Source organism: Verrucomicrobiota bacterium (assembly GCA_021413925.1).
GTDB lineage: Bacteria > Verrucomicrobiota > Verrucomicrobiia > Chthoniobacterales > UBA6821 > UBA6821.
The window spans coordinates 1-57,671 of sequence record JAIOPL010000025.1 but is presented as its reverse complement, the minus strand read 5'-3'; the positions used below and the strand labels follow the sequence as shown (position 1 = coordinate 57,671).

Genomic DNA, 57,671 nt, shown 5'->3' with positions numbered 1-57,671 from the left:
AAGCGCAGTATGGGCACCAGCAAAGGAAATCTTAGACATGGAAGCTGAAGTGAAAGGTGAAAAGTGAAAGTTGAAAGGTTAGAGCTTTGAAACGAAGCAATGGGCTCTTTGTCTTCCTAGATGGTCACATTGCCAGTAAAGACGAAATCAGCTGGCCCTGCGAGGGTCACAGCTTCAGGTTGTCCGTTTTGCATTTGGAATCCCACCTCAAGAGTCTCTCCGCCACGAACCTGTACAGAGATGGGAGAGGGGGCCTTAGACAGATGATGATGAATCAATGCAGACGCAACAACGCCGGTACCACAGGCCAGGGTCTCATCCTCAACCCCGCGCTCGTAGGTGCGGATGGACAGAGAGCCAGGAGCCAGAATCTTGACGAAATTGGCATTCGTCCCGGCTGGTGCAAAGCGCTGGTGTTGGCGGAGGGCGCGGCCTAACTCAAAGACCGGGGTCTCCTCGAGGTTCTGTACGAAGGTGACGGCATGGGGAACCCCGGTATTCAGGGAATGCACCTCCAAATCCCGATCCAACACACGCAGCGAGTGGGCCAACTGAAGACTGTGAGGCTCGCTCATGCGGAGACGGACACGGTCATCAGGGAGGAGTTCAGCCGCAAGTATCCCCACCTCGGTCTGGAAGGAGAGACTTCCGGCGGTCAGGGCCAGCAGTCTCGCTGTAAAGCGGGAAAAACACCGGGCTCCATTGCCGCACATCTCGGCCTCACCGCCGTCGGCATTGTAATAGCGCATGCGGGGTAGCTCCGGCGAGCCTTCGAGGGCGATCAGGCCATCGGCTCCGATGCCCCGGTGACGGTCGCAAAGACGCGCGATCTGCTCGCAGGAAAGACTGCGTGAGCCATCACGGTTATCCACCATGACAAAGTCATTTCCGGCACCATTCATCTTGGTGAACTCCAAAGTCATCCCGTAAGTATCATTCGCAATGATCATAATGGAAAGGATGAAGGGGCATTCTCCCGCCGAGGCGCGGCGCAGAGAATTTTAAGAAAACAGCCGAAGGAAGAAATTGGCTAGAGAGAGGATTTCCCCTTTTAGTGAGATGGGCGCGCATAGTATCGCAGTGCTTGGGAATTGTTCTCAGCGTCTCAGCGCCGCTGCGGGAAAAATTTTAACCAGATACGGATTAAAAAACGTCAGCCTTTTGTGCCATGAACTGCCTCGGCAATGGGACGGACAAAGTCAGCAATCTTAGCGGGCAGTTCCGGCGTATCGCCGATCTCAGCAATCCTGCGGACAATGGCACTGCCCACGACCACTCCATCGGCTAGTCCGGCGACCGTTGCTGCCTGTTCAGGATTTGAAATGCCAAATCCGACGGCGACCGGCACCTCCGTGAGGGCACGGATGGCGGCGACCCGTTCGGCAATATCGGTCGAGAGGGTGGTCTGTTCTCCGGTGACTCCTTCACGGGAGACATAATAGATAAAGCCCTCGGAAGCATCCGTGATCTCCTTGAGTCGCTCGGGTGGAGTGGTCGGGGCGATCAGACGGATGGCCTTCAGTCCATGGTCCGATAAGAGCTCGTTATTCCTGGCTGCCTCCTGGGGCGGCAGGTCAAGCAGCAGCAAGCCATCGGCACCCGCCGCGATGGCATCTCTCTGGAACTTCTCAAATCCATAGATATAGACCGGATTCAGGTAGGCAAAGAGGACGATCGGGATTTGGCTGGTCTTGCGGATCTCGCGGACGAGATCGATGATCCCCGGGACTGAGGCTCCTGCGGCCAGGGCGCGCCCAGCCGCCATCTGGATGGTGGCTCCATCCGCCAGAGGGTCTGAGAAGGGAATACCGAGTTCAAGGAGATCGACTCCAGCTTTCTCCATCTCGATGGCGATCTGAGCCGAGGCGCTCAGTGTAGGGTCGCCGCCGGTGATGTAGGCGATCATAGCGGTCCTTCCCTCGGCCTTTAGGCGAGCAAAGAGTGCTTCGATGCGATTAGTGGGGACAGGTTTGGAAGTGCTAGCAGTCATGCAGGAAGTAAGAGATCAAAAGGCCAAATGCGTTAGAAAACAATCCTGTAGGCCCTATTATCTTCCCCATTCAATAACTACAGATAATATATGTCATGAATAGTGGAATACGGAAGATCGCAAGAGCCAATCCACCTAATCAGATGATCTCTTGATAATCTCGATCTCGGCGACCATTGAGTCAGCTTGATCACCCACGGTAGCTGTCTGGCTAGGCCCTCGATAGATGAATCCATCCTTCTGGATAGCTGTCTGAAGACTCCCCGAGAGCTCAGACCATTCCTTACTCTTGATAATGACGACGATGCGGATACGGTCAGTCTCAACAGCTTCCACGTACTGGAGCTTGCGGTCTGATAAGATGTGATGAATCTCATTGGTGGCTCTGGTCATTGATGCAGGAGGCGCCAGAATCTGTATCTCTTTCATTTTGGAGTTTAACTGAGGCAACCTGATGGCGCTTGATGCCGCCCTCTCCAAGCTGGCCCGCAAACTCCCCATGGGGCCAGATGCGTCTCCGCCCACCAAAGAATTCGTCGTCATAAGCGATGATGGAGGATTCGTCTCCCGACCATGGAGGGGCGTGAAACAAGCCTTCGTCAATGCCACTCCCATAGCCATGAAGGGAACCGTCAGCAAAACAATCAGAATCCCCACCAACAAGCCTATCCAGATCCAGGCCTTGGAACGACCGGAGGATTCATCGTTGTCGCTCATCTCACAGAACCCTGCGATCCGCGGATTTAGGAATCAAGTTCAAAGAAAAGAAGCTATCTTAAAAAATCGTCCAGTGATCCTTACTGAATCTTCCAAGAACATTGACCCTGTTCCCCCAGTGCACGATATTCACCGACTGCCCATGTCTGTTCAGCATATCCGCAACTTCTGCATCATCGCCCATATTGATCACGGGAAGACCACCCTGTCCGACCGTCTTCTGGAGGTCACCAACACGATCGCCAACCGTGACAAGCAGGAGCAAGTTCTGGACTCTATGGATCTGGAGCGCGAGCGCGGCATCACGATCAAGTCTCACCCGGTCTCCATGCAGTACCTGGCCAAGAATGGTCAGGAGTACACTCTCAACCTCATGGACACTCCCGGCCATGTGGATTTCGCCTACGAGGTCTCCCGCAGCCTCGCCGCCTGCGAGGGTGCCATCCTTGTTGTGGACGCGGCTCAGGGAGTAGAGGCCCAGACCATGGCCAATATCCATCTGGCCCATAAACAGGGCCTGACGATTATCCCGGTCATTAACAAAATCGACCTGCCTAACGCGGATCTTCCAGCGGTCAAAAAACAGCTGGAGGACCTCCTGGCCATCCCCGCCGAGGAGGCGATCCCCGCTAGTGCCAAGGCAGGCATCGGAATCGTCGAAATTCTGGAGGCCGTGGTTCAGCGCGTCCCCCCACCCCCTGAGGGAGATGGCACCCTGAGAGCTCTTGTCTTTGATTCCCTCTTCGATACCTACCGAGGAGTTGTCAGCTATATCCGTGTCTTTTCGGGAAATCTCAAAGCTGGAACCCAGGTGAAGCTCATGTCGACCAACCAGTCCTATGAGGTCAAGGAGGTCGGCATCTTTACCCCGAAGATGACTGCCACGGGTGCGATGGGCCCGGGCGATGTCGGCTACTTCATCGGGAATATCAAGAGCACTGCCGAGATCAAGATCGGCGACACCTTGACTGATTCCAAGAAACCGGCCTCAGAACCCCTCCCCGGCTTCAAGAAAGTTCAGCCGATGGTCTTCAGCGGCATCTACCCGATCAACACAGCCGACTTTGAGCCACTCAAGACGGCCATGGGCAAGCTCCAGATCAACGATGCCGCCTTCAACTACATGCCCGAGAGTTCCGTCGCTCTGGGCTTTGGCTTCCGATGCGGCTTCCTAGGACTCCTTCACATGGAGATCATCGTTGAGCGCCTGCGTCGTGAGTACGACATGGATATCATCGCGACCTATCCGAGCGTCGTCTACGAGGTGATCAAGACCAATGGTGATCTCCTCATGGTCGACAACCCCGCCAACCTCCCCGACATGAGTGTCGTCGAGGAGATCCGCGAACCTGTCGTGAAATGCTTTGTCATGATCCCGAACGAAAACATCGGCGACATCATGCAGATCATGATGGAGAAGCGTGGCATCGTGGAGAGCACCGACTCGATCGACACCCGGCGCGTCATGATCACCGCCGTCCTTCCTCTCAACGAGATCTTGGTCGACTTCCACGACAAGATCAAATCCGTCACCCGCGGATACGGTTCCCTTGACTACGAGCCTGCAGGCTACAGACCAGACCGCATGGTCAAGCTCGAGATGCTCGTCAATGGAGAGCCCGTGGATGCCTTCTCTAGCATCGTCCATCGGGACAAGGCCGAAGCCCGCGGCCGTTCACTTGCTGCAAAGCTCAAGGATGTCATTCCCGTTCAGATGTATCAGGTCGCCATCCAGGCCGCCGTCGGCGGCAAGATCGTGGCCAGGGAGAGTATCGGTGCCATGCGCAAGAACGTGACCGCCAAGTGCTACGGAGGCGACATCACCCGCAAGCGCAAGCTCCTCGAGAAGCAGAAAGAGGGTAAGAAGAGGATGAAGGCGATCGGGCAGGTGAATATTCCCCAAGAAGCCTTCATCGAGGTGCTGAAAACAAACTGATTTGTCTTCAGCGGCTCGCAATTTCTAGCACTGGCTTTGTTGGACTGCAGTTCGCTGCAGGCTAGCTATATTCTCTGCAACTTGCTTCGCCTAATCCCAAGAAAGCACTCAGTGGGCGAAAATTAATCCTTGGGAGCCGTCTGAATATTCACTTCAGTAGTCCAGATTCTATAGCGTACTTCCACATCGTTCGGCACGTAAACCACCAGCGGGAGGCGGCTGTTGTAGCGGAGGAGTTCAGGCTCCCCTCCGAGGGTGATGTATCGATCGACCTTTGGCTCGCTCGGATCGACGGCCATGAGGGTTCCGGCCATCGGGCCGAGGGATTTCAGAATGTAGCGGTCGTAGCCCCAACCCGTGATCGTTTCGGTCTCAAGCTTCCCACCAAAGAAGTAACGGTTCTGGGGATCAAGCTTCACGGTCTTGCCAACAAGGAGTTGAACTTTCAGGAGTTCCTCGTCCTTCCGGGGTGGAAGCATGATCACGAAGCGGCTCATCCCCTCCCCTGCGGGTGGGAAGGCTTTGAGTTCCTTGCCTGCATTGTAACTGACATCTTCCGGAATGAGGCATGACCCAGTGGATGCTAAAAGCCAAAAGAGGCATAGAATGCCGCTCAATCTTAATGAAGCCTTTCTTGAAACCTTTCCGGATCTCTTGAGTTCCATATTTTTTACTTGGGGGATGGTGCCGGAGATGATGACGGAGCAGGCTTGATCGGATCCATCCTAGCGATCCATGCCAGAAGAATCCCCCGTTGAGAGGATGTGGTGAAGTGAAGTAGTCCCCAACGTAGTAGTGATGCTCCGTGGGCGGGATCTCCCTGCTTCTCGAAGCATCGAGCACCCTCAAGCAGTAAGCGGAACTGGACAGGATTTTCCTTGGCCAGCTTATAAGCTAAGGCAAAGCTGGCCTCCGCCGCCGGAAGAACCCCAGCATCCATCTGGGCGGCTCCCAGAGCCTCAAGGTAAAGGCTCTGCCCACCCTGTTTGGCCCGGGCGACAAGATCCCCGGCCGACTGAAGCACATCCCCGTTATGGGCAAGAATGATCCTGCGATAATCGGTCCAGACGCTCTTTGAGGGAGATGTACTGTCGGCCTGAGCAAAGCAGGCATAGGGACGGTAGAGGGGATCACCCACCAGGATGCTCATCCAAGAGAGTACGGGCTGGGCAGCATAGTAACTCTCGGCCAGATTGGATCCGGAAAGCAGGCTGGAACTCAGGATGCCGAAGTCGGTGGTGAAAGCCAGGTAAGGCTCATAGACATTCCCCACGGAGGCGCTGGCCCCATGTTGGATTAGCGGGCCGGTCCATCCCTTGAGCGGATCATGCAAGGTGGTGGCGCTGAAGGAATGCAAATGCGCGGCCACGGCTCCCGGCACGAACCGGAAGAAAGCATCCGCGAATGGGCCGTCGATATTCTCGGAGTACCAGCCGTAATAAGCGGCGGCATCAGTGACCGGAAATCCTGATTGGTAAGTATCGGGCAGGTCATCCGTGATCACCGGGATGCCGTAACGCCTCATGGCCGCGCCGGCGGCCCTGATCCAGTTGTCCCCCTGCACATATCCGGCAGAGGTGATGGAACGAAGATCGATATATCCCCACCCCCAAAGGCCCTCTTTCTCTGCCCGGATACCATTCAGAACCATGGATCTGACGGCCTCTACGCTCGGAGCGTCGAGCCGAGCCACGAAGAGCAGGGCCGGAGGCACCTGGGAGTTGAAGATGGATTGCGAGGCGTTGTTGCAGATGGGGTTCTTGAGCACGCCCGAGATCTGCGGTGAAAAGAGTCCCAGTATAGAGAGCTCCGAGTCGACAGATGCGGCATTTACAGTGCCGACTGGAGCAGGCTGGATCTGTGAATCACCGGGATAGTCGGCGCATTCCTTGATCTTCAAGGGGATACCGCGGATCACAGCAGCATAACGAATGCTCGAGGCGATCACGATGGGACGGTTCATCATGTCCCTAGTGACGCTCCAATACCCGCGCCTCACTAGTTCCTGCCTGAGCGGCGTAGCGATGGAGGTGTCGTAATCGTTCCGGGTAATCTCCTCCGCATTTGTTGTCGAAAGGGGGATCTCATGCGAGGGATCAATCTCTCGTGCTGAACAGTAGAAGTCGGCCAACACCTTGGAGTCGGGATCATTCGCATTATAAATCACCACGGTCGCGGCCGCATCCTCCTGGGGAGTTGCTGCAGATAGCTGGCCACAATTCAGAAAGACTGCAACCAGGAGGAATCCAGGCAATAGGTGAAAGATCCGTTTCATACTCATGCCTGCCTTGCTTCACCCAACTTCACGCGGAGGCCATCATAGGCAAGATGGAATCCCGGAGGCAGTTCCTGCTGCTTCGCAGCATGGGAAACCTCATGACATAAATGGATGAACAAGGTGCTTGCTGGCCCGACTGATCTAGCTGCAACAATGGCCTGATCGAAATTCATGTGTGTAGGATGAGGTCTATCTCTTAGGGCGTCCAGCACCAGTAGCTCGGCGCCCCGGGCGGCCTCGACAGCCGCAGTCGGCAGTTCTGAACAGTCGGTGAAGTAGGCTAGTAACTTCCGACCATTCCTATGAAAAACATAGCCTGTGGTGGTGAATTTCCCGTGCGGCAGGTCGACGGGGACCACGGTCGTCTCGCCCAGTTGAAAAGGACCCCGGATCAGATTCGGGGCAAGGCGGAGATAATTTTTCCAAGTCTGAGGTTCATCAAAAGCATAACGGAAGGTATTTCTGAGCCCCTCCATCGTCTCTGCGGAGGCATAAATAGGCATTTCCTTATCATCCATTTCGCAGAAGCGTCTCATGTCGTCGAATCCCATGATGTGATCCGTATGGGCATGCGTGATCAGGGCCGCATCCAGTCTGGTAATCCCCTCCCGAAGGCACTGCATTCGGAACTCAGGGGCGGTATCGATCACGAAATGGAAGTCAGGAGCTTTCACCAAGAGAGAAGTGCGACCGCGTTGATCCCTAGGATCAGAAGAACAACAGACGGGGCAGTCGCAGCCAATGATGGGAACACCCTGGGAGGTACCTGTGCCAAGAAAGGTGATTTCCAACGAATCCATGAGACTTTATCCCGCAGAGGCGCAGAGACGCTGAGTATAATCCTTCAATTCCATGGATGCAGACGGCAATCCGGTTTTTGAGAAGTACTCTGTTTTCGTGAACTGAGTGATGACAGATTCAAACAATTGAATGCGAAACACATTCCATTTCATTCATTTATTCTCTGCGCCTCTGCGCCTCTGCGCGAGTCTGTTTTCTTTCGGGGCACCAATTGAGCGCTTCAACTTCCCTCCCCCCGGTGGCATAGTAGCCGCCATGTCGGCCATGCTCCGATCTCTCCGAATCCGCAATCTAGCCCTTGTTGAGGAGCTGGAATGGGATCTTCCTGCCGGTTTCACAGCCGTGACCGGCGAGACCGGCGCCGGAAAATCGATTATCCTAGGAGCACTCAAATTCCTGCTAGGCGAAAGGGCGGACCGAGGGGTAGTCAGAGCCGGCGCATCGTCTGCGGGGATCGAGGCGCTCTTCTCACTGGAGGAGACTCGTGAGATCGATTCACTACTAGAGGAATCCGGCATCGATCCCTGTCAGGAGGGAGAACTGATTCTGAAAAGAACCATCGCCGCTGAGGGGAGCAACACGATGGGAAGGCAGTTCATCAACGGCAGTCCCTGCAATCTCTCGGTCCTCAAGGAACTCGGCACTCGTCTCGTCGATCTGCACGGCCCCCATGATCACCAATCCCTGTTCTCACGACGTGAGCAGACCCTGCTGCTGGACCGTTACTGCGAGGCACTTCCGCTGAGAGAAGTCTATCTGGAACGGCGCGCTGATGTGGCCTCAACCAAACGTCATCTGGATGAACTCGAGGCCTCGGCCGGTGGTGGGGATCGCATCGAACAACTGCGGCTCGAAGTCGGGGAGATCAACTCCGCCAATCTGGTCGAAGAGGAAGAAGAGACGCTGAACGCCCGATACAAAGCCGCCTCGAATAGTCGCCGCCTGATCGAACTCTCAGCCTCCTCGATCGAGCGTCTCGATGACGAGGAACGGGGAGCGAGTTTGGCGCTCTCGGAGTCAGCCCGACTTCTCAGGGAACTCGGTCGGTTGGATGACCGCTCCGTCCCGCATCTGGAGACACTGGAGAGGATCACGGGCGATCTTGATTCCCTGATCTCGGATCTTCGTGATTATGCGGAGACCATAGAGGTCGATGCCGGTGAACTCCATCAGCTCGAGGAGCGTCTGAACCTAATCTCCACGTTGCGGCGAAAGTACGGCCCGGCGCTTTCCGACGTGATTGCCAGGGGTGAGGCCTCAGCCGCCCTACTCGATAAACTCTCGGGGTACGCGGAACTGAAATCTGCCGCCGAACAGCATCTCTCCGAAGCACAGAGTAAGCTTCAATCAGCAGCCGAAAAGCTTGGAGCGAAACGCGCACAGGGAGCTGGCAAGCTTGCCAAGCTCGTGGCTAGGGAACTGGCCGACCTAGGGTTCAAGCAGGCTGGATTTGAAATCACTCTTGAGAAGCAGGCAGAGTACGGCCTTGACGGAGGTGAGGTTGCAGAGTTCCTCTTTGCTCCGAATCCGGGTGAACCCGTACAGAACCTCCGATCCATCGCTTCCAGCGGAGAAATCTCCCGCGTGATGCTGGCGCTCAAGTCAGCACTTGCCGCGCAGGACAAGATTCCGCTTCTGGTCTTCGACGAGATCGATGCCAATGTCGGAGGCGAGATCGCCACCAAAGTTGCGGCCAAGATGAGGGAACTTGGGGCCGGCCACCAGGTCCTCTGCATCACTCACCTTCCTCAGGTCGCAGCGGCTGCAGCGACGCAGTTCATGGTGATAAAATCCGTCCAAGAGGGACGGACCGAAACAACCCTCTCTTCGGTCGAAGGATCCGATCGCATCTCCGAGATCGCCAGAATGCTGGGAGGGGTGAGCGAATCCGCAAAGGCCCACGCTGAGGCGCTGATTCGGGTATCCATTGGCTAGCGTTGATTTCAGCGGACAGCACTGAGTAACGCACCGGTCATGGCACTTTATTATCTCAAGGAATCAGATGACGGGGGGACGCCTGCGGCTCCCTCTGCATTAGTCAAATCCAAGGACATCAGCTCCCCTATCCTGAGCATCGCCTTTGGTGCGATCATTCTGCTCGCCACATTTGTTCAAATGCTCGGCCTGACGTGGCCGTTCGAGGAACATCTCCTCCTTTCTCTCCCTCCATCAATACTGCCAAATTATCCCCCAACACCCGCCATCAGACCGCTTGAACTTCCGGCCACTAACGGGAACTTGGCATCCCTCGACGTCGCTATGGCTCTGCGTGGTTTGGGCAAACTCCATCCGGCACGGATCCTGATCGCAGGGAAAGTGACCTCGGATAAGGAATCAGAGCAACTCCTGCTGGGAGTTCTCAATACGATCCGCGCCGAGGGAATTGACATTATCCAAACCCAGGAGTCTTCGCCTGCAGCAGAGTACCATTCTATCCCCCTTTGCCGCTATAATCTCCCCTACTGGATCAGTGATCCCTTGAGGTTGGAAAGCGTGCCCGGAAAAATATCAAATAAGGGCCAGTATTGCTTTCTGCCAGCTTCAGCAGATCCCTCGGGTGGTCTCCAACTCTTTGCCGAAACGAATCATGGCGAAATCGTCGGATCCATCTGGTGGGAGATTTTTCGGGAAATCTCCCGGTTGGGATCCATGAAACCTTCCCCGGACATTTCTCCTGTCTGGCTTCTCGGAGGAAGGCTTCTTGTGTTTCCGGAACGATCCCCGGTTTTCCTTACAAATCGCGGATCCCTTCCCCTCAAGGAGAGCAGATCCAACAAGGTCAAATCCCCTACCCCTAGACTTGAGGACTTCCTTCTCGGAATTGAGCAGAAAGAGCGTGGGGAGAAATCGGCCCCTTTCGACATGCAGTGGAATGACGGCCTCGTGGTCCTGTGTCACGAAGGTGACCTATCTTCCCTTGCAACTCTTCAGCAAATGGAGTCGCAACGTGCTTGGAGGCATCTTTCCTGGATTTCCCAGATCGTTCTCGGTGCGGGATGCATGATACTGCTCCTCATCGGTGTACGGGCAGGCAGGACACCATCACTGATCCTGGCGGTGCTAGTGACTGTTGCAACGCTTGCCGCCACAATGCTCGCCTTACGTCACGGTATACTTATTCCGTGGCTGGCCCCTGCCTTCGTCACCCTGGGACTGCTGGTCCGAGAAACGCTTCCCAGATTTCCTAGATCTCCTAGATAAAGGGTAAGAGAGGGTACTTCTTCCCGAGGACCATTTCGCTCGGCGCTCCGAGCCATTTCTCAAGAGCCGTGGCATAGACGGAACGAAAGTCCGTGCCGAACTTGAGATCGCCGTCGTGCAGATCGGTCAGGCTTGGATAGTTACCGTAAAGACCGGGCTTCACTCCCCCTCCCATGACGAAGAGTGGTGCGGCGGCTCCGTGATCCGTACCGCCACTGGCGTTCTCGGAAACACGGCGACCGAACTCGCTGAAGGAAATCATCAGAACGCGGTTGAAATTCCCCTGAGCCTTCAGATCCTGCGCAAAGGCGGATGTTGCCATGCTCAGATCGTTCATAAGACGCTCATGAGAGGGCAACTGGTTCGCATGCGTGTCGAACCCTCCCTGAGAAACGTAATAGACGCGTGTTGGCAATCCTCCGGCAATCAGGCGACCGACCAGATTGAGGTTGTTCCCGAGCTGTGACTGCGGGTAGTTGACCGAGCTCTTGGTCTTCCGAGTGATAGCAAGGATCTTGTCACTGCTCATCTGCGCACCAAGAGCTGTCCTCTGGAGGAACTCGACGGTGCTCCCTTCGTCGTCCGCCGGTCCGGAGATCATCCCGATCGAACCTCCTGAATTCTCACTCAGGGAACTGTGTCCCGCATCGGCAAGCTGGTTCATTTGCCTCATGAACATGTCGGCTGAGGCCGGATCGCTCGCAGCATCGCTCATATAGCGGAACTGCTCGGGATTACTGAATGCCACCCCCTTGGGTATCGGTGAGGCAAAAGCCTGGGGAGTCTGTCCGCCGATCGCCACCCCCACCGTGGAGGGGTCAGTTCCCTGGCAGCAGTTATCAAAATATTTTCCAAGCCATCCTTCAGACTCGTTCTTGTCTGCATCACTTCCTGTCTGCCAGATCTCGGTCGATCGGAAGTGTGAGCGATTAGGATTAGGGTAACCGACGCCTTGCACCATGCCTAGGCAGCCCTGAGCGTAGAGATCATGGAGGCCGGTCAGCTTCGGATGAAGACCTGCATAGTCGCTGATCCTGAGGACGCCCGTCTTTGGAATAGCGATTTTTGGGCGAGCCTTGTAGTAAGCGTCATCCCCGTAGGGAATGAGTGTGTTCATCCCATCGTTGCCACCTGCCAGTTGGAGCACGATCAGGATAGTGCCATCCTTACCCGTCGTGATCTGTCCAGGAGTGGCAGCGGCCATGGTGTCGAGACAGAGAAAGGTCTTCTCCAGAAAGAGAGGAACCGTGTAGGCAAGGGCACCTCCTAGAACCGATGTCCTGAGAAAGTCACGCCGAGTATGGAGGGGTTGATCTTTGGGGGATTTCATGGGAAGGAGGGATGAAAGGTGAAACCTGAAACCTGAAGAATATGAAGGTAGTTACTGGATCGGATGAAATCGATATATCAACTTGGCACGAAATATTTGAGAATCTGATAAAAACTTACTTGATTTCATAAGGCCGCACTTTATTTCAGCTTTCAAGTTTCAGCTCTCATCCTTTTCACTTATGTCAGTTGGTAGTCGGGGGTGCTCATCATGAGCTGCATGAGATCGCGGACGACATTATCGGAATAAGGTGTTGGGTGTTTTTCCAGATAGGTCAGGTAGGTGGCGCGATCCTTGATAGGAAGCGGGTAGTTGAACACCCGAAATGCCAGTTCATCCAGAAGCTGGTCGGAGCTCCCCCGGAGGCTTAACGGGGCGATTGTTTCCAGAGGAATCACCGCGATCTTGGTATTGCCGCCACCCAGGATGCGAGCCTTCCCACTGAGCAGATAGGCTGCCAGGTTGTAACGATAGAGTAGACTGGAGGCGCTGATCCATGAACGCCCTCCATCCCAGCCCTTGACGTTCGGCGGAGCGAAAACAACCTGACCCAGCGAGGAGAGGGAGTTTTCCAGCACTCGCTCATCCGGAAGAGGGATCTCCAGCATCTTGGTTGTCTGCATGATCCATTGCACTGGACTCTTAATCTGGTGATGGACGACCTTAGGCGAATAGAAGACAGAGCTGCTGAAGATCTTTTGGAGGGTTGCCCCGATATCATAACCGTTGGAGAGCAGGAGTTCTGCCACGGCGCTGAGGGTTGCTTCAGGAGGATTCTCAGCCACGAAAAAGACCCAGAGTTTTTTTCCAATGAACCGAGCGCACTGGGGTTGAGCCACGATCGCATCGATGATGTCATCACCTGATAAGTTTCCCGTCTTGTCGAAAAACGTCTTCGTGCCGGGATCAAAATCCCTTTCCTGAAAGTGAAACTGGCCGGTCTCGTAATTGATGCGGTATCCGGTGAAGGCACGGGCTGATTCCTGGATATCCCTCTCTGTGTAATGACCCTCACCCAAGGAGAAGAGTTCCATGATCTCACGGGCAAAGTTCTCGTTGGGATGGTCCTTGCGACTCTGACCGAGATCGAGCCACCGGATCATGGCCGGATCGCGTGACAAGGCCTTGAGCATATCGGGAAACTTCCCGAGGGCGTAACGGCGAAGCGTATCGTTCTGCTGCCACATCAGGTAGGGATCATTCACCTTCTGATTGCTGGTGGCGAAGTGACCGTGCCAGAAGAGGGTGGCCTTTTCCTGTAGGGGGGCGGCTGTGTAGCGCATCCTATTTAGCCACCAGAGGCGGAGATCGAGCATCGATGCGGCCTCCACTTTGCGTAACTCCTTCACTACTGTCTTGCGCTCGTCCTCCGTGAGTGCCGCTTTTTCACGCCGCTTGTACTCGAGGCGTTGATCCGGCATGAGTAACTCGGGTCTCGGAAACAGATCACTGTCATCATCAGCCTGGATAAAGGTGGCCACAGCCTTTTCCGGCCCCATTCTGACTAGTGCATCTATCTCCGAAGGAGTGCCTCCAAAGCCTGCCCTATCAAGCAGATGTGCAGCCATCTTGCGATCCCAGAGCTTTTCGGGAAACGGGGAGAACATCAGTTACTACAACACCATGTCCTTTGGAAAGTTGCAGTATGATTTGAGGGTTTTTAGATTCCCCTGAACTCATGACTAAGACGGACTGAGTCGAAATTGCCCTCGCGGGTTCTGATAACGTTCTCATAGACTTCACGATCATGCGTTTTACGAATCTGACGAGGAGTGCCGGGATCGGTTCCAACTGTTATCGCCTCGACCTTCCGGAGGGTTCCGTGATCCTCGACTGCGGCATGGATCCCGAGCAGGTCGGCCATGACGCGACACCCATCTTGGAGGAGGTGGAAAATGGATCGATCCGCTCCACGATCCTCACCCATGCCCATCAGGACCATGTCGGTTGTCTTCCCCTACTCCAGTCCCGTCAGCCGGGAATGCCCGTCCTCATGACCCTGGGCACCGCCCGGATTGCCGATGTCATGCTGCACAATTCGGTCAATGTCATGAACCGCCAGCAGGAAGAACTGAAACTTGCCGACTATCCCCTCTTCAGTCACCGCGCCATTGAAATGGCTTCGCGTATGTGGCGGCACTGCGCTCTCGAGCGCCCTCTCTCGCTGGATGGTGATCGTGTCGCGGGAGAGACTGACTCAACAACAGTCACCTTCCATGACGCGGGACATATCCTAGGCTCCGCAGGCGTCATGATCCGCTCGGAGGGTAAGAAGTTCTTCTACACGGGCGACGTGAACTTCGAGGACCAGACCATCCAGACAGGAGCCCGCTTCCCCGAGGAACCGGTCGATGTCCTGCTCATGGAGACGACCCGTGGGAATGCCCCTTTACCCGACGGCTTCACCAGAGCTAAGGAAGAAATCCGATTTGCATCAGCCGTCGCTGCGGCTCTCGGGGAAGGGGCCAGCATAACAATCCCGGTCTTCGCTCTCGGAAAGACCCAGGAGGTCATGGCACTGCTCTGGCAAATGCAGAGAGACCGCGTCATCCCCCCCACCCCTCTCTATGTCGGGGGACTCAGCAGCAAGATCACAGCTGTCTACGACACAATGGCTGCTCAAGTGCCGAGACGCCTCCCCCATCTCCGCCTTATGAATGACGTCGCCCCGTATGTGGCCGGGGGGGCTGAGATTCAATCGCTCAACCCCCGAAAGCGTGCCATCTATGCACTCAGCAGCGGCATGATGACCGAGAATACTCTCTCCAATGTCTTTGCCCGGAAGGTGCTGCCTGATCCTTCTCAGTATCTTTTCTTTGTCGGCTATGCAGATCCCAACTCACCCGCGGGACATGTCAGGAATGCTGAACCGGGAAGCGTCGTGCAACTTACCTCAGCGGGGGCGCCCGTTCCCTTTCACTGCCACAGGGAGGTCTTCACCTTCAGTGCCCATGCTCAGAGGGATGATCTTCTCTCCTATGCGATCAAGGTCAGGCCTAAGACCATCCTTCTGGTCCATGGAGACGAACCGGCAGTCGAATGGTTCAAGAGCGAACTCTACTCAGCGCTACCTGACACCAAGGTCATCGCACCTCCCCCAGGACAGACGATCGAGCTGTAGAAGATCGTAAAGATTACTTACCCAGCAAGGACGCTTTCAGATCGGCGGCCACAGGATTCGACCCGAACCAGAGGCTGAGAAAGGATTTCTGGAAGTCGCGCCCCGGGATGGTTCCCTTCAGGGTTCCTTGATCGATCACAATGGTGTTCGTGCCGATAAACTGGACCTGCTCAACCCCCAAGTTTTTCAAGGGACCGAGCATGGCAATGAAAGCATCGCGATCCCGTGCATAGCCGGGATAGGTGTAGCTGACGCTCTGGGCAAACTGAGAGGTCCAAGCCTTGACTACATCGGATTGACCGACGGCTCGCAGGAAGGTGAAGTCGAACTGCATGGGGCCCTGTGAAGACATCATGGATGTCGCCGTCCTGATCGCCGCAGGAGTGTAGACTGAGGCTACGTAGATCTTGATCGGGATCATCAGCAGGGTGAATGTACGCAATCCCGCACCATTGAGCTGCAGTTTCTGACCATTGACCTGAGCCATCGGAGGAACGCTCACCCCTTGAATCTCAAGGGCCTTCAGAGGCAACGCGCTCAGAAGCAGAGAAAGGATAGGAAGTGTGAATCCTCTCTTCATTGCTAAGCGCCGTAGCTCTTGGTGAACTTCTTCTTACCCTCGTCTTCCTCGACGGGAGTTGACTCGGCTTTTGGGATCTCGGACTGGATTGTCGGCCCAGTAGCATCAACGTGATCATGAGTGCAATTCTCATCATGGACATGTCCGGTGGCTCCGGATTCGGCTCCAGCAACTGAACCTGAAGCCACCTGAACGAAGGCCAACTGGAGTTCCGAGAGGACGCTGGTCAGGATTTTTTCTTCATCCTGGTTGAGGTTTCCCCGGGTCTTCTCCTTGATGATCTCCAGGTGGTCGATGAACATCTTGGCAGCATCGAGATTGACCTCAGCTTTGCCTGTGGAGGGATGGGCCATCTGTCCGAGACAGAGGGCTGCCTGCTGTGCATTCATCATCACAAGTTCGATGAAGCGCTGGGTGAGATCGGCGGAGTTTGTTGATTGCTGGATTTCGGCCATGGGATTGTAGGGTATGGGGTTTAGGTGATGGGTAATGGGAAGAAATGAGCTAAGGTGCCTTGGTGGGATTGTGAAGCGGTTCGGCAGCCTTGGATACTGGAGGACCTACGACAACTTCTACGCTCTTGGCATCGCCGAAATATTTGTTGGCCACTCGCTTGGTATCCTCAAGGGTTACCTTTTCAATCTCGGCCTTACGGACCTTGTCATGATCGTAGCCAAGGCCGAGCAGTTCGTTAGTTGCACAGACTCCGCCAAGTGCAGCCGCTGACTGATTTCGGATCGCCTCTGCGCCCAGCAGCTTGGCCTTAGCCCGGTCGAGCTCGACCTGCGTAAGGCCCTCGGCAGCAAGCTTGTCGATCTCGTCGTTGAACTCATGCTTGGCCAGATCAACCTTCTTCGGATCGGTGCCGAGATAAAAGACGAAGGCGCCGGGCGCCAGGCCGGTGGAGTTCGACGCTCCTACAAAATACGCCAGTCCGAGCTTTTCGCGGATGCGGACAAAGAAGCGCGAGCCCAAATCGCTGGAAGCCTCCTCGATCAGTTCCAGAGCAGGTCGGTCGACTGCATCGATCGTTGTTCCCAGGAATCCCCTCATGATCACCGACTGCTGTTTCTGGCGCTCGGCAGAAGCCTCCACAGATTCCTTGAGTGGTGAAGAGACAGGAGGTTGGGCCAAGGAGATCTCGCCTGAAGGGAGAGTCCCGAATTCTTTTTTCGCAAGGGCCAGCACTTCGTCGGGATTCACCGCACCGAAGATGGTGAGGACTCCGTTCTTGCCGACAACGAGCCTGTCCCGATAGGCCTTCAAATCGGAAGGGGTCAGCTTGGAAACGGTTTCCGGGGACCCGGTAGTACGGAGTGCGTAGGGATGGCTCCCGTAGAGACGCGGCTTGAGGAGATTGCGAGCCGTCGTGGTGATCTGGTCATCCTCGGCCTTGATCGACGCAAGCTGGGAATCCTTCTCTAGGGCGACTTCTCCCTCCGGAAAAGTGGCGTTGAGCAGGACATCCGAGAGGATCTGCATACCTAGCGGAAGATCATCCTTCATCACCTCGACGGCGACCGAGAAGCTATTGTTGCCCGAAGTGGCTCCGATCGATCCCCCCACATGCTCAACGGACTCGGCGATCTGCTGGGCCGTGCGGGTCCGGGTTCCCTTCACAATGGTGCTAGCTGCAAGCTGGGAGACTCCGTTCTTCTCAGGAATCTCGGCCAAGAGACCTCCGCGGAATGCGGCGATGATGGAGACCAAGGGGAGCCGGTTATCCTGATGAATAAGGACTCGGAGACCATTGGGAAGGACTTCCTTGCTGATCTTTGATTCGGCAGTTTTTGCGTCAACCCCCTCACCTGATTTTGTATGATCGATCGGATCGAGCGAGGTAACGGTGAGTCCCTCCGGCTTGAGATAAAGGGCAGCCACGCGGCGAACATCCTCAGGTTTCACCTTCTCGATAGACTCGAGGTATCGTTTCCCAAATTCTGCATTTCCTGTCATCAGCCAGCCGTTCCCATAGTCGGAAGCACGCCCTCGCATTGTGGACAGTCCGTGATAATGCTCGTAGAGAAGAGCCTTCTTCGCCTTGGCCAGTTCGGGGAGGGTAATCCCCTCCCTTGCGACTTTCTCCACCTGGGCAAGGATCTCCTTCTCGGCGGCATCACGCTTGTCGGGATCAGCAATTGCTCCGACATAGATCAGGCCTTCCTTAGGGGTCAGGGTATAGAGTCCTGCTCCGATCTGGTGAACCAGCCCCTTCTTCTCACGAACCTCCGTATTCAGGATGGAGCTCGTACCCGTCCCAAGAACAGCCGAGAGGACCTCGACGGCGGGTGCATCGGGACTCGTGGCGCCGGGAGCACGCCAGGCTATATTCATGCGGCTGAGATCCGTGGGGAAGGTATCCCTGGCCTCTTGCTTACCGAGTTGAGGTGGCTCCTCAGCGATCGTCACCGGTTCGAGCGGCATACGGGGATATTTCTCGAAGCAGGCTGTCAATTGATCGCGGATCTCGGCGGCATTGACATCGCCGACCACGACAAAGCAGAGATTGTTCGGAACGTAGCGGCGCTTGTAGTAATCGAGGACATCCTGCCGGTTCAGCTTGTTATAGATGTCGAGATGACCGATCACCGGTTCCTTGAATGGGCTCGTGTGGAAGGCCGTTCGGAAGAGCAGGAGCGAGGCGGTGCGATCGGGATTGTCGTAGCCCATTGCGAATTCACGACGAATGACCTCCTGTTCCTTGTTGTACTCGGCTTCAGGAAGCGTGGCGTTCATCATGGCATCTGCCAGAATATCGACCGCCTTGGCTGCACCCGTGGCAGGGACATCGATCCAGTAGACAGTACGATCATAGGAGGTGTAGGCATTGATATACCCCCCCTGATCCTGGACCTGACTCGCAATCACGCCGGGTGCCCGGGAGGTAGTCCCCTTGAAAAGCATATGCTCCAGAATATGGGAAAGCCCGGCTCCCAAGAGCTTTCCTTCGTGGATGGATCCGGTATTGCACCAAGCCTGCACGCTCGCGACGGGCGCACCCTTGTTCTCCTCGACGATCAGGGTCAGTCCGTTGGGGAAAGTGAAGACCTGCGGCTTTGAAGAAAGCCTCGGATCTCCTTTTGCAATAGTATCGACGATCGCAGAAACGTCCCCCTCACTTTTTTTGGAAGACCCATGGTTGTTATGTTTCTCGGGAGAGGCAGTGAGTACAGGAAGAGCAAGGATGGTCATGAGTACTGGGAGTGTTTTCATTTGGTAAAAAACGCCTGCTGATCGCCAGAAACCGGGTCAGCAGTGGTCATTGGTACAGGTGGTGGAGGAAGAAAGGGGACAACAAAGACCACATGAAAGTCGAATCCACTCTCAAAATCATCGATCCGGTCATTCTCGGTGCGACCGAAGGCTCCCGCCTCCACAAGGCTGAACACCATCTCTCCGATATCACGACAGGAAGCGATCCCCCAATAATTAAGGACGGTCGGAGCCATCGGGCCGAATTCTCTCAGGGCCATGCGCTTGAAGCCCTCAAGGAGCTCTTCCGCCGAGACATGGGAGGAGATTGGCTGCTGCTTAGATTTGGAGCGTTTTTTGAGCGTCTCCTCCAGTGACTCGCGCAAGAACTGGTATCCCTCGGGCCGGTATTTGTCCTTTTTGGCGACAGCTAAGGCGACAGCCTCGTTAAATCCAGAAACTTTCATGAAATAAAGTCGATGGGGTCAGTGGGTGGAACCGGAGTGAGTAATTGTTTGATGGGGAAGCATTCCTGTCATACGCAGATGCCTGATCCCTGCTCCCACGAGCAATGATGCCAGAATGAAGATCATCACTGTCTGCTCCTGCCGTGTCAGATTCAACATCCCAACACGATAATGCGGACGGGCGAAGGTGCAAGTGTCACAAGTTGATTCCATTTCTTTTAACTGCTGCCTCTTCAGTTCTTCCCTTATCCTCACCATCCCCGGGTTTCGACAGCATCCAGATAACGGCCTACCGGGCCTTTCCGAACAGGGGATTCTGGAGATTTTAAAAACAGGTCAAAGAGACCACTGCGGACGGGCACCTTCGCCGCTTCGTACCAGTCCAGATAGGCGTTGATGGCTTGGGAGCGTCTCAGAATATCTGATCGAAGTGCAGTGAGAGCGGCCAAGCGTCCACTGAGTTTTTTCCCAGAAAGAGCTTTGCCCGATTGCAGGAGATCAGTTGTCGAGTCGATGAGGGGAATCACCAGGGGATTCGCTTGGAAACGCAAGGCACGGAGTTTTGCACAAATCCCTTGGGAAGTGAATTCCCATCCCCTCTCCTTGCGAAGCTTCTCAAAGGAGCCGGCATCGATAGGAATCGCCTTTGCGATAACATCATATCTGCCGAGGCTCTCCGTGGAGGTCAGCTCTTCGGTGATGTTTTTTTCTTCACGGGAAGAAGTTGCCATTAGCAAAAGCCACTCCCTCTCCACCTTCTGCATCGGCCATCCAGAAGGCCAACGTGATAATGAGGACAATGAGCCAGATTGCTTTGCGGAGGAGTCAGACTGGATCCATTTTCTGAATATGGTACCCCTCTCTCCCTTCAATCCTACCTGAAGGAGACACGCTGCCCTAGCATCGTAATTTGCTTCCAAGAGATGATTACTCTCATCAGGAGGTCTCTCTACCAGAAAGGCCTCGATTCCAGGCGGCGCTCCTCCGCGTAGATACGAGGCCTGGATGGTTTTTTGAGTTTTGGCATCAATACATAGGGCGGCCAATCCGTGGGAGAGCCATGCAGGGATCTTCGGAATGGAGGAACCAACTGGAGGGGCTTTCCCATGATAGCACTCCCGGAGAAGCATCGCTGCTATGAGAAGTCTAGCTGTCTGGCTTGCCGATTGCGGAGTGTCTTGCTCCAAGAGATCAACCTGAATACGGGGCTGGCCGCCTTCCAGAGCATCAACCCTGAGACTTGGCAGCGCTTGTCCCGAGGACTCGAGACCATGTAGCACGATCATGACAGGATGATAATCCTGCGGCTCAAAGCCGGTTAACTCGTAAAAACGTTTCTCGACACCGCTCAATAGACGTTCCTCAGTGCGTAAGATAGAGGGATCACCGCAATGCAGACGAAAGACCCCCTGGGGAGTAGTGCTGTCGGCCTGACCCGCAACGGCATTCTGAACGCGTAGCAGCATGAAAATCCAGGCCACAACCCCGACAACGAGGAGGATACGGAAACAGTTACCTCCTCCGGTCATGTGATTAGGCAAACTAAGGGCGTGTGATCAAGTCAATGTAGCCGGGGCGGATCCGCACTGTCTCGGCCCCCTTGATCACCTGCAACTCTTTGGCAAAGGGGGCGGAGCAGGAATTCATGAATGGGGTAATCAGCGAAAGGAGCGGCCCGTTTAGGGGCAGCAGTCCGAGACTTCCTGACTCGGGCATGAGATTCCACTGCCGCGAGCCACCGGAGAGACTGAATGACTCTGAAAGATGGAGAGGATAACTCATCAAGGTTATCGTCACCGAAAAACGAAGGGCACCATTGGTAAGTATCACCGAACTCTCCATCCACTGAGGCATCGGTATGAAATCAAAGGGTGGAGCCCATTGGATTTTTCCCGCCTGAGCAAGCGCCTGATTGATGAGCTGCTGTGAGATTGTCACCGGCACTCCCCTTGACCCTAGGATATTTTGCTGGAGGATAGCCGGGGCATTGGCAATCGGGCGGGAGTCGGGAAGTGGCGACTTAGGATCCATCAGGGCCAGAACGAACGCGACGCCCAGAGCAACCAATAGGAGATAACGGAAAATTCCCAAGAGATGGGAAAAGAGAGAACGTTTTTCCTTGGACTCTTCATCAAATCGTTGCGCCCGGCCGGCTGCGATAGCCACCGATGGCAGAAGGGGCGCACTCCCATCACCCTGAGAAGTTTTTGGAGTTTTTGGAAGGATAGCCCCGCAATGAGAGCAGTAAACCAGCGAGGAGGAGCTATCCTGAGCGCAAGAGGCGCAGCGGATGATGCTCATGATTTCTTAGGCGGGGATTTCCTGCCCTTAGTGGACTCAGGCGAGGAGGTTTTCTTTGTTTCGGCCTTGGGTGTGGAAGTTTCAGCCTTATCAGTCTTGGCCGGGGCAGAAGAGCTTTCTGCAGGCTTTGAGGGTGTTGATTCACTTTTTTTAGCGCTTTCCGCCGCGCTCTTGTATCCCTCGCTACGATAATCGGTGATATAGAAGCCTGAGCCCTTGAAAATGAGCCCCGCCCCTGCCCCGATCAGTCTCTTCACCTTTCCCTTACCCCAAGTCTTCATGCAGCACTTTTCCTTGGGGCAGGTTTTGTAGGCATCATCCTTCATGGATTGGAAGGCCTCAAAGGTCTTCTTGCACTTGGAGCATTCGTATTCGTAGGTCGGCATGACTTGATGCTATAGGGTAAAATTCCCGACTACTAGGTTCCTTAGAGCAACTCGGCGATCTGGACGGCATTCAGAGCCGCCCCCTTCAGGAGTTGATCCCCGCTCACCCAGAATGTCAGGGCATTCGGCAGGGCACAATCAAGACGAAGCCTTCCCACTCGGCAGTCATCTTCCCCACTGCACTCGATCGGCATCGGGTAGATCGCCTTGGAAGGATCGTCATGCAGAATAATACCCGGTGCAGCCATGAGAACCTTACGAGCTTTCTCAAGCGAGATGGGCTTCTCGAATTCGGCGGTTACCGCCACCGAGTGGGCGCGGTAGACAGGAACCCGGACGCAGGTCACCGATGCTGTGAAGTGAGGGAGGTGCATGATCCGGCGACCCTCATTCTGCATCTTCATTTCCTCGCGTGTGTAGCCATCCTCCAGGAACGAATCGACATGAGGAAGGACATTGAAGGCGATCTGGTGGGGATAGACCTCCTTGGTAACAGGGCGACCCTCGGAGATCGCCTCGACCTGCTCGCGGAGTTCTTCGATGGCACGGGCTCCCGTGCCGGAGACGGCCTGATAGCTTGAAGCAATGACCTTCTTCAGTCCAAAGGCCTGATGCAGGGGATAAACCGCCAACAGCGTGATTGCGGTGGTGCAGTTCGGATTAGCCAAAATCCCTGAATGAGAGGCAGCATCGGCGGCATTGATCTCCGGAACGACCAACGGAACCTCCGGGTCCAGCCGGAATGCCGAGGAATTATCCACGACGATCGCGCCGGCCTTTACCGCATGAGGCGCGAACTCCTTGGAGATCCCTCCCCCGGCACTGAAAAGCGCTATGTCGATTCCCTCAAAGCTCATTTCGGTGAGCGGCTCAACCATGATTTCTTCGCCGCGGAACTCCAGGCTCTTACCGGCAGAACGGGGTGACGCAAGCAGGCGCAGGGAAGCGACGGGATAGTTCCGTCTCTCCAGAACCCTTATCATCTCGATGCCAACAGCGCCGGTGGCCCCGACGATGGCAATGTGCTTGGGAGAGGAGATACTGTTACCTTGGTCTGTCATGCTCATGATGTGAGGTAAAAATTGCCTTCAGCCGGCCCTCTCTGCAAGCATCCAGAAAAAAAAGGAAGCCATGATATCCAAATCACCCGTGGAGCCCGAACCGATGAAATCCATTGTCATTGAGATCAAACGGCAGGTTCTCGAACTCCGCAGCGGCGAGCAACTTGCCGCGTCTTATCCCATTTCCAGTTCCCGGTTCGGACTGGGAACCGAGGTGGGAAGCTTCCGTACTCCCATGGGGCGCTTCAGAATCTGTGAAAAGATTGGCGACCATATTCCTTCCTGGATGGTCTTCAAAGGACGCGTCCCAACAGGCGAGATCGCAACTCCAGGCGGAGAAGAAGATCATGTGCTGACCCGCATTCTCTGGCTGGAGGGACTGGATGAGGAGAACGAGAACACGAAAGAACGCTACATCTATATCCATGGCACCAATCAGGAAGACCTGATAGGAACACCTGCAAGCCATGGCTGCATCCGGCTGAGGAACCAAGAGATGATCGACCTGTACGACCAGGTAGCGACCGGCACGGAGGTCCACATCCAGCCCTGATAACAGCCGCGGATGAAGGCGAAAAAAAATTCCTGGGGAATTTGCTTTGTTGGATCGCCCTGAGACCTTAAAATCACATTTTAGCAACCAGCTTAGAAAGGAGGCGAAATTTATCATGACCATCACCAAGATCGCAGCAGTCGTCGCACTCGCGGCAGCTACTCTCACACTCGGCGCCTGTGCGCAGAAGCAGGCACCTGCTCCCGCCACCGTGGGCAAGAGCAAGTAATTGTAGCAGGGGGAGGTTATCCGGTTTTCGGATGATCCAATCTCATTTAAAAAGCCGGGCCGATCTTTCGGTCCGGCTTTTTTTTGAGTAATTTTTTTGCATCCACAAAACGACTGCAAAGGCCCCTAAAGGAGAGAAAAATTGAGCCTCCAAGGTTGTAGTTGCAATCCTGCTGACACTACCCGCTAGAACCCCATAAATAAAGAAGCTGCCCCGCATGGATTCGAACCATGAATAATGCCTCCAAAGGGCACTGTGTTACCGTTACACCACAGGGCAATCGATACGTATTTAATCTCCGGGGAGATCGAACGGCAACGAGAAATCCAGAGCTTCCGCAAGATGTTGGATGAGTCGAAAGGCAAATAGCCTTCTCAACAGGCTTCTACTCTAGTTCATTCATAGGAAGACACTATGAGCATGAAACTTCGCAATAGGCTGATCGCCCTGGTTTGCCTGATTTTTTTCCTCTCCATCGGAGCGGCCCTCTTTCTCACAACGACGAATCGCAAGCCTTTTGCCATCATCCTCTTTGTTGCGGACAATATCTCCCCCTCGAATCTGGCGGCTGCCAGACTCTTTTCCGGTGGGGGTGATGCCAGACTTCAGATTGAGGATTTCCCCAACACGGCGATATCCCGCAACGCGGCAAACGACTATTCCGTTCCGGATGCCGCCTCTGCCTCAACCGCGATCGCAGCGGGTAGGAAGGTCAACAGGGGCGCCCTGTGCATGGATGCAACGGGAGCGATACTTCCCAGCCTGCTGGAAGAAGCGGCAGCTCAGGGCCGCGCGACCGGACTACTCAGCACCGGAACGCTTACGGGACCGACTTCCGCCGCTTATTACTCCAAAACGCTTAATGCCGGAGACACAAATGCTCTTCTTTCCCAATTCTCAGCGCATCAACCCTTCGACTTTGTCGCGGGAGGCGGAGGTAGTGAAATACTAGCTGCCATGAATACACATACTTCCCGGAAGGATGCGAAGAATCCAGAAGCCAAGCCATCCGAAGCGGGAGCGGTCAGCATCATTCGATCGGTTACAGATCTGGAAAACCAGCCCTTCTGGAAAAAAATCCCGACACTAGGAATCCTTCCGCTCACGGCACTCTCACAGAGTGGATTCGGAGAGGGGAATCAGGAGTCCCCTTCCCTCTCCGACCTCGTGCGCATCGCTATCAGGAATCTTCAATCCAACAGCAAGGGATACCTTCTTGTCATCGACGACCCGATGATCGGTGCTGCGGCTTTATCCAACGATGCGGAGTCTATGTTCGGGCGTATGCTTACATTCGATCGAGCCATCGCCACAGCACGACGCTATGCAGGGGAGAAGGCTCTTGTGATTGTCACGGGCCGCGAGAATATCGGTGGCATGGCATTGAACGGATACCCCTTTCTTCGAGACAAGGGCATTTCGATCCTGGCAATGAATAACGAGGGCTACCCTTCCATCTGCTGGTCCACGGGACCCGGCTTCGCTCCCGAACAATCCACTTCAACTTCTCCTTCTACTGCCCACGCTAGCAAAACAAACGGACTATCGCCAGGCATCCTGACTCAACCCTCTGCCTTCAGGCTTCCCTCTTCAGTAGGAACGGCAGGAGACGTTCTCTCCTTAGGATCGGGTCCGGGATCCGAAAAACTTCACGGATTCATCGATCTAACGGAGATCCACCGGATCATCCATCAAGCACTTTAGAGTGTTGACTTGTTAATTTATCACATTAAAAGGAACGCCCATTTTTCTCGGAAAATAAAAAGACTCCCGCGGAGGCGCAGAGACGCTGAGGTTTTTAGTCTGGAGACAAAAGATCTTAAACTAGCAGGCATCGTGCGATAGGAAGGTTTTACGATAAGAATAAGTCTCTGCATTCGGATAATGCATGGTGTGGTACTCCAATCTGATCCAAATGCCTTTGAGTTTATCCTCTGCGTCTCTGCGCGAGATTTTCTCTCTTTGGTCAAATGCTTAAGAGTAAACAAAAAACTCGTTGATCAAGATCTACTGAACTAGCCGTTCCAGCGAGGGATCGGGGGGCGCACCGAGCTCGATCGCCTTCGCATAATGCTTCTTGGCCATCATCTTGGCTGGGGGTTTGCCGGTAGCGTAGATGACAGCCAGGTTGAAATGAGCGTCAGCATACTGAGGATTGATCTCGATAGCCTTCATGATCTCTTCTTCTCCGGCCTTTCCCTTACCCGATGCTGCAAGGACGATTCCCAAGTAATTATGCGCCGTGAAGTCCTGCTGATTGATCGCGACAGCCTTCTTGAGGACCTTTTCAGCATCGTCCAACCTCTGTTGACGATAATGCACAATACCCAGGGTGGTAAGCGCAAAGGAACTATCGGTCACCTTGGTCGAGGCCCTCTTCAGAAACTCCTCGGCCTCGGTCATTTTACCCAATTGGAATTCCACAACGCCGATATTCGAAAGAGCAAAATAATCATCCGGGGAAATTTTCAAGGCTTCCTGGAAAGTGTTTTCGGATTGGAGGTAATCCTGCCTGTCAAATTCATCCTTGGCCTTGGCTAGGCATGCCTTGAGCTTTCCTTCCCAAGGGATTTCTTGAGTTGCCGGATTCGTAGATGAGTTGGCAGAGATTCCGTTTATCGTTTGGATTGAGCTGCCCTCCGACGTCTTGGTGTCTCCTTTTGCAGCAACGCTTTCGATAGAGGGGTTCGTTTGCTGATTCGTCATCTCAGCGTCACTCCCTGAGTCATTAATCTTCCGGGCGGAGATGGATTCCTGGATTTTACCATCAGCCGACTCGGCCACCACAAGCTGTCCCTGCTTGAAGAGGGATCGCTCCTGCGGGGTTAGTTCGGCTGAGGGAGTGGAAAGCAAAACAACCTGATCACTTAAAGACTGAGACTGCACATTCAGACGTTTCATTTCATCCTCGAGGAGACGCCGCGCCTGAGCACGCCGTGCCTCTTCCTTAACCTGCCTCATGATAATTCCACGCAGGAGATCGTTTTCCTTCACGAGATTGCCATCGCCTTCCGACTTACTCTTCTTTTTCTTGTATCGGGCAAGTTGTGCTTCTTTCTCCTCAAGGCGGTCCTTGAGATCCTTGAGTTGATCGCCCCCCGAGGCGTTTTTTTTCTGAAGAAGGGATAGTTTAGTCTTTACGTCGGCAAGCTCGGATTGGAGCTTCCCGGCCTCGTCTTTGGCCTCGGAAAGCTGCTTCTCCTGACCGGGCATCGTTGTTGAAAGAGATGCCAACTGATCCTGGAGTTTCTTGAGATGATCATCGCCCTCGTCGGCATGTCGCTGGAGATCCGCATTTCTCTGATTGGCTTGAGAAAGTTCATTCCGGAGTTTTTCGGCATCTTGTTTAGCGGCGGCTAGGTCGATCTCTTTCTGCTGAATAAGCTTTTCCTGCTCGGGGCGTGCTTTTGATAGTTCGACAAGCTGTTGCTGAGATTTGGTGGAGTCGGCAACACTAGAATCCATCTGCCGCTGCAGTTTCTCGATCTGTCCCCGAAGAGCGCCTGAATCTTGTCCACGATCGACAAGTGAGCCCATCTGAACCATGACGGACTTGAGCTGCTCCTGAAGTGAGAGATTCTGCTTTTCAAGAATCTGCTTAAGTCCCGTTGCCGCGTCCAGCCGTCTCTGAAGTTCCGATTTTGAATCGCTGGCGGCTTGCAATGCCAGATCGTTATTTGACTTGGCTTGATCCGAGGCTTTGCTGTTCTCGAGCAAACGTAACTTGAGATTCTCGATCTCCCTGGCAAGGGGGACTGATGAGTCAGCAACCTTCTTCAACTCCTCATTCCTTTTCGAGGCATCTTCGAGCTTAGCTGTGAGTCTCCGCCTCTCCTCCTCAAGAGCAGCCTTGTCTGCTTCGGCAGCAGCGGCACTCTTCACAGAGGCTTCTCTGCCCGCAGTGAGATCCTTCAATGACGAGTCAGCTTCCTTTTTGGACTGCTCCGCATTCCTTTCCGTTTGGGCCAACTTGTTTTTTGTCGTCGTGAGAGCCTCATTGTTCGAGGCGAGTTTCGTAGTGAGATCCTCGATTTCCTTGGTGAGCGGCGCAGCTGTTGCAGCTACCTTTCCAAGCTCTTCGTTTTTACGAACGGCATCTTCGAGCTTAGCTGTGAGTCTCCGCCTCTCCTCCTCGAGAGCGGCCTTTTCAGCTTCGGCAGCAGCGGCACTCTTCGCAGAGGCTTCTCTGAGCGCCGTAAGATCCTTCAACGACGAGTCAGCTTCCTTTTTGGACTGCTCCGCATTCCTTTCCGTTTGGGCCAACTTGTTTTTTGTCGTCGTGAGAGCCTCATTGTTCGAGGCGAGTTTCGTAGTGAGATTCTCGATCTCCTTGGTGAGCGGTGCAGCTGTTGCTGCTACCTTTCCAAGCTCTTCGTTTTTACGAACGAAATCTTCGAGCTTAGCTGTGAGTCTCTGCCTCTCCTCCTCAAGAACTGCCCGGTCCGCTAATGCGATTGCTATATTTGCGGCTAGTTTCCCTTCGGCTACCTTGGCTTCCTTGGCAGAGGCATCGGCATCCGCGCGAGCCTTGGTGATTTCCTGTCCTGCAAGGAGTGCTTTCTCCTGAAGCTCGAGCACTGCTTTTTTCAACGACTCCGCATCAGACTCCAATCCCTTGACCTTACCCGCATCACGGGTTGCTTCCGACAATTGGGAAACTTTTCCGGAGAGTTTGTTCCGCTCTTCCTCAAGAGCCTGAAAATCAGCCCTCAAAGACGCCTCTCGGTTCTTGGAATCTGTTTGCAGCTTAAGAGTGTCGTTTTCGAGAGCCGCCACCTTCTCCTTGGAAGCTCTGGCATCTGCCTCGGCCTTGACTGAATCGGCCTGAAGTTTTTGGATCTTTCCCCGGAGCGGAGCAAGCTCGTCCGCCTGCCTCAAGGCGACGTTCAGCTTCTCCTTGGTGAAATCCATCTCCTTGCGAAGGCCCTCGTTCTTGGCCTCGTAATCCTTCGTAGCCTGGACAGCGTGGTTAAGTTGCTCCTTTATGCCCGCGACTTCTTGCCTTGCATTGTCCAGGTCGGCGCTGAGCTGCTGAGACTTTTTCTCCGCGGATGAACTGAGGACAAGTTTCTGACGCGCCTCGTCAAGTTGCTTCACGAGCAGCGCGTTGGACTCATCCTTCTTTTTTTCTCGATTCTGGTACTCCTCCTCGAAGGCAACTTTGTCAGCGAGAGTATCATCCAGTTTCTTTTGAAGGGACTTCAGGTCGTTTTCCCAAGAATCGCGCTTTTGCAGTTTCTCATTGAGTGCACCAACCTGATTCTTCGTAATCTGAAGTTCCTTTTCTAATTTGGAACGTTCCTCGACCCACTTGATATTTTCGAGATCCTTGGTTCGGTTTTTTTCCGAGGAAATGGCCTCCCTAGCCTCCTTGAGTTCCCCTCGGAGTGTTTCGAGCATTCGCTTGAGGCGACGGACTTCGGTTGACGAATCTCCTGAGGATGGGCGTCCCTCATTGCTTGCGGATTTAGCTCCTGGAGGGACGATCGAAATGCTCGGAGCTCCCCCGGTTGCTTCCGGGGAGATCCCCTCAGGCTGTGCCGGAGACTGATTCACGGAACTATCATTGGAGTTTCCTGCTGCTCCCTGAAGACGTTCAAGCCCTTCCTGTGTCTTCTTGAGGCGGTACTCGACAACGGCTTTCTGCCAGGAGGGATCGTTCTTCTCGATTTCAATAAGAAGACTCTGAGCAAACCTGTACTTTTTCAAAGATTCGGAAGCACTCCCGTCCCTCTCCAATTTCTCGCCCTGCTGATAGGCCTGATAGGCATTGAGAAACTGTTCGGAAGAGTCCGCCGCCAACAGAACCTCCGCACCACCGAGAAGTAGAAAGAGGCAGAGAAGGAATCGATTCATAACGGTACTGAAAGGGTTGGTGAAAATACCTGTTTCATGCGAGGAGAGCAAACCTACCTTTTTTCAGAAAAAGGATTCGGGGCTACCGTGCCTCCTACATGTCACGAAATTGTCGCGCCTGAGGCATTGACAGCAAGGATTGCTGACTTCCATGCTCTTGACTTACCAAACACAAGATCATGGATACTCTACTCGATCAACCAGTGCTTGTACTCAACAGATTGTGGCAGGCGATCAATACCTGCTCCGCACGCCGGGCTCTCACCCTTCTCTACCAAGGGCATGCTCAGGTTGTCGCAACCGACGGAGAGAAGAATTTTTTTACCCATGATTTTCTCAGCTGGAGACACTTTTCACTTTCCCACCCGGAACCCCGGATGCTGCAGACAATCTCGCTCAAGATCCGAGTTCCCCGCATTATCGTCCTCTGCCTCTTTGACCGACTGCCTAAGAAGGAGGTAAAATTCACGCGACTCAACGTCTTTGAGCGCGATAAGAATACCTGCCAGTACTGCGGTGAACTCTTCGAGCGTAACAATCTGAACATCGATCACGTGCTACCCCGAGACCGGGGTGGGCAGACAACATGGGAGAACGTCGTCTGTTCGTGCATTACCTGCAATACCCGCAAGGGGAATCGACTCCCACATGAGGCACGGATGCAACTCCTTAAGAAACCGAAGAGGCCGAAATGGCGCCCCTTCGTCAACATCACGTTTGCAGGGGGCGTTGATGACAGCTGGAGCCACTTCATCGACCTAGCATACTGGAATGTAGAGCTGGGTGAGTAGGATGTGGGGGAAGGCTTTTAGACTAAAGACTGATGGTTTTTAGTGAAACCCCAGCCGCTAAAGTTACCTCCAATCCATTTCCTAAAAGTCTAACAGCCTTCAGTCTATCCACCTAAGGCATCAGCCCTTCAGTACCTGAACAAACTCCTCGAAGAAGGATGCGGAATCATGGGGCCCGGGGGATGCCTCGGGATGGAACTGGACGGCCATAACAGTTTTCGTGCGGTGCCTTATACCCGCAACCGTTCCGTCATTCAGATGCCGGTGAGTGATCTCCAGATCGGAAGGCAACCCCTCCTCTTTAACCGCATAGCCATGATTCTGCGAGGTGATGATCACACGGCCTGTCCTCAGATCCTGAACTGGCTGATTCGCTCCACGGTGGCCGAACTTGAGCTTGAACGTGCTCGCGCCGAAAGCCAGCGAGAGGATCTGGTGGCCCAGACAGATGCCGAAGACGGGCTTTACCTCGGCAAGGCGCCTGGCTGTCTCGTGGGCCTGAGTGAGCACAGCCGGGTCACCGGGGCCATTGGAGAGAAAGATGCCGTCGGGGTTCAGGGCAAGCGCTTCCTCAGCAGAAGTCGTGGAAGGGACAACCATCACACGTACGCCCTGAGAACGAAGGAGTCGCAGGATGTTACGCTTCACACCGAAGTCGTAGAGGACAACCAGAGGCTCCCTCCCCTCGCCTGAATGTCGGGTCATTCCGAACTGGATGCTTTCCTTGCATTCGGGATCCCATTCGTAGGTTTCCTTAGTGGAGACCTCTCCCACCAGATCGAGTTCTTCAAGCTTAGGTGCATCTTTAGCCCGAGCCACGGCAGCAGCGGCATCTGATCCATCCGTACTGAGACAGGCCCGCATGGCACCTTGGGTCCGAAGATGACGGGTCAGTGAGCGGGTATCGATTCCGCAAATCGCCGGAATTCCGTGACGGCGCAGATAGGAGTGCAGATTTTCCGAAGAGCGCCAACTGCTATCCACTCTGGAAAGCTCCTCAATGACAAATCCGCTCACCTGAGGAACTGAACTCTCCCCATCTTCAACGCCCGTTCCGTAGTTGCCGATAAGGGGATAAGTCATCGTGACGATCTGTCCCCGGTAGGAAGGATCAGTAAGAACCTCTTGGTAGCCACTCATGGAGGTATTGAAACAAATCTCACCAATAGCGTTTCCCGGTGCACCAATGGAAAAACCAGGAAAGATGCGACCGTCTTCAAGTGCCAGAATAGCGGGAGATGGATGGGATGATGCAGGCATGTAATTAAAAGAGAAACCTATTAATCTCATCACGCGTGGCGCGTCCATGCAATCAGATTACCAGTTACTATGATGAAGGAATCGAACCGCGGGGTTGCACGGTCACCGCTTCCTTTTCTAGAATAAAAACTTTCGTGTTGAGCCGACCTCCATTCATTGCCTGCTTTCTTCCGGCACTGGTTTTTGCATTCCTGTCACCACAAGGCCGGGCTGATGATTCCGCCATAGCCCCTCAGGGTTTTTTTGCGCGCTTATTCCACTCCTTCCCCTCGATTGATATTTTACCTGAGGCATCAGCCGTCACGGCTGATGGGTTCGACTTGGCAGTGGCGCCTCCCAACGGAACAGGATTTTGCAAATCACGGGGATTCCGTGCCCATGGTCATCTTGGAGAGGACTGGGTCATCGCCGGAGGAAAAGGGCAAGCATTCGGGCATTCTGTGCATTCCATCGGGAATGGCCTCGTCGTTCTGGCACGGGACATCCATGCCGACTGGGGGAACGTTGTCATCGTCCGCCATGCCTGGATCGATAACAGGCAGTTGCATTTTGCCGATTCTCTCTATGGTCATCTCGATAGGATGATGGTGAAGGAGGGAGAGCAGGTGAAACGAGGTCAGCAGATAGGCACCATCGGTAATAATCACGGAATGTACCCTCCTCACCTTCACTTCGAGATGCACAAGGATCTTTCAATCGGAGTGAATCATGCGGGAGGCACCCGCGACCTTCTCAGCTACTGGGTCCCCACGGATTTTATCATGGAGCATCGAAAGCTCCACGGTGGCGGACGCCATGTCCCGACTCCGGCTGCCCACTTCTTGCTGCCGACTCCGGAAAACCCTTGGTCCTTTCATCGCTTCTTCTTTCATCCCCAGAAGAAAAAGAGCTCTTCCAAAGCCTCACATTCCCATCACTCGAAGAAAAAGCACAAACACCACAAGTCCTCCTCCAGTTCTTCCGACTCCCACAGCAGTCAGTAGAGTTTCCCGAGCATTAGAGCGGTTTCGGTTTTATTTGACGCATGTAAAAGGGAAGAAATCTCGCGCAAAGACGCAAAGACGCAGAGTTTTTATGACTCATGGCAACGTATCTTTGAAGACATCGGTGACAATCTTCTCCGGACCCAATCCTTTGTCTTTTCCTCCGCGCCTTTGCGCCTTTGCGCGAGTCCTGTTATTTATCGACGGTCAAGATGATCGCCCAAAGAACGACAGACTAAACGCAAGATGCTCTAAGAAGTTCGGGATGCAGTGACAGGAATGGCAGCGCAGTCGTAGCTTCAACCTACGGCAAGTGAGCAATGACCATGCAATGCACCGAAATCCTTAAGAATTCCTTAACGCTTTGAGGCGCGGTATTCAAGGGAGTCAACCAGCGCCATCCAACTCGCCTCGATGATGTTATCCGAGACTCCGACGGTTCCCCAAGAATCGACTCCCTCGCTTGAGAGAATGTGAACGCGGGTTCGCGCGGCAGTCCCTCTTCCTCCATCGACGATGCGGACCTTGTAATCGGAAAGTCTGATCCCGGCGATCCAAGGATGAAGCTGCAGCAGGGCCTTGCGGAGGGCGGCATCCAGGGCATTCACGGGCCCATCTCCTTCGGCTGTCATTACAAGCGAATGGCCATTGTTCAGGATTGTGATGGTGGCCTCGCAGGTTGTGGATGACCCAGCAGCGTTACGGCGGAAGCTACAATGATATCCCTGCAGCTCGAAGAGTGGGGTATGAAGCCCAAGTTCCTTCCGGATAAGCAAATCGAGTGAGGCATCAGCCGCTTCAAATTCAAACCCTTCGGATTCCAAGGCCTTGATCCTCTCCAGCACCCGGAGCACGGCAGGGTCGCTCTTGGTAAGTTCTAGGCCTAGCTCCTCAGCCTTGAGAAGGATATTACTCCGACCTGAAAGCTCGGAGACCAGAATGTTCTGATGATTGCCTACAGCAGAAGGCTCGATGTGCTCATAGGCTGCCGCTGTCTTGGCCACCGCATTCACATGCATCCCCCCCTTGTGAGCGAAGGCTGTGTTGCCAACGAAAGGAGCCCGCACATCAGGCTGGCAGTTTGCCAACTCGTCCACAAAGAGAGACACCTCTCTCAGTCTCGTGAGATCAGGAACGACAGGTATGCCTATCTTGAGCTGGAGACATGGGATCACGGTCGTGAGGTTGCAGTTACCTGTGCGCTCGCCGTAGCCGTTCATCGTCCCCTGGATCTGGATCGCACCGGCATGGACTGCAGCAAGTGCATTAGCAGCACCCATCCCGCAATCGTTATGAGTATGGATGCCCACCTTCCCCGGGAAACGAGATTCCACTGCGCCGGTAATTGCTGAGATCTCCTCTGGCATCGTGCCCCCGTTGGTGTCGCAGAGGACGAGCATATCGGCTCCCGCTTCGGCAGCAGCGGCAAGCGTTCTCAAGGCAAACTCCGCGTCATCCTTGTAACCATCGAAGAAATGTTCGGCATCGTAGAAGACCTCACGTCCGCACGACTTCAGGTAGGACACGCTATCGCTGATCATCGCGAGGTTCTCCTCATGGGGAACCCCCAGCACCTTATCCACCTGAAGTTTCCAGCTCTTCCCGAAGATGGTGACCACGGGTGTTTCCGCCTCCAGTAACTGGGCTAATTGGTTATCCTCTGAAGCCTTGATCCCTGCACGACGGGTGCTGCCGAAGGCGGCGATCTTTGTCTTCCCGAAATCATGTTTCCGAGCCTCCGCAAAGAATGCGAGATCCTTGGGATTCGAACCGGGCCATCCACCCTCGATGTAATCCATGCCAAAACCGGCAAGCTTCTCGGCAATCCGGATCTTATCCAGCAGGCTGAAAGAGATCCCCTCACCCTGGGTGCCGTCACGCAGTGTGGTGTCGTAGAGAAAAACCTTGGCCTTCGTCGTCATTGAAACCGCATTCTATCCTCGAAAGAATGATTCTTCAATCCTGGGCGCTAGGAATTCCCGGAGCACGGAGAGCTTCATCGTGAGGGGTCTCGATCACTTGGGAGTTGTTGATCGCGTTGATTAGGAGACGAAGCATTCCAAATTCCCTCTTGTGAGGAATCAGCACAAGACGAGGAAGATGGATCGAATCGCGGTCATCGGCCTCCTCGGGAAGAGCATCCCGCTGGACGATATGGCCCGAAATGAGGAGATGATCGAACTGCTGGTTAAGGTTTTCCAATGCTGCCGGCGTGAGCTTTTTATTGATCCTGATCACCATTTCGTCACGGACCCAGCGATAGGAATGGAACACCTTGTAGAAGTGCTTGATCTCATTCACTGCGCGATCGACATCATGCGTGATCGTGAAGAGATGGAAATCGGAACGGGAGATGAGCCCAAGTTCGAGGATGTCGTTATCCATAAAGCGCCGCCAGGTCTCCCAGTAAAAGCCATTAGGCCTGTCCATCAAGATGATCGGGACGATGGAGGTCTTCCCCGTCTGCAGGAGCGTCAGCACCTCGAAGCCCTCGTCGAGCGTCCCGAAACCACCGGGGAAAAGGACAAAGGCGCTGGTCTCCTTCACAAAGCTGAGCTTTCGGGCGAAGAAATAGTTGAAGTTAATCAGTTTGGGATCTCCTAGGATCACTTGGTTGGCACTCTGCTCAAAGGGAAGCCTGATATTCAGGCCAAAGCTCTTTTCTGCGCCGGCTCCTTGCTGTGCAGCACCCATGATACCATCGCCACCGCCAGTGATGATCATGAAGTTCTCCTCGACGATCCGGCGTGAAAACTCACGAGCCAACTGGAAGTCAGCTTCATCAGACTTGGTTCGGGCGGAGCCGAAGACCGCTACCTTGCGGACTGTATTGTATTCCTGAAATACCGAGGCCGCATAGCGCATCTCTCGCATGGAGCGACTGACCAGCTTGAGATCCCCGATCGAGGCATCATCAAGGCCATACTTGATCACCGTCTCCATCATGTCGCTCAGAAGATCCGCACGGCGTCCACTCGCGATACCCGTGACAAGTTTGCGGATGGTTTCTTTGGTCGCGGGATCGTTAAGTGAAATTTCCTTGGAGGATGGCATTATAAATGAGGGTGAGTTGACGATCGGTAGATCTTTAACGACGAGCAAGACGCGAGAAGAGCCAGATCCCAAATCCCGTGAAGATGAGATTGGGCAACCAGACCAGCAGAACAGGCATGGCGCGGGGGTTCTCGTGGAAGGTGTCGGCGATGATAATCAGGAAGAAATAACCAAAGGCGATCACCAGACTCAGCGCGAATCCCACGGAGGTCTCCTTGCGGTGGGCGGTGATACCAAGAGGAACTGCGATGAGCGCGAAGGAAAGAGCGGCTAGCGAAAGAGAGAATCGTTTACTCACCTCCACCTCATAGGCAAGCCGGCGCGGACAGTCGGGTTTTGAAATCTCTTCAAAAAGCTCCCGGAGCGTGTGGGAAGTGAGTGGCTTGCGTCTCTTCTTTTGATCGAGAAGCTTCTGGAGCGACATCGGGAAGACCCCCTCCTTCATCGTGATGCCCTGGCGGATCAGATTGACATTTCCAGGATCCCTTTCGTCGCGTTGCTCGAAGTTGGCATCCTGAACCCTGAGTAGGAGGCGGTGATTCTCCGTATCCGTGGAGAGCGTGCCGGTCTTTGCAAAGACCACCTTCGAGGCATCCCCATGATCATCCAGCTCCACGACCACGAGATTCTTTATGAGATCCCCATCGCGCCCTCCCACGAAGATCCTCCGATCTGGAAATTGGTCGACAACTTCGTCCGCTTGGAACATCGAGACGGGATTGCTCGTGGCGATCCGAAACAGGGAGGACAGCATCGAGTACTGGGCGCGTGGCGCGACGTCACTATTGATCCAGAAACAGACCCCGACAAGCAGGAGCGCCATGGCCAGAACGGGGATCAAGACCCTAGGGAAACTCACCCCGTTGGAGCGCAGTGCGATGATTTCATTATCCGCAGAGAGACGACCGAAGACCAACAGAACGGCTGTGAGAAAACCCCACGGGATCGTGAAAGTCATCGAGAAAGGGAGGACAAAGGCAACAAACCCCAGGACCGTCTCAAGCGGCACGTTGTGATTGATCAGCAGATCGAGCATCTCCTTGAAGACATTCCCCAACACCAGCACCACGCTTAGCAGTGTTACACCCATCAGCGTTGCCACAGCGAGGGAGGTCAGAAGATACCGGTCGAGGATTTTCAAGGATTCAGAGAAAGAAGAGGTTCTACCACGGAGGGGGCGGCAAAACAGGAGAGTGCCTTTGCTGCAATGCAATTGCAAGAACGGGAGGAGTTGGGAGGAGTCTCCCGGCAGGAGTTCGCCTAATCCTTTTGCATATTTCAATCCTTATAGTACCCATTCGGATTGAAGAGGCTGCAATCAGTCATTAGTGTAGGTTGATCTTCATGGCTACTCCTACGCTTTCCTCCCCACAATTCCGTTTCCTGAATGTTCTCCTCTGGGGAAACACCGTCGCCCTATCTTGGGTCTGGGGACTCGGTCTCTTTTTCTCCGTTCAGTTCACAGTCGAGTTCGGTCTCACAGGACTGCTCACCTTCCTAATCCCGAACTGTCTGGGTCTCTTCCTTTTCGGAGTCGTCGCCGATCACATCGCCAAAAGGCACCCCGGCTCTGAGAGTCTCGCGGCGTTTTTCAACAACTGGTCGCGCCCGTTTCGTCTGGTTTTTTTCCTCTACCAGATCATCGCCATCTCACTCACCATCTTCGCGTTGATCCGTTACGGATGGCAGCCCCTAGGACTGCAGCCAGACTCCCTCTACCTGCCGCTGACGGCACTTATCATCTTGGCCGCAGGCATTCTATTCGGTGAGGAATTCTCCATACGGCGTATCAAGTACAGCCACGCCGCCTTCCTCGCGCTGATCATTGTCTGCGTGGTCATCATCATCTCAGAACTGGGATCTCCCTACTTCCGCGGAATCCATCGCCCGAGCTTACTGCCGACTCATGACTGGAACTTCTGGGGCTATGTGATCCCGATCTGTATCGGCTTCATCGTGGGACCTTGGCTTGACCTTCAGCAATGGCAGCGGGCTATCCAGATGCGTCGGGAGAACACCTCCATCACGGCCTCCTATGCCGTCGGAGCCACCCTCTTCGGAGCGATTCTTCTTTTCCATGGCATCCTGGCTCTCTGGGCGATGGAAGGAAGCGGAGCAGAATTCATCCAGAAAGGACTGGCAGGTTATCCCTATGCCCAGTCCCTGCTGACCCGCGTCTTCAGCCAGCCCCCGGTGAATGCTTGGCTGCTCGGTGCGTATCTCGTGTTCCTTGGCGGATGCATCCTTACGACGCTCGACAGTGGCTATATCGCTCTCCGCTGGTTCTTCCAGGCCAACGCCAGCCAGAGCAAGAATCCCATCTTTGCCCTAATCCCCCAGAAACTCATCACATCCCCCATCCCTACCTTCATCCTCTGTGCCCTGATTGCAGTCATCGGGGCGGCGATCGGGATCGAGTTGGAGTATTTCATGATCTTCTTTGCGACATTCTTTGTCGGCTACTCCGCTCTCGCGATCGGGCGCGCCTTCATGAACGGCCCTGTCAACGTCATCCCCCAGATCAAGATGTTCTGCATCGGATCACTGGCTGTGGTGATTTTTGCCTACGGCTACTTCCTCCATCAGCCCATCTTTCAGATGCTGGCCTCACTTCTTCCGCTAGGATATGTGATCTGGCTCATGATCAAGCCCTTCACCGGCGAGGATTTCACGACTGATTCCGAGGAACTGGATCAACCTGCCACGGTCTCCGTCGTTCCCCTGACTCCTGTGGGGACCATCCTTACTCCTTCACCGACCGGTACCCATGACATCTCGGGACACTTCGAGGGCAAGTGGTTCGTTCACTCCTTCATCGCCACCTATGCCGACACCAACTCGGTGGGAAATGTCTATTTCGGCATGTACGCCATGTGGGTGGGCAAGACCCGTGAGCTTTTCTTTAACAAGGTCATGCCTAAGTTCAATCTCAAGGAGACCCCTTTCTATATCCTTACCAGGTCGTTCGAGCACAAGTTCGTCAGGGAGACCAAGGAGTTTGAAACAGTCAGCGTGAAGATCCGTGTGTCAGGGCATAATCGGAAGTTTGTAACCCTAGAGCATGAAATCTACGATTCGACAGGCAACATTCTGGGCAAGGGAAGCCAGAGCCTGCTCTTTGTCTCCTCGACGGATTACAAGATGATCGACATCCCAGGTGATGTCATGGGCTCCTTCCTGGCCTACCTTTGAGTAGGTTTAAGGAGATCTAAGCAACCGCTGATTTCGTCCCATGCAGGCCTCAAAAACTCTCGGGATCCGAGGATGCATGGTAGGAGCCTTGGTACTACTTCTCGTTCCGCTCGGATGCTCGAAAAAACAGACCTCTAAACAGGCCTTAAATCAAGAAAGCGGACATCCAACCCCAGTTCCCGTCTTGCCGCGTAAAAATTACGACACGGCGAGGCTTTTCAATGGCATTACTCTCAAAAGCAGCGTCGACTGCACTAACTCACGGGAAACCGCGCTGGGTGCAGTAACGGACAGCAACTCTTACAAGATGGACATCACCCTGCATGTCCATTGGCCCAAAGCAGCAACAACCCCAGCCGACCTGCTGGCTGCCACCCCGGAGATTATCGAGTTGCTCCCTGAACTGACATCCCTCCTCACCAATGCGACCCTGTCACCTAATTTTGCAACTCTTCTGTATTACAAGGAAAGATCGCTCCGAGCTAACCTCGGCCAACTTCAGAAGCTTCCCTACCGGGACTCCCTGTTTGATTGCCAGACGATCCTCGATCTGAGTCATCCCGCGACCTCCCGCCGCGCCCTGTTTATCCAGGCCATCATGAACGTGAATACAGACGGATCCGACGGCGATCGGAATCTTCCCATCGACCGACTCTCCTCGACATTCCAGCCGCAGACAAATTACCGCTGGCCAAAGAAAAGCGACCGCCCTAACCCCTGCCTTCGCAATGAAGTGTCTCAACTCGCCCTTGCCGAAGCAGAGCTATCCAGCATAACTATGGCTGCCGGTGAGAAGACCTCACTTGAGTCTCGTTGCACAGCTGCGAAGGCCACGATCGCTGAACTAAAGCGATGGAGCTTCCTTGCGGGAACTTCCGACCCCTTTATCGTCCTTCCTTCGTTCATGGTGGGGAAATCGGCCGGCCAACCGGAAATCGGCGACTACGCTGTCGTGATCGCGAAGGGAATACTCTATCCGGCTATCCTGGGTGATCTGGGGCCGAACTCCAAGATCGGCGAAGCCTCACTGAGAATCTGTCGAGAGATCTTCCCTGAATCCGGAGCGGATCGCCGCCCCGTCAGCCGCCCCGAAGTTGTTTATCTTGTCTTCCCTGGTACTGCGGAGAAGCCGTTTACCTCACCGGATTATGCCCACTGGTCCGAGCGCTGCCATCAGCTCTGGAAGGAATTCGGAGGCAGTGACACCGCATCATGGCATGAGTGGAGCTCCTTGGAAAAACCATGGCCTACTCCTACTCCAACCCCGACACCCCCACCACTTCTCACGCCGCTTCCGACTTCCTCACCCTCAGCGGAAACACCTTCGCAGACGAATTCTTTATCCGGCACAAATCCTCCTGTTTCAGTGGTGCCCACGAACTCCGCGTCATCACCATCACTCTTGGCATCTCCCCAGTGATTTCAGCCTTTCTCCCAAGGCACCTCCCAGATTATTTTCATGGAATTGTCTCCTGTTTCTTCGTCTCCTGAATTTCAGGTCTCAGCTTTCATCCCTACTCCTATCACCCATCACCCTACAAAAACCCATGATCACCATTGGAACCAAAGCGCCCGACTTCACTCTCTCCACCGCAACATCCGAAGGCCCCAAGCAGATCACTCTCTCCGCCGAAATCGGAAAGAAGAACATCCTGCTCCTTTTTGTCCCGATGGCTTTCACCGGTGTCTGCACGACGGAACTCTGCGAGATCAGCAAGAGCATCGGTGCTTATGATTCCCTCGACTGCACTGTCTATGGCATCAGTGGGGACAACCCCTTTGCCCAGCAGTCTTGGGCTCAGAAAGAAGGAATCACTATCCAGCTCCTGAGCGATTACGAGCACAATATCGCCAAGACCTACGGGATCGCTTACGAGAGCTTCCTGCCTCAGATCGGACTTGGCATGGGAGGTGTTCCCAAGCGCTCTGCCTTCCTGATCGACCGCTCCGGAGTCATCCAGTACGCCGAGTCGAACGAGGATCCGAAGCAACTCCCCGACTTCGCCAAGATCCAGGCCAAGCTCGCCGAACTCAAATAGTTTTTCAGCCCTTCAGGTTCTAACTTTTCAGGTTTCAAGTTTCAGATTTCATCCTTCTAACCCATTCCCCATCACCCATTCCCCATCACCCATTCCCTAGATCCGATCTCCAATGAGCACCGACCCATTCAAGACACTTCGCAGCTTTGAGCCATCCGCAGGAACAAGCTCATCCTACTACTCCCTCCCCGCACTTGAAGAGCAGAGCCTCGGCAAGATCTCGCGCCTTCCCTTCTCGATCCGTGTGGTCCTGGAGTCGGTGTTGCGTAACTGCGACAATAAGAAGGTCCATGAGAAGGATGTGAGGGCTCTTGCGGCTTGGAATGCCATGGCACCGGCCCCCGAGGAGATCCCGTTTGTCGTCGCGCGCATCGTGCTGCAGGACTTCACTGGAGTTCCTTTGCTCGTCGATCTCGCGGCTATGCGTAGTGCTGTGGCCCGTCTAGGCGGGAAGCCCGGCATCATCGAGCCTCTGGTTCCCGTCGATCTAGTGGTCGATCACTCCGTGCAGGTCGACTACTACGGCTGGGCAGACGCCATGAAGCTGAACCTCGACATGGAGTTCAGGCGCAACCGCGAGCGCTACGAATTCCTGAAGTGGGGTCAAGGGGCTTTCGAGACCTTTGGAGTTGTCCCTCCCGGCATCGGTATCGTCCACCAGGTGAATCTCGAGTACCTGGCACGCGGCGTTCTTCATTCCAAGAATGCCTCCGGCAGCGTTTATTACCCAGACAGTTTGGTCGGCACCGACTCCCACACCACCATGATCAACGGCCTTGGAGTTGTCGGCTGGGGTGTTGGAGGCATCGAGGCCGAAGCCGGCATGCTTGGCCAGCCGGTTTATTTCCTCACTCCGGAAGTCGTCGGCGTCCACCTCACCGGCAAGCTGAGCGAAGGTGTCACCGCCACCGACCTCGCACTCCGCGTCACCCAGATGCTTCGCGCGGCGAAGGTCGTGGGCAAGTTCGTCGAGTTCTACGGCGAGGGTGCCGAGTCTCTCCCGCTCCCCGACCGCGCCACCATCGCCAACATGGCCCCTGAGTATGGTGCCACCATGGGCATCTTCCCGGTCGATGCGGAATCCGTCGCTTTCCTTCGAGCCACAGGTCGTACCGAGGCCGAGTGCAGCGCCTTTGAGAACTACTTCAAGGCGCAGGGGATGTTTGGCATGCCCCGCAAGGGAGAGATCGACTATAGCGTCGATCTCGAGCTCGATCTCTCGACTGTCGTCCCTAGTGTTGCCGGCCCGAAGCGTCCTCAGGACCGCATCGATCTCCCTCAGCTCAAGTCCACCTTCCACGACCTCCTCACCAAGTCCATCGCTGATGGCGGCTACGGTAAGGATGATGCAAACATCAAGGCCAAGGCCTCCGTTGCTCGTCGTAATCCGACCATTCCCGAGGATGAGGAGGAGATGATCAGTGACCGGCCAACCCCGGACACAGTTTCCCAGATGCCGGAATCACCATTCCATGGCAACACCAGCACAATCAGCAACGGCAGCGTTCTCATCGCCGCCATCACGAGTTGCACCAACACCAGCAACCCTAGCGTCATGCTCGCGGCGGGACTCCTGGCCAAGAAAGCCGTGGAGCTAGGCCTCGAGATGGATCCGACAGTCAAGACCTCGCTCGCGCCTGGCTCACGAGTCGTCACCGCATATCTGGATAAGACAGGTCTCCAGCCCTACCTCGACAAGCTAGGTTTCCAGACCGTCGGTTACGGTTGCACCACCTGCATCGGAAACTCCGGACCTCTCAACCCCGAGGTGGAGAAGGCCATCACCGACAACGATCTCATCGCTGCGGCAGTCCTCTCCGGAAACCGCAACTTCGAAGCCCGTATCCATCAGAACATCAAGGCCAACTTCCTGATGTCCCCTCCTCTAGTCGTCGCCTTCGCCCTAGCTGGCCGGGTCGATATTGATTTCGTCAAGGAGCCGATCGGCAAGGGTAAGGATGGCAAGGAAGTCTTCCTCAAGGATATCTGGCCGAGCCTTTCCGAGATCCGGGACGCTCTCCGCAGTGCCCTCACGCCCGAGATGTTCACTAACCTCTACGGCAACTTCGCGGGACAGAATCCCAAGTGGAACGAGATCAGCGCCCCAACTGGAGAGATCTACGAGTGGGATACCAAGAGCACCTACATCCAAGAGCCTCCCTTCTTCGAGAACTTCGGCATGGAAGCTGGCACGATCACGCCGATCTCCGGAGCACGGGCGCTGGGCATCTTCGGCGACTCTGTCACGACCGATCACATCTCCCCGGCCGGAGCCATCAAGGAGAAATCCCCGGCAGGCCGCTTCCTCAGCGAGCATGGAGTCACCCACGAAGACTTCAATAGCTACGGCAGCCGACGCGGCAATGACCGCATCATGACACGCGGCACCTTTGCCAACGTTCGCATCAAGAACCTCATGCTGCCGGGTGTCGAGGGTGGCGTGACACTACACCAGCCCGACGGCGAGCGAATGAGCATCTTCGACGCCTCGCACAAGTATCAGGCGGAGAAGACCCCGCTGGTTATCGTTGCTGGCCAAGAATACGGCACTGGTAGCAGTCGCGACTGGGCTGCCAAGGGCACCCGCCTCCTCGGGGTCAAGGCCGTCATAGCCGCCAGCTACGAGCGCATCCACCGCTCCAACCTCGTCGGCATGGGCATCCTGCCGCTCCAGTTTATGGAGGGAACCAACGCCCAGAGCCTCAGCCTGGATGGCAGCGAGACCTACGACATCATCGGGCTCAGCGATAATCTCGAGGCGCGTCAGGATCTGGCCGTCAGGATCACCCGCAAGGATGGAAGCACCCAGGAAGTCCCCGTCAAGGTCCGCATCGACACCCCTATCGAAGTCGACTACTACCGCCACGGAGGCATCCTCCCCTTCATCCTCCGCCAACTCATCAACGAAACGAAGTAGGGGGGCAGAGGAAAGCTGAAACCTGAAACTTGAAACCTGAAAGGATCGGCATTTGAGAATCACATCGGGATCACTTAACACGTGAATGGATCCCTTGATTCCTCAAGCCAACAGCCTAACAGTCCAACAGCCTCTGCTGGCACATCACTAAGTGACCCACTTGCCAAACGACACGCCCCTGCCGGCAGATCCCACCGATCTGCCCTCCGAGATCCTGCGGCTGAAGCAGGAGCGGAATGCCGTTATCCTTGCCCACAACTACCAGATCGAGGAGATCCAGAAGGTCGCCGATTTCGTCGGGGATTCACTCGGCCTAAGCCAGAAGGCAGCCGATACCGATGCCGACGTCATCGTCTTTTGCGGCGTCCACTTCATGGGTGAGACCGCCAAGATCCTCAGCCCGGGGAAGACTGTCGTGATCCCCGACATGGATGCAGGCTGTTCCCTCTCCGACTCCTGCCCTGCGGAGAAACTCGAGGCATTCCTCAAGGAGCATGCGGAGAAGAACTACTTCGTCATTGCCTACATCAACTGCAGCGCCGGGGTGAAAGCCCTTGCCGATGTCATCTGCACCAGCGGCAATGCAGTTAAGATCGTTCAGGCCACTCCCCAAGACCGCCACATCCTCTTCGTTCCCGACCAGAATCTCGGAGCCTGGGTCATGGAGCAGACCGGCCGGCCCATGGATCTCTGGCAGGGAAGCTGCTATGTCCACATGGAGTACACACGTGACAGCATCGAGCGTGCGAAACGCGAGTACCCGGATGCCGTCGTCGTAGCTCATCCCGAGTGTCCACAGGCCGTCCGTTTGCTAGCCGACGAGGTCTGCTCCACCGAGAAGATGGTCACCTTCTGCAAGAATTCCCCGGGCAAGGCCTTTGTCATCGTCACCGAGGAGGGAATGCTCCACCGCCTACGACGGGAGATTCCTGACAAGGTCTTCATCCCGGGTCCCACAGACACCTGCGCCTGCGCCGAGTGCCGCTACATGAAGCGGAATACCCTAGAGAAGCTCTACCTCTGCCTCCGCGACCTGAAGCCCGAGATTCTGCTTGAGGAAAAACTCAGGGTAAAAGCGGAGAAATCTGTGCGCCGCATGCTGGAGCTTAGCAGATAGGAGAAGGCTATTGGCTGAGGGCAGAAAGGTCTCGCGCAGAGGCGCAGAGGCGCAGAGATTTTTAAGTTGGAATTCAGAAGAAGCGCCCAAACAAGCCAGCTTAAGAAAAAAGAATTCTAAATTCTGAATCCCAAAATATCTACTCTCATCCCATCTCCTCTGCGCCTCCGCGCCTCCGCGCCTCTGCGCGAGAAATGCTTCTTTTAGCTCCATTTCCTGCCTTCCCAATAGACCAACAGCCCAACAGTCCAAATGCACCATCCAGGCCCCATCTCGCATGATCTTTGGACTCGTGCTTTCGCGCGCATTCCTGGTGGGGTGAATTCCCCTGTGCGCGCCTTCCGTGGAGTGGGAGGTGAGCCCTTCTTTGTCAATAAGGCTCAGGGATGCAGGATCACCGATGTCGATGGGCGCGAGTATATCGACTTCGTCGGGACATGGGGTCCGGCTATCCTGGGTCACGCCCCGCAGGTCGTGATCGATGCAGTCACCGAGACGGCCAAGTACGGCACCAGCTTCGGCATTCCCAATCCCCTCGAAGTCGAGATGGCCGAGACCATCTGCCGCATGGTTCCATCCGTGGAGAAGGTCCGAATGACGAACTCTGGCACCGAGGCCGTCATGTCGGCGATCCGCCTGGCACGCGGCGCCACCGGTCGCGACCGGATCGTGAAGTTCGAAGGGTGCTACCACGGCCATGTCGATTCCCTGCTGGTGAAAGCCGGTAGCGGCGCCCTCACCCTCGGTCAGCCTGACAGCGCCGGCATTCCCGCATCACTTGCCTCCCTCACCTCCACTGTCCCCTTCAACGACATTGAGGCACTCAAGCACGTCTTTCAGGAAAAGGGATCCGAGATTGCCTGCGTCATCCTCGAGCCTGTCCCGGCCAATGCCGGTCTCTATTTGCCGGAGCCAGGCTATCTGGAAGCCATCAGGAATCTCTGCAATGAGCATGGCGCCCTGCTCATCTTCGACGAGGTCATGACAGGATTCCGCCTAGCTCCGGGAGGGGCTCAGGAGATCTACGGGATCACGCCCGATCTCACCACCATGGGGAAGGTCATCGGCGGAGGCCTTCCCGTCGGAGCCTTCGGCGGTCGCGCAGACATCATGGATCAGCTAGCGCCACTGGGACCTGTCTATCAGGCCGGTACGCTTTCGGGAAATCCCCTCGCCCTCGCGGCGGGTCTCGCCCAGCTGAAGGAGATGGAGCGAATCAACGGATGGGCTCTCCTTGAGTCGCTCGGCGCACAGATAGAGGAGGCCATGCGCTCCTCAATCAAAGGTAAGCCCCTCACCTTCCAGCGGATTGGCTCCATGTTCTGTCTCTACTTCTGCGAGGGGCCAGTTCGGAACCTCGAGGATGCCAAGCGGAGCGATACCTCTGCCTTCGCCCGCTACTTCCATGCGGCGCTTGGGGAAGGAATCTACTTCGCCCCCTCCCAGTTCGAGGCAGGTTTCCTCTCAACGGCGCATACTTCGGAAGCCTTGGAGCGATCATCAGACATCGCCTCCAGGATCCTTAAAGAAATCTAAACTCTCGCCCTGAAAGGCGGCCTCTTAGGGAATGATGGCTCTCCGCTATTTGGAATGGGTGAATCTGCTGGATCGAAAACAATCGGCGCCTAGGCCTTTGGTTTCGAAAAGGATTTAGAAGAACCAAACAGGGTTTTTTGAATATGGAACTCAGGAACTCAGGAAGAAAAGCTGAATAGGTATGGATGTGATAAGTTCTCGTGATCCTTGTTGCATTGGCTGGCCGGACCGTCACTTTGCATTCTTGGCGGATTGCTCTGCTTCCATCGATCCACCATTACTCAGCATCAGATTGCTCTCAGCGGCAAACTTCCTCGTCGGTTTCTTTTCCTGAGTTCCTGAGTTCCATATTTTTTCTCTGTCTTCCCTCTTACCCACTGAAAACAGCGAGGAACCCAATTCTTTCTCTTTTCCTCTTCGCCTTTGCGCCTCTGCGCGAGTACTTTTATTTTTCGATGGTTAAGCTGATCGCCCAAGGGACGACAGATTAACTAGATGATGCTCTAGAGGAAGCACGCCTCGAGTGTTCAAGGATTAGTAATATTACATTTGGGTAATAAACTCCATTTATTACCTTTATGTATTTTATTGCAATTATGATTCAAGTGTAATAAAGAGATTCTGTGAAAGAGAACTACTCAATCTCAACGCCGATAGAGCTTAGAGCGATTTTGCGATCTTTGAGGCAGACTCGTGGCCTCAATCAGGAGGATGCCGCTCGCCTTCTTGGCGTCACACAGGGGCGTCTTGCCCGGATCGAGGCTGCACCTGATCGGACGAGTTTTGAGCAGATCTCCCGGCTTGTCACGGCGCTGGGAGGGAGGCTGGAGGTGAGGGTTGTCCCTGAGATGACTGCCAAGAAGCCTGTTGCTAAGAGTGCTCAGAAAGCACCCTCTAACTGGTAGAGCGAGCCATGGCCACCAAGTCGCTCAGAACCCCGTTAGCAATCTGGATGAACGGTATCCGGGTGGGCGTGTGGACTCCGCCGGTTTCCAATGCGTCGAGTTTCCACTATGACCCGGAATGGATTGATGCGCCGGAGAGGAGGGTGCTTTCGCTGTCGCTTCCCTTCACACCTGGGAATGTTCCCCTGCGTGGGAAGATGGTGACCGATTTCTTCGACAATCTGCTTCCTGACACGGAAGAGATCCGAAGAAAGATAAGGACTCGTTACGGGACGCGCTCGACAAAGCCATTTGATCTGCTCACAGCCGTGGGCAGGGAATGCGTGGGAGCAATTCAGTTGCTGCCGGAGGGCGAAACGCCAATAGGGTTTGATCGAATTGAGGGGGAGGTGCTCGATGAGAAGGGTGTCGAGCAGGCGCTCAATGCGGCTATCTCAGGGAGCCCTCTCATGGCCATGGATGCGGATGAGGAGTTCAGAATCTCGATAGCCGGGGCTCAGGAGAAAACGGCGTTTCTTTTTCATAAGGGGCGCTGGTGGCGTCCTGCTGGAGCTACGCCGACGACCCATATTTTCAAGCTCCCGCTGGGGCTCATTGGAAATCTCCAGGTGGATATGCAGGGATCAGTGGAGAATGAATGGATCAGCTCGCGCATCATGAATGCCTTTGGCCTGAAGACGGCTGAATGTGAGATTCTGCGCTTCGGGGAAAGAAAGGTGCTTTCCGTTGAACGCTTTGATCGGGCCCTGATGGTGGGATCATGGATTGCTCGTCTGCCTCAGGAGGATTTCTGTCAGGCCCTCGGAGTGCCAGTAACGGAGAAGTATGAAAACCAAGGAGGTCCAGGTATTGCGAACATTCTAAGGGTTCTCAATGCGAGTTCGACCCCCATGGAGGACAAGAGGGCCTTTGTGAAAGCCCAGATTGTATTCTGGCTAATGGCCGCAACGGATGGTCACGCCAAGAACTTCTCGATCTTCCACGAGCGCGGTGGCACCTATCGACTGACCCCATTCTATGACGTGATCTCCATGTGGCCAATCATTGGACATGGCACTGGCCTGCTTGATCTCAGGAAAGCCACCATGGCCATGGGTGTGAAGGGGAAGAGCCTGCACCGAAAGATTCATGAAATCCGTCCCTACCACTGGGACTGGGCCGCAAAGCTAGGGGGACTGGGGAATGCTTCCGACTTAATCGAGGAAATCACCACACAAGTTCCCAAAGTTCTGGCCGTCGTGGATCGGGAGATCCCCAAGGACTTTCCCAAGAAAATCCGAGATGCGATTTTTGAAGGAATCCGCAATCAAGCGCAGAAGTTGCGCGAAGCATAACGCTCCAACCGGTGGAAGCTGATGCCAAGGCGGACACAAAGAAGTGTCCCTCTGTGTCCCTGAAAGTGTCCCTTCGGGGTGGATTTCGGTCGAGGCTTCCCCGCTTACGGAATCACGAGATAGGCCTTCTCTCCACCAGGGATGACAGAGGCATCAATTCGGCGATCCAGCGTGGCAAGTTTTCCTTTGTGATGGATTGCCAGTGCCAGCAGATAGAAATCCGTGAGCTGTTTGGAACCAGGAAGTTGAGGGTATTTCTTTTCGTCCCTGAATGAGATGGCATCACTCCAGAATTGGTGCCCAGGAGCCGAGCAGATCACTCGGAGCACCTCCTGAAGTTCTGCAGGAGATCCCGGCGAGTCCTTGTAGTTCGGGTGACCTAGGATTCTTAGGAATCCATTCTCCGTGATCGGGCAGGTAGCCCATGGCCGAGCTCGCTCATGATGGAACCACTCCTGCACCCGTTCATGGTGAGTATGAAACGGATCCCCCAGGGCAATCAGCACATTCACATCCAGGAGAACAACCATGACTACTCCTCTGCTTCCTGATCCTGAAGCGCGTATACTATCTCACTGGTGATGCGCCCGCGACCCCTCCTTTTCAGTATCGGGAACCCGTAGGCATTCACTTCCGTGAGAACTTCTTGCTCTTTCTTAGCGGGAGCAAGCTCACCCAGTTCACGGCGCAGGGCGTGCTCCATGATCGATCGCATCGTCGTCCGACGGCGTGCAGCCACAGCCTTGACCTCCATCAAGAGAGCGTCGGGCAGTTCGAGCGTCGTCTTCATACGGAATAGCGTATGGTAATATGGGTACTTGTCAATATTCTGGGCATCCCCTTACTTTCCACCCGATCGGTTCCATGTTCTGCCTCTATTTCACGGATGGCCCCGTCCGTAACCTCGAGGACGCCAAGCGGAGCGACACGGCCGCCTTCACCCGCTAATTCCAAGCCGCGCTGCAGGAAGACATCCACTTCGCCCCCTCCCAGTACGAAGCTGGATTCCTCTCAACGGCGCATACTTCCAAGGATCTCGAGGGCGTATCAATAACCGTTTCAGGGATCCTTTCCAGAATTTAGAAATTCAGTGACTGCGGGGTGATAAATAAGACTTAAAGCCTACCAGTCATTCTCAGGACAAGAACCACGAGGATAACAAGCAGCAGGAGAGCAAAGGGTCCCCTGTATTGCTCCCAGATCAGGTGATTCGAAGGCATCTGAATCTGGAAGGAAGCCCAGATTGTTTTGTCAGTATCTTGCTGGACTGGGGCAATTCTTATGAATCGGAATCCCGCTGGTGGAGAGGGGATACTCGCCTGCCAGATTCCATGAGCTTGAGGTCTGATCCAGTAAGGCTTGATTCGACGGTACTCCTGACTAGTCAGTTCACTGTCTGCGACATTTTCAGAAGAATTCATGATCTTCTCCTCAATCAGAAACTCCTTGGGTGGCGGATCGTCATAGCTCCATTGAAGAGTCAGATTCCATCCAATCCATCCCGGTTTAAGGAAATAGGAAAGATCACTCACCAGAAGCCTTCGGAGTTTCACCTGCTCCTCCTCTGGCAAGAGAGATGGGCCAGTCTGTATCTGCGGAAGGCCTGTGCCGATTTGTACCGAAGATGAATCTACCGTGTGTGTCGGCAAGTGGACCGTAGTGACATGCGTCGTGTCGTTAGATTCGATTCCCCTATCCTTAGGCAACTTAGGTTTTGGATCACTATGAGTAGCCTTAAGAACTTCGTTGGTTGATGGTGGCAAAGGGAGAATCTTAACCGCAACTCCCGTTTCATAGCCACCCATCACAAACCTGACGGACGTATTCATCTCCTTGATCGGATGTTGAATATCCTTGAGACGTACCTTCATCTCACCCTTTGGCTTAAGAGAGACCATAGGGATCACACCCACCAGATCATCCGTGACCGCCTTCAGCACGATAGGGTGTTCCAGAGAGTTTTTGACACTCACCTCGGGCCCGACTGATCCAGGGAGAATTTCTACCGATTCCGGAGCTATGGTAAAAGGCACCACCGACTCACCATGCAGAGTGAGACTTGGTCCCTTCCCAGAGGAAAGAAGGTGCACCGTGGCATAGGAATCCATCACTCCATGGGGTTCATAGACAATTGTGAAATTCCTACTCTCCCCAAACCCAAGATCATAGGAATCATCTCCCTCAACCCTCCATGGAGAAGGGATGACGAGAGTGCCCGAAAGTGATCCCGCCAGTCGGTTCTTGAGCAGGAGCTTTTTAGAAAAGGATTCCCCCACTCCTACCCTTCCGAAATCGAGCGATCTAGGAGAGATCTGGAGACTGTCCGTGGGATCTTCGATCGAAAGGGAGGCGCGAGATGTGAGCCATGTTTTGCCAGATGTCCTGATCCGGAAGGTGAATTCATCTTCCTTATCCTTGTCACCATTGTTCGTATAAGTGATCCGAAAGGTGCTTGGAGACGCGCTTTTAATCTCACCCAGAGTTCCATGGGAGGGAGGCTGCTTGATCGTTAACCTGATATCAGCACCATCAGCAGGAATAGCTTCTATCAGAATGTCACCACTTCCTCCCCGCTCTACAGAAGCTCTTACTGGATGCAGGAGTAATGTAGGCTTCGATAGGGTCTGTAGGGGAAGGGAGATTTCTGAATGAACCGAAGAGAGCCTTAGGATCTGTAATCCTAGAAATAAAAGAGCGGGACATCTCATAAAGCTGAGCCTCTATTACCGAGCCAACGGTGCCGTCTGGAATCCCGGGGCGGGCATGATCGACCCATCAGGGCGGATCATGAGATTCCCCTTTCCATGGGCATTGGATATCTCCATGAACCAAGGCATATTCGGCCACTTATTAGGGGTCATCGGGAAGGCATCGAAGAGCGTCGGCATATAATCGATCAGGGGAATCGTATTGGATGGATTAGCCGCATTTGGCAGTCCAACATGAGCCGTGACCGTAGGGCAGCGCCAGTCACTGGGTGGGATGTTAAAGAGATTCGAGGATGTATCGATCCACCACTGCTGCTCAGCCTGTGAGCCTATCGGGATAGAAGCAGGAACCTGCGGCCAACCTGTACCGTCCGTCACGCTAGGTGCAAATCCCAGCCAGAGACGCCTCAGATGAGACATGCAGACCACCTCTTGTGCCCTGGGAATCACACTCTTCATTGCCGGGAAGAGCAACGCCATCAAAATGGAAATAATGAAGATGACCGCTAGTAACTCGACCAATGTGAACCCCCTCTGAAGTAAAATTCTCATCTTCAAATTAATAAGGACCACATGTGACAATCAGTGTACCGAGCCACCAATTCCTGCTGAGAGCAAAATGAGATTTCAACAACTTGAGGGGAGATTCTCAAAGTCCAGAACCAAGCCAGACCATTGGGTACAGGCCAAATGAAATAAGGTCATCAAGACTACCGGAATGAGGTGGTTGTTAGATTCGTCAGTGTATAGATCGTCGTGGCGTAGGGGACAGAATTGGAATATATCGGAAACGACTGCATCGTTGACGAAATCAGAATACCCTGAACAGAAATCGGGTAATTCTGCATCTGAACGGTGGGTATTCCATCCGTACCAAAAGAAAGTTGCTTCTGAGTCACAGCCCCATTTCCTAGGAATGTCTGATTGGGATACTGGTTTTTGAGAGGGCCGACATAGGACCCGATAAACTGAACTGCATCATTGTAGGCTGTAGTGGCGACCGGCTGGAGATTCAGATAATTCGTCATCAACATATTGGTGGCGTAGACGTTGATCGAGTTGGTATTTGTAAAACTGGAGATAGTGTAGTTGGATAGTAATTCTCCATTAGCTATATAAGTGATAGCATTCGTATTGGTGGTGTAGGTGACGATGGGATTGGAGTTTGTGATGACCGTCACCACAGGATTGGTGTTTGTGGAGGGTGTGTAGGTGTAGACGTAGTTCGTGAGCGTGGTGATCACGGGATTCGTATTCGTAGAAAATGCGTAGGTATAAGTGTAGTTTGTCTGGAAATAGACCTGCGGGTTGTTATTGGTAAAGGGTACGTAAGCGTACGTTGCATTCGTGATGAAATTCACCTGAGGATTCGTATTTGTGTAGGTCTGGTAAGTAATATCAAAGTTTGTCTGGAAGTAGACCTGAGGATTGTTATTGGTAAAGGGTACGTAAGCGTACGTCGCATTCGTGATGAAATTCACCTGAGGATTCGTATTTGTATAGGTCTGGTAGGCTATGTCGTAGTTCGTCTGAAAGTAGACCTGAGGGTTCGTGTTTTTGTAACTCTGAATATCGTAATTTGTGTTCGTCGAGACAGTTACTACAGGGAAGCTATTCGTAAAACTCTGAATATCGTAATTTGTGTTCGTCGAAACAGTTACTACAGGGAAGCTATTCGTAAAACTCTGAATATCGTAATTTGTGTTCGTCGAGACAGTGACGGTTGGGAAGTTATTGGTGTAGGCCAGAATGGAGTAATTTGTATTAGTGTTTACATTTACGGCGGTATTTGTGATTATATTTGTGCCATATGAAGTGATGTTTTCAATATTTGTTCCAAATTGACCATAATCTACATAAGTATACTGAATATAATTTGTCGAGTACTGAGCAGTAGCAGGTGGATTAGTTCCCGGAGTATAAGTAACATTAGGTTGAAAACCAATTAAAGTCACTGGAGCAAATTCATTTGTATACACTGAATTTGTTGAGTATATATTCGTTGTATATATTGTGTTTGTAGAGTAATTGTACGTGTAGGAGTAGTTAGTATAGGTCGTAACTACAGGATTTGAGTTTGTAGAGTAATTGTACGTGTAAGTGTAATTCGTGTAAGTGGTCACTACGGGATTCGAATTCGTCGAATAATTGTACGTGTAAGTGTAATTCGTGTAGGTCGTCACCACGGGGTTTGAATTCGTCGAATAAGAATAAGTGTAAGTATTATTTGTATAAATGGTTACAATAGGAGTTGCATTCGTATAACTCGTGATCACGGGATTCGAGTTCGTCACCACGGTCACCACGGGACCTGAGTTCGTGTAGCTGGTGATGTTGTAGTTCGTATTGGTCGAGATAGTTACCACTGGGAACTGATTTGTGTAACTCGTGATCACGGGATTCGAGTTCGTCACCACGGTCACCACGGGACCTGAGTTCGTGAAGCTGGTGATGTTATAGTTCGTGTTCGTCGAGATACTCACTACGGGGAACTCGTTCGTGTAACTCGTGATCACGGGATTACTGTTAGTTGTCACCGTCACCACTGGGGCATTATTTGTAAAACTCGTCGTCACGGGGTTGCTATTGGTAGTTACTGTTACCACGGGATTGGTATTCGTATAGGTCTGAATGGTAAAATCCCAATTCGTCGTCGAGGAGATGTAAGGAATAATATTAATTTCATTCGTTACACTCCTTGTGTAATTCGTCGCAAAGAGATTCGTATTGGAAATCACCGGGGTAAGCGGGTTCGTCGTACTAGCCAGGATGCTATTGCTTCGGGCACCGGATAGCGTGATGCCTCCATAAAAATTTCCTCCGATCTGACTCGACGATGCGTCCACATTTGCATTGGCATTGGCCTGAAAGACGTTTCCCTGATAAATGATAGTGGCAACTCCTCCGGAGCTGTTGGTGTTAGTATTGCCTCCCGAGGCTCCCGGAGGGGCGGAAACCAACATGGTTCCGGAGAGGTTCTGTCCGCGAATCACAGCGCTGAAGGTGCCACCATTGAAATAATAATTACCTGCAGGACCAGCGTAGGGATTACCGCTCTTATTAGAAGCCCCAGCCTGAAGTTGGGTGACCGGTATAAAGCTCATTCCCGTCAGAAGCAGTGCCAAAATCGTGTGGGGGAGTAATTTGACGGAACGCATATGTCAAAAAATTTCATACCATCACCACTCTGATGTCAAATCGATTTGCACTGATTACAATCAACAGGAAAGCAGAACACCGTAGAGAGATGAACGGGATGAAGAGGATTGCAAATTCTCTACGGGCATCCCTTTTTTTCCTTACAGCTATCTTCTGTTACTGATTTCCACATTAGGATCCTCAGCGCATGTGCCTTGTGCCTTGTTTGATCTCACACGGAAACTTGACTTCATGACTTGCCTGTAATAGATTCAAACACATGAGAGCAACACTCACCATCAGTTTGCCGGAAGAGATCAATATCGGTCTTTCCTCCTTGGTCAAAAGCAGCGGGAAGAGCCGTAGTCAGGTCGTGCAGGATGCCCTGAGACGACAGATCGCTCTGGAGCGCTTCCGTAATCTGCGGGAGCGACTTGTCCCCAAGGGAAGCAAGGCAGGACTGCACACGGATGAGGATGTCTTCAAGGTGATCTCGTGACCCCGTGATCTCTCGATGAGGATTTACTTCGATACGAATGTCCTCTTTTCGGCATTCGTCTCGCATGGCGTCTGCGCCGGTCTCTACGAGGAGTGTCTTCAACGTGCGACCATAGTGGCCTCTGATCATATTCTTGCCGAACTGGAGGAGAAACTGATCACCAAGGCAAATGTATCAAGGAATGATGCCAAGGAGGTGATATCCGCCGTCCGAGCAGATGCAGAGATCATCCAAGCGAAAGCACTCAGCCAGCCTGTCTGCCGAGATCCGGATGATGATCTGGTCCTCGGCGGCGCCGTTGAAGCCAAAGCCGACACCATCGTGACGGGAGACCAGGATCTGCTAGGACTGAAGAAATACAAAGGCATCCCGATCCTCAACCCCCGTGACTGTCTGGCCTTCCTAGCAGAGGGGTGAGGAAAATTCTCACGCGGGGGCACACGGAGACCGCGGAGAGAAGGGCAATCATGGAGGAAAAAAGTGGATGCCCTGAAATAAAGATTCATACCTGACATTTTTGTCATCCCTTTTATCCCCTTCATCCCTGTGAATCCTTAAAACTCTTCAGTTCCTGAGTTCCTGACACAATAACCGCCCGACTGGAATTCCCTTTGCCATTCATGCACTGGAGGTGTTTTCACCCGGAACCGATGATGACACTCTCTTAGCCAATGCGCAGCAGGAGGTGGAGGCATTCGTCAGTACCGACAAGGATTTTTGTTTGATTGTAGCTACAAACGTGTCATCATACCCACATGCTTAAGACATCCATCATTCGCGCTAGACTCTCCCCCAGCCTTAAAGAGGAGGTAGAGGAAACCCTTTCTGCGCTCGGCCTTACGGTTTCGGATGCGATCCAACTGCTCTTTCACCAAATTCAACTGCGAAAGGGACTCCCCTTTGAAGTGGCCATTCCGAATAAAACCACAGCAAAGGTTCTTCGCAGAAGCAAGAAGGGTGAAGGCGTCGAGAAGTTCTCCTCCAAAAAAGAACTCTATACTGACCTCGGTCTATGAGGTCACTCAGCAGGACATCCCAATTCAAGAAGGATGTCAAAAAGGCCGAGAAACGAGGAAAAGACCTGAAAAGACTGCGTGCTGTTCTCGATCTTCTGATCGATGCAAAGCCTCTTCCAGAGTCGCTCCGGGATCATGCTCTGCAGGGTGAGTTCAAAGGGAGCAGGGATCTGCATATCGAACCAGACTGGTTATTGATCTACACGCTCGATCAGAGCCATCTCCGTCTGGAAAGAACCGGAACGCACGCAGATCTGTTCCGGTAGGGAATCGCTGATGTGAGGAATCATTACAATTCTCACGCGGGGGCGCGGAGAACGCGGAGAGGAGCTCAATCATGGAGGCAAAAAGGGATGCCCTGAAATAAAAGATTCATGCCGGACATTCTTCCCATCCCTTTTATCCCCTTGATGGCACTTGCCTCACGGCAAGCAGTGCCACCCTCCGGGCTACCTTCGGTAGTCTTCCGCGCTGCTCCGCATAGGCTTGGTTCATCGCAGTGAATCCTTAAAACTCTTCAGTTCCTGAGTTCCTGAGACAATAACCGCCCGACTGGAATTCCCTTTGCCATTCATGATCCAGAGGATTAATTTCGATCTATGCAGAGCTGGCTTTCCAATCGCATCGATCTAGATCCTTCAATCTGCCATGGAAAACCCGTAGTTCGCGGAACACGGATCCTCGTGGCAAATGTTGTGGGAGCAGTTGCCGCCGGCGAGACATTCGAGGAGATCATGGAGGATTACCCCTCGCTTCAAGAGGAGGATATCCGTTCCTGCTTGGACTTTGCCGGTCACTTGACCGCCATGGAAACCGTCGAGGCCTGAGCTCCGAAAAGACAAGCGGATGCGTTTCTTTCTAGACGAGAACTTTCCTCGTCCGGCCCTCACCCTACTCCAGGGCAAGTGATGCCTTTTAGTAGCTTCAAGACTGATGATCGCGCAGAGGCGCAAAGGCGCAGAGATTTGAATATGGAACTCATGAACTCATGAAAGGACCTCTTAAAAACTAAATCTCAAAAATATTCAATCACTCTTAAACTCCTCTGCGCCTTGTAGGTCTCGGAATATGGAGATTCAAGGAGTTATTCGCAAATGCCCGGAAGGGCAAGGTAGCGGCAGCCCGAGTCGCACAGCTCGGGCGCTGGCGCTAAGCCAGAGCTACCGGTTTGGGAAGAACTCCG

Annotated in this window: 50 protein-coding genes and 1 tRNA gene (1 of these 51 running past the window's edge); 22 read left to right on the top strand and 29 right to left on the bottom strand. The window is 53.9% G+C overall.

Annotated features, from left to right (window positions below; all coding sequences use genetic code 11):
* The 4 genes from dapA to K8R57_09795 form a co-directional block, all read right to left on the bottom strand.
* On the bottom strand, positions 1-39 hold the beginning of the coding sequence (dapA, locus tag K8R57_09810) for a 4-hydroxy-tetrahydrodipicolinate synthase (GenBank protein ID MCE9588595.1). Its footprint begins 849 nt before the window's first position; 39 of the gene's 888 nt are visible here — the first part of the coding sequence; it begins with the start codon at positions 37-39; its stop codon lies off the left edge, out of view.
* A gap of 77 nt (positions 40-116) precedes the next feature.
* Positions 117-923: a diaminopimelate epimerase gene (gene dapF / locus K8R57_09805; protein MCE9588594.1), complete on the bottom strand. Its 807-nt coding sequence runs from the start codon at positions 921-923 to the stop codon at positions 117-119.
* A gap of 230 nt (positions 924-1,153) precedes the next feature.
* Entirely contained in the window at positions 1,154-1,990 is an 837-nt protein-coding gene (gene trpA, locus K8R57_09800) for a tryptophan synthase subunit alpha (protein MCE9588593.1), read from the bottom strand.
* Positions 1,991-2,125: 135 nt separating this feature from the next.
* Positions 2,126-2,707, bottom strand: coding sequence for a hypothetical protein (locus tag K8R57_09795; GenBank protein MCE9588592.1), 582 nt, complete (start codon positions 2,705-2,707; stop codon positions 2,126-2,128).
* Between the two features lie 142 nt (positions 2,708-2,849).
* On the opposite strand from K8R57_09795, the gene lepA reads away from it, so the two are divergent.
* A complete protein-coding gene (lepA, locus tag K8R57_09790) occupies positions 2,850-4,643 on the top strand; it encodes a translation elongation factor 4 (GenBank protein ID MCE9588591.1) in 1,794 nt (597 codons plus the stop codon).
* Between the two features lie 122 nt (positions 4,644-4,765).
* Here lepA and K8R57_09785 read toward each other — a convergent pair whose 3' ends face one another.
* The 3 genes from K8R57_09785 to K8R57_09775 are packed head-to-tail and all read right to left on the bottom strand — an operon-like array spanning position 4,766 to position 7,721.
* Positions 4,766-5,308, bottom strand: a complete 543-nt coding sequence (locus K8R57_09785; protein MCE9588590.1) for an ecotin family protein — start codon at positions 5,306-5,308, stop codon at positions 4,766-4,768.
* A gap of 5 nt (positions 5,309-5,313) precedes the next feature.
* Complete coding sequence (locus K8R57_09780) at positions 5,314-6,918, bottom strand: TIGR03790 family protein (GenBank protein MCE9588589.1); 1,605 nt, start codon at positions 6,916-6,918, stop codon at positions 5,314-5,316.
* 2 nt (positions 6,919-6,920) lie between these two features.
* The gene (locus K8R57_09775) at positions 6,921-7,721 is read right to left on the bottom strand and encodes an MBL fold metallo-hydrolase (GenBank protein ID MCE9588588.1); all 801 of its coding nucleotides are present in this window, start codon (positions 7,719-7,721) and stop codon (positions 6,921-6,923) included.
* 256 nt (positions 7,722-7,977) lie between these two features.
* Between K8R57_09775 and recN the strand changes: the two genes are divergently transcribed.
* Positions 7,978-9,657 carry a DNA repair protein RecN gene (gene recN / locus K8R57_09770; GenBank protein ID MCE9588587.1) on the top strand — a complete coding sequence of 560 codons (1,680 nt, stop codon included), beginning with the start codon at positions 7,978-7,980 and terminating at the stop codon, positions 9,655-9,657.
* Between the two features lie 39 nt (positions 9,658-9,696).
* Entirely contained in the window at positions 9,697-10,923 is a 1,227-nt protein-coding gene (locus K8R57_09765) for a hypothetical protein (protein MCE9588586.1), read from the top strand.
* Here K8R57_09765 and K8R57_09760 read toward each other — a convergent pair.
* Positions 10,916-12,253, bottom strand: coding sequence for a DUF1501 domain-containing protein (locus K8R57_09760; GenBank protein ID MCE9588585.1), 1,338 nt, complete (start codon positions 12,251-12,253; stop codon positions 10,916-10,918). The genes K8R57_09765 and K8R57_09760 overlap by 8 nt on opposite strands.
* A 179-nt stretch (positions 12,254-12,432) precedes the next feature.
* Entirely contained in the window at positions 12,433-13,860 is a 1,428-nt protein-coding gene (locus K8R57_09755) for a DUF1800 domain-containing protein (protein MCE9588584.1), read from the bottom strand.
* A gap of 140 nt (positions 13,861-14,000) precedes the next feature.
* Between K8R57_09755 and K8R57_09750 the strand changes: the two genes are divergently transcribed.
* Positions 14,001-15,374 carry an MBL fold metallo-hydrolase gene (locus K8R57_09750; GenBank protein MCE9588583.1) on the top strand — a complete coding sequence of 458 codons (1,374 nt, stop codon included), beginning with the start codon at positions 14,001-14,003 and terminating at the stop codon, positions 15,372-15,374.
* A gap of 13 nt (positions 15,375-15,387) precedes the next feature.
* Here the strand turns inward: K8R57_09750 and K8R57_09745 are convergent, their stop codons facing one another.
* The 9 genes from K8R57_09745 to K8R57_09705 form a co-directional block, all read right to left on the bottom strand.
* The gene (locus K8R57_09745) at positions 15,388-15,954 is read right to left on the bottom strand and encodes a chalcone isomerase family protein (GenBank protein ID MCE9588582.1); all 567 of its coding nucleotides are present in this window, start codon (positions 15,952-15,954) and stop codon (positions 15,388-15,390) included.
* Positions 15,955-15,956: 2 nt separating this feature from the next.
* The gene (locus K8R57_09740; protein MCE9588581.1) at positions 15,957-16,409 is read right to left on the bottom strand and encodes a DUF1844 domain-containing protein; all 453 of its coding nucleotides are present in this window, start codon (positions 16,407-16,409) and stop codon (positions 15,957-15,959) included.
* Positions 16,410-16,458: 49 nt separating this feature from the next.
* On the bottom strand, positions 16,459-19,167 hold the full coding sequence (locus K8R57_09735; protein MCE9588580.1) for an insulinase family protein: 2,709 nt from the start codon (positions 19,165-19,167) through the stop codon (positions 16,459-16,461).
* Positions 19,164-19,613, bottom strand: coding sequence for a hypothetical protein (locus K8R57_09730; protein MCE9588579.1), 450 nt, complete (start codon positions 19,611-19,613; stop codon positions 19,164-19,166). The genes K8R57_09735 and K8R57_09730 overlap by 4 nt, the downstream gene beginning before the upstream one ends.
* 18 nt (positions 19,614-19,631) lie before the next feature.
* Positions 19,632-19,772 (bottom strand): hypothetical protein, encoded by a 141-nt coding sequence (locus tag K8R57_09725; protein MCE9588578.1) that lies wholly within the window; start codon positions 19,770-19,772, stop codon positions 19,632-19,634.
* Positions 19,773-19,864: 92 nt separating this feature from the next.
* Positions 19,865-21,142 (bottom strand): hypothetical protein, encoded by a 1,278-nt coding sequence (locus K8R57_09720; GenBank protein ID MCE9588577.1) that lies wholly within the window; start codon positions 21,140-21,142, stop codon positions 19,865-19,867.
* 13 nt (positions 21,143-21,155) lie between these two features.
* On the bottom strand, positions 21,156-21,914 hold the full coding sequence (locus tag K8R57_09715; protein ID MCE9588576.1) for a hypothetical protein: 759 nt from the start codon (positions 21,912-21,914) through the stop codon (positions 21,156-21,158).
* Positions 21,911-22,300, bottom strand: a complete 390-nt coding sequence (locus tag K8R57_09710) for a zinc ribbon domain-containing protein (GenBank protein ID MCE9588575.1) — start codon at positions 22,298-22,300, stop codon at positions 21,911-21,913. The genes K8R57_09715 and K8R57_09710 overlap by 4 nt, the downstream gene beginning before the upstream one ends.
* 41 nt (positions 22,301-22,341) lie before the next feature.
* Positions 22,342-23,340 carry an aspartate-semialdehyde dehydrogenase gene (locus K8R57_09705; protein MCE9588574.1) on the bottom strand — a complete coding sequence of 333 codons (999 nt, stop codon included), beginning with the start codon at positions 23,338-23,340 and terminating at the stop codon, positions 22,342-22,344.
* A gap of 124 nt (positions 23,341-23,464) precedes the next feature.
* On the opposite strand from K8R57_09705, the gene K8R57_09700 reads away from it, so the two are divergent.
* Entirely contained in the window at positions 23,465-23,914 is a 450-nt protein-coding gene (locus tag K8R57_09700) for a L,D-transpeptidase (protein ID MCE9588573.1), read from the top strand.
* 437 nt (positions 23,915-24,351) lie between these two features.
* Here the strand turns inward: K8R57_09700 and K8R57_09695 are convergent.
* Positions 24,352-24,422: transfer RNA gene (locus tag K8R57_09695), tRNA-Gln, on the bottom strand.
* Positions 24,423-24,563: 141 nt separating this feature from the next.
* Here K8R57_09695 and K8R57_09690 point away from each other — a divergent pair.
* The gene (locus tag K8R57_09690) at positions 24,564-25,847 is read left to right on the top strand and encodes an alkaline phosphatase (GenBank protein ID MCE9588572.1); all 1,284 of its coding nucleotides are present in this window, start codon (positions 24,564-24,566) and stop codon (positions 25,845-25,847) included.
* Positions 25,848-26,150: 303 nt separating this feature from the next.
* Here K8R57_09690 and K8R57_09685 read toward each other — a convergent pair whose 3' ends face one another.
* Positions 26,151-29,999, bottom strand: coding sequence for a tetratricopeptide repeat protein (locus K8R57_09685; GenBank protein MCE9588571.1), 3,849 nt, complete (start codon positions 29,997-29,999; stop codon positions 26,151-26,153).
* A gap of 179 nt (positions 30,000-30,178) precedes the next feature.
* Between K8R57_09685 and K8R57_09680 the strand changes: the two genes are divergently transcribed.
* Positions 30,179-30,790, top strand: a complete 612-nt coding sequence (locus tag K8R57_09680) for an HNH endonuclease (GenBank protein MCE9588570.1) — start codon at positions 30,179-30,181, stop codon at positions 30,788-30,790.
* A gap of 120 nt (positions 30,791-30,910) precedes the next feature.
* On the opposite strand, the gene carA is transcribed toward K8R57_09680, so the two are convergent.
* On the bottom strand, positions 30,911-32,050 hold the full coding sequence (gene carA / locus K8R57_09675; GenBank protein ID MCE9588569.1) for a glutamine-hydrolyzing carbamoyl-phosphate synthase small subunit: 1,140 nt from the start codon (positions 32,048-32,050) through the stop codon (positions 30,911-30,913).
* A gap of 326 nt (positions 32,051-32,376) precedes the next feature.
* On the opposite strand from carA, the gene K8R57_09670 reads away from it, so the two are divergent.
* The gene (locus K8R57_09670; GenBank protein ID MCE9588568.1) at positions 32,377-33,033 is read left to right on the top strand and encodes a M23 family metallopeptidase; all 657 of its coding nucleotides are present in this window, start codon (positions 32,377-32,379) and stop codon (positions 33,031-33,033) included.
* A gap of 356 nt (positions 33,034-33,389) precedes the next feature.
* Here the strand turns inward: K8R57_09670 and cimA are convergent, their stop codons facing one another.
* Genes cimA through K8R57_09655 form a run of 3 tightly spaced genes read right to left on the bottom strand, consistent with a single transcriptional unit; the run spans position 33,390 to position 37,228 of the window.
* Positions 33,390-34,955, bottom strand: a complete 1,566-nt coding sequence (cimA, locus tag K8R57_09665; GenBank protein MCE9588567.1) for a citramalate synthase — start codon at positions 34,953-34,955, stop codon at positions 33,390-33,392.
* Between the two features lie 34 nt (positions 34,956-34,989).
* Complete coding sequence (locus tag K8R57_09660) at positions 34,990-36,087, bottom strand: TIGR00730 family Rossman fold protein (protein ID MCE9588566.1); 1,098 nt, start codon at positions 36,085-36,087, stop codon at positions 34,990-34,992.
* A gap of 34 nt (positions 36,088-36,121) precedes the next feature.
* The gene (locus tag K8R57_09655) at positions 36,122-37,228 is read right to left on the bottom strand and encodes an LptF/LptG family permease (protein MCE9588565.1); all 1,107 of its coding nucleotides are present in this window, start codon (positions 37,226-37,228) and stop codon (positions 36,122-36,124) included.
* 203 nt (positions 37,229-37,431) lie between these two features.
* On the opposite strand from K8R57_09655, the gene K8R57_09650 reads away from it, so the two are divergent.
* From K8R57_09650 to K8R57_09615, 8 genes are all read left to right on the top strand, one after another.
* Positions 37,432-39,279 (top strand): acyl-CoA thioesterase, encoded by a 1,848-nt coding sequence (locus tag K8R57_09650; protein ID MCE9588564.1) that lies wholly within the window; start codon positions 37,432-37,434, stop codon positions 39,277-39,279.
* A 40-nt stretch (positions 39,280-39,319) separates the two neighbouring features.
* Entirely contained in the window at positions 39,320-40,699 is a 1,380-nt protein-coding gene (locus K8R57_09645; GenBank protein ID MCE9588563.1) for a glycoside hydrolase family 75 protein, read from the top strand.
* A 127-nt stretch (positions 40,700-40,826) separates the two neighbouring features.
* Positions 40,827-41,318 (top strand): redoxin domain-containing protein, encoded by a 492-nt coding sequence (locus K8R57_09640; protein MCE9588562.1) that lies wholly within the window; start codon positions 40,827-40,829, stop codon positions 41,316-41,318.
* Positions 41,319-41,430: 112 nt separating this feature from the next.
* Positions 41,431-44,235 carry an aconitate hydratase AcnA gene (gene acnA / locus K8R57_09635; GenBank protein MCE9588561.1) on the top strand — a complete coding sequence of 935 codons (2,805 nt, stop codon included), beginning with the start codon at positions 41,431-41,433 and terminating at the stop codon, positions 44,233-44,235.
* A gap of 178 nt (positions 44,236-44,413) precedes the next feature.
* Positions 44,414-45,352, top strand: a complete 939-nt coding sequence (nadA, locus tag K8R57_09630; GenBank protein MCE9588560.1) for a quinolinate synthase NadA — start codon at positions 44,414-44,416, stop codon at positions 45,350-45,352.
* Between the two features lie 252 nt (positions 45,353-45,604).
* On the top strand, positions 45,605-46,888 hold the full coding sequence (gene hemL / locus K8R57_09625) for a glutamate-1-semialdehyde 2,1-aminomutase (GenBank protein MCE9588559.1): 1,284 nt from the start codon (positions 45,605-45,607) through the stop codon (positions 46,886-46,888).
* A 680-nt stretch (positions 46,889-47,568) separates the two neighbouring features.
* Positions 47,569-47,793 carry a helix-turn-helix transcriptional regulator gene (locus K8R57_09620; protein ID MCE9588558.1) on the top strand — a complete coding sequence of 75 codons (225 nt, stop codon included), beginning with the start codon at positions 47,569-47,571 and terminating at the stop codon, positions 47,791-47,793.
* Positions 47,794-47,801: 8 nt separating this feature from the next.
* Positions 47,802-49,127 carry a type II toxin-antitoxin system HipA family toxin gene (locus K8R57_09615; protein MCE9588557.1) on the top strand — a complete coding sequence of 442 codons (1,326 nt, stop codon included), beginning with the start codon at positions 47,802-47,804 and terminating at the stop codon, positions 49,125-49,127.
* Positions 49,128-49,231: 104 nt separating this feature from the next.
* Here K8R57_09615 and K8R57_09610 read toward each other — a convergent pair whose 3' ends face one another.
* Positions 49,232-49,657, bottom strand: a complete 426-nt coding sequence (locus K8R57_09610) for a PIN domain-containing protein (protein MCE9588556.1) — start codon at positions 49,655-49,657, stop codon at positions 49,232-49,234.
* A 2-nt stretch (positions 49,658-49,659) separates the two neighbouring features.
* Positions 49,660-49,917: a hypothetical protein gene (locus K8R57_09605; protein MCE9588555.1), complete on the bottom strand. Its 258-nt coding sequence runs from the start codon at positions 49,915-49,917 to the stop codon at positions 49,660-49,662.
* Positions 49,918-49,937: 20 nt separating this feature from the next.
* Between K8R57_09605 and K8R57_09600 the strand changes: the two genes are divergently transcribed.
* On the top strand, positions 49,938-50,075 hold the full coding sequence (locus K8R57_09600; GenBank protein MCE9588554.1) for a hypothetical protein: 138 nt from the start codon (positions 49,938-49,940) through the stop codon (positions 50,073-50,075).
* A 167-nt stretch (positions 50,076-50,242) separates the two neighbouring features.
* Here the strand turns inward: K8R57_09600 and K8R57_09595 are convergent, their stop codons facing one another.
* The 3 genes from K8R57_09595 to K8R57_09585 form a co-directional block, all read right to left on the bottom strand.
* Positions 50,243-51,235, bottom strand: a complete 993-nt coding sequence (locus K8R57_09595; protein ID MCE9588553.1) for a hypothetical protein — start codon at positions 51,233-51,235, stop codon at positions 50,243-50,245.
* A 615-nt stretch (positions 51,236-51,850) separates the two neighbouring features.
* Positions 51,851-52,387, bottom strand: a complete 537-nt coding sequence (locus K8R57_09590) for a type II secretion system GspH family protein (protein MCE9588552.1) — start codon at positions 52,385-52,387, stop codon at positions 51,851-51,853.
* Positions 52,388-52,545: 158 nt separating this feature from the next.
* Positions 52,546-53,316 (bottom strand): hypothetical protein, encoded by a 771-nt coding sequence (locus K8R57_09585; GenBank protein ID MCE9588551.1) that lies wholly within the window; start codon positions 53,314-53,316, stop codon positions 52,546-52,548.
* Between the two features lie 1,937 nt (positions 53,317-55,253).
* Here K8R57_09585 and K8R57_09580 point away from each other — a divergent pair.
* The 5 genes from K8R57_09580 (at position 55,254) to K8R57_09560 (ending at position 57,315) form a co-directional block, all read left to right on the top strand.
* Entirely contained in the window at positions 55,254-55,472 is a 219-nt protein-coding gene (locus K8R57_09580; protein ID MCE9588550.1) for a ribbon-helix-helix protein, CopG family, read from the top strand.
* 15 nt (positions 55,473-55,487) lie between these two features.
* Complete coding sequence (locus K8R57_09575; protein MCE9588549.1) at positions 55,488-55,889, top strand: putative toxin-antitoxin system toxin component, PIN family; 402 nt, start codon at positions 55,488-55,490, stop codon at positions 55,887-55,889.
* A gap of 338 nt (positions 55,890-56,227) precedes the next feature.
* Positions 56,228-56,488, top strand: coding sequence for a type II toxin-antitoxin system RelB/DinJ family antitoxin (locus tag K8R57_09570; protein MCE9588548.1), 261 nt, complete (start codon positions 56,228-56,230; stop codon positions 56,486-56,488).
* A complete protein-coding gene (locus K8R57_09565; GenBank protein ID MCE9588547.1) occupies positions 56,485-56,754 on the top strand; it encodes a type II toxin-antitoxin system YafQ family toxin in 270 nt (89 codons plus the stop codon). Before K8R57_09570 ends, K8R57_09565 begins: the two co-directional genes overlap by 4 nt.
* Before the next feature lie 333 nt (positions 56,755-57,087).
* Complete coding sequence (locus K8R57_09560; GenBank protein MCE9588546.1) at positions 57,088-57,315, top strand: DUF433 domain-containing protein; 228 nt, start codon at positions 57,088-57,090, stop codon at positions 57,313-57,315.
* The last annotated feature ends 356 nt before the right edge of the window (positions 57,316-57,671 follow it).

Excerpts from the sequence above, each read along its gene's own strand:
- K8R57_09580 (MCE9588550.1), top strand. The coding sequence starts at position 55,254 with ATGAGAGCAACACTCACCATCAGTTTGCCGGAAGAGATCAATATCGGT.
- K8R57_09650 (MCE9588564.1), top strand. The coding sequence starts at position 37,432 with ATGGCTACTCCTACGCTTTCCTCCCCACAATTCCGTTTCCTGAATGTT.
- K8R57_09605 (MCE9588555.1), bottom strand. The coding sequence starts at position 49,917 with ATGAAGACGACGCTCGAACTGCCCGACGCTCTCTTGATGGAGGTCAAG.
- K8R57_09615 (MCE9588557.1), top strand. The coding sequence starts at position 47,802 with ATGGCCACCAAGTCGCTCAGAACCCCGTTAGCAATCTGGATGAACGGT.
- K8R57_09640 (MCE9588562.1), top strand. The coding sequence starts at position 40,827 with ATGATCACCATTGGAACCAAAGCGCCCGACTTCACTCTCTCCACCGCA.
- K8R57_09680 (MCE9588570.1), top strand. The coding sequence starts at position 30,179 with ATGGATACTCTACTCGATCAACCAGTGCTTGTACTCAACAGATTGTGG.
- K8R57_09575 (MCE9588549.1), top strand. The coding sequence starts at position 55,488 with ATGAGGATTTACTTCGATACGAATGTCCTCTTTTCGGCATTCGTCTCG.
- K8R57_09570 (MCE9588548.1), top strand. The coding sequence starts at position 56,228 with ATGCTTAAGACATCCATCATTCGCGCTAGACTCTCCCCCAGCCTTAAA.
- trpA (MCE9588593.1), bottom strand. The coding sequence starts at position 1,990 with ATGACTGCTAGCACTTCCAAACCTGTCCCCACTAATCGCATCGAAGCA.
- K8R57_09565 (MCE9588547.1), top strand. The coding sequence starts at position 56,485 with ATGAGGTCACTCAGCAGGACATCCCAATTCAAGAAGGATGTCAAAAAG.
- K8R57_09690 (MCE9588572.1), top strand. The coding sequence starts at position 24,564 with ATGAAACTTCGCAATAGGCTGATCGCCCTGGTTTGCCTGATTTTTTTC.
- cimA (MCE9588567.1), bottom strand. The coding sequence starts at position 34,955 with ATGACGACGAAGGCCAAGGTTTTTCTCTACGACACCACACTGCGTGAC.
- K8R57_09600 (MCE9588554.1), top strand. The coding sequence starts at position 49,938 with ATGGGTACTTGTCAATATTCTGGGCATCCCCTTACTTTCCACCCGATC.
- K8R57_09780 (MCE9588589.1), bottom strand. The coding sequence starts at position 6,918 with ATGAAACGGATCTTTCACCTATTGCCTGGATTCCTCCTGGTTGCAGTC.
- K8R57_09645 (MCE9588563.1), top strand. The coding sequence starts at position 39,320 with ATGCAGGCCTCAAAAACTCTCGGGATCCGAGGATGCATGGTAGGAGCC.
- acnA (MCE9588561.1), top strand. The coding sequence starts at position 41,431 with ATGAGCACCGACCCATTCAAGACACTTCGCAGCTTTGAGCCATCCGCA.
- K8R57_09725 (MCE9588578.1), bottom strand. The coding sequence starts at position 19,772 with ATGTTGAATCTGACACGGCAGGAGCAGACAGTGATGATCTTCATTCTG.
- K8R57_09610 (MCE9588556.1), bottom strand. The coding sequence starts at position 49,657 with ATGGTTGTTCTCCTGGATGTGAATGTGCTGATTGCCCTGGGGGATCCG.
- K8R57_09700 (MCE9588573.1), top strand. The coding sequence starts at position 23,465 with ATGAAATCCATTGTCATTGAGATCAAACGGCAGGTTCTCGAACTCCGC.
- K8R57_09760 (MCE9588585.1), bottom strand. The coding sequence starts at position 12,253 with ATGAAATCCCCCAAAGATCAACCCCTCCATACTCGGCGTGACTTTCTC.
- K8R57_09560 (MCE9588546.1), top strand. The coding sequence starts at position 57,088 with ATGCAGAGCTGGCTTTCCAATCGCATCGATCTAGATCCTTCAATCTGC.
- K8R57_09755 (MCE9588584.1), bottom strand. The coding sequence starts at position 13,860 with ATGTTCTCCCCGTTTCCCGAAAAGCTCTGGGATCGCAAGATGGCTGCA.
- K8R57_09730 (MCE9588579.1), bottom strand. The coding sequence starts at position 19,613 with ATGAAAGTTTCTGGATTTAACGAGGCTGTCGCCTTAGCTGTCGCCAAA.
- K8R57_09685 (MCE9588571.1), bottom strand. The coding sequence starts at position 29,999 with ATGAATCGATTCCTTCTCTGCCTCTTTCTACTTCTCGGTGGTGCGGAG.
- K8R57_09735 (MCE9588580.1), bottom strand. The coding sequence starts at position 19,167 with ATGAAAACACTCCCAGTACTCATGACCATCCTTGCTCTTCCTGTACTC.
- K8R57_09720 (MCE9588577.1), bottom strand. The coding sequence starts at position 21,142 with ATGACCGGAGGAGGTAACTGTTTCCGTATCCTCCTCGTTGTCGGGGTT.
- K8R57_09795 (MCE9588592.1), bottom strand. The coding sequence starts at position 2,707 with ATGAGCGACAACGATGAATCCTCCGGTCGTTCCAAGGCCTGGATCTGG.
- K8R57_09740 (MCE9588581.1), bottom strand. The coding sequence starts at position 16,409 with ATGGCCGAAATCCAGCAATCAACAAACTCCGCCGATCTCACCCAGCGC.
- lepA (MCE9588591.1), top strand. The coding sequence starts at position 2,850 with ATGTCTGTTCAGCATATCCGCAACTTCTGCATCATCGCCCATATTGAT.
- hemL (MCE9588559.1), top strand. The coding sequence starts at position 45,605 with ATGCACCATCCAGGCCCCATCTCGCATGATCTTTGGACTCGTGCTTTC.
- K8R57_09775 (MCE9588588.1), bottom strand. The coding sequence starts at position 7,721 with ATGGATTCGTTGGAAATCACCTTTCTTGGCACAGGTACCTCCCAGGGT.
- carA (MCE9588569.1), bottom strand. The coding sequence starts at position 32,050 with ATGCCTGCATCATCCCATCCATCTCCCGCTATTCTGGCACTTGAAGAC.
- K8R57_09715 (MCE9588576.1), bottom strand. The coding sequence starts at position 21,914 with ATGAGCATCATCCGCTGCGCCTCTTGCGCTCAGGATAGCTCCTCCTCG.
- K8R57_09710 (MCE9588575.1), bottom strand. The coding sequence starts at position 22,300 with ATGCCGACCTACGAATACGAATGCTCCAAGTGCAAGAAGACCTTTGAG.
- K8R57_09660 (MCE9588566.1), bottom strand. The coding sequence starts at position 36,087 with ATGCCATCCTCCAAGGAAATTTCACTTAACGATCCCGCGACCAAAGAA.
- K8R57_09595 (MCE9588553.1), bottom strand. The coding sequence starts at position 51,235 with ATGGATTCCTATGCCACGGTGCACCTTCTTTCCTCTGGGAAGGGACCA.
- recN (MCE9588587.1), top strand. The coding sequence starts at position 7,978 with ATGTCGGCCATGCTCCGATCTCTCCGAATCCGCAATCTAGCCCTTGTT.
- K8R57_09765 (MCE9588586.1), top strand. The coding sequence starts at position 9,697 with ATGGCACTTTATTATCTCAAGGAATCAGATGACGGGGGGACGCCTGCG.
- K8R57_09590 (MCE9588552.1), bottom strand. The coding sequence starts at position 52,387 with ATGAGAATTTTACTTCAGAGGGGGTTCACATTGGTCGAGTTACTAGCG.
- K8R57_09785 (MCE9588590.1), bottom strand. The coding sequence starts at position 5,308 with ATGGAACTCAAGAGATCCGGAAAGGTTTCAAGAAAGGCTTCATTAAGA.
- K8R57_09750 (MCE9588583.1), top strand. The coding sequence starts at position 14,001 with ATGCGTTTTACGAATCTGACGAGGAGTGCCGGGATCGGTTCCAACTGT.
- dapF (MCE9588594.1), bottom strand. The coding sequence starts at position 923 with ATGACTTTGGAGTTCACCAAGATGAATGGTGCCGGAAATGACTTTGTC.
- K8R57_09745 (MCE9588582.1), bottom strand. The coding sequence starts at position 15,954 with ATGAAGAGAGGATTCACACTTCCTATCCTTTCTCTGCTTCTGAGCGCG.